A 55,876-nucleotide genomic window follows, 5' to 3' on the forward strand; every position below is an offset into this window, starting at 1 on the left:
CGTCGTCGGCATCATGGCGCTCGGCAGCGCCATCGGCGTCGCCGCTGTGGTGGTCGGCCTCTACGCCTCCTGGCACCTCGCGATCGCCGCCGGCCCCGCCATCGCGCTCGCCGCCGTGCTGTCCGTCGCCGTCGGCGCGCTCGTGCGTCCGGCCCGGCTCCGCGGCGCGCGCGCCCGCACCTCCTCCGCATCCACCGCTCCAGCAGAAAGCGTCACGTCTTGCCCCGCACACCCGTAACCCTCCCCCTCTCCCCCGCATCCGTTCGTCGACACCCCCTCGTCGCCACCCTGGCGGCGGTCGGGATGCTCACCCTCGCCGGGTGCACCTCCCCCGTTCCCGAGGATGCGGCGCCCGCCGGAAGCGCTGCGCCCGAGGAGCAGCCGCACGGCTTCGTCGCCGGCGCCGAGGAGCTCACGGAAGCCCAGTCGAGCATCGCAAGCATCGGAGCGGACGGCTCCGTGAACGTGCTCAACCTCCTGACTGGCGAGAGCTCGACGCTCGACTCCGTCGCCAACCCTGTCTGGGCGGCGAGCGATGGGCGATTCGTCTTCACGGGGTCCGGAGCTGACGGCTACGGCACCACGCAGGTGATCGACACGGGTGTGTGGACGGTGCCGCACGGCGACCACGTGCACTACTACCGCACGGCTCCGGGCATCACCGGGGAGCTCGCGGAGGCGGGACCCGCCCGCGTCTCCTCGGACGAGGCCGTCGCAGCCCTCAGCTTCGAGGACTCCGGGACCACCGTCATCCTCGATCGTCACGCACTCGGACAGGGCGAGGTGGTCGAGCTCGCCCGAGTCGAGTCCACCGCCCACGGTGCGGCCGCAGCCCCGGTCGGCGATGCGGTCGTCGCCAGCAGCGTCGAGTCGCCAGGCGGAGCGCCGACGCTGGGCGCCTATTCGCTCGACGGTCAGGACCTGGGCGTCGACGTCGAATGCCCGGGACTGGGCGACGTCCAGCAGACGAGCCTCGGTGCGACCTTCGCGTGCTCCGACGGCCTCGTGTTCGCAGCTGCCGCGGAGGCAGGCGCCGAGTCCGCGGCCCCCGCCCTCACCAAGGTCGCCTATCCGGCGGTCAGCAGCACGACAGCCCAGGGCGCTGCACCCGTCGGCCCGGCGAGCTCGCTCGAGAACCGCCCGCACCGGCCCGCCGTCGCAGGCCCGGCCGGGGACGCAGGCATCTGGCTCGCCTCGTCCAGAACGCAGGAGCTGAGCTTCATCCCCACTGCGGACCCGATCCTCACCGCCGTGGCAGTCGCCGACGACAGCAGCCGCATCGTCGCTGTCGACCGCCAAGGCACGCTGCTGGTCATCGACGGGGAGACCGGTGAGGTGACCGGCACACAGACCGGGCTCATCGGCACCCCGGACTCCGCCGCGAGCGTCCACCTCTCCGTCGACACGAGCCGCGCCTACGTGAGCACTCCAGCCTCCACCGACCTGCACGAGATCGACTACAAGGACGGCGCCCGCATCGCCCGCACCCTCGACCTCTCCTCCCCTCCGGCCTTCGCCTTCGAGACGGGGAACTGACCATGACCAGCCGCACCCAGCCCCCGACCGTCCGGACGATCGCCGCCGCATTCGCCGCCGTGACCATCACGGCGAGTCTCGCGTCCTGCAGCGCGACGGGAACCGACGACCGGCCCGAGATCGTCGTGACCACGAACATCCTCGGCGACGTCGTGACCGAGCTCGTCGGCGACCAGGCCACCGTCACGACCCTCATGAGACCCGGCGCCGACCCGCACTCCTTCAGCCTCTCCGCGCAGGAGGCCGCCTCCATCGAGAACGCCGACCTCGTCGTCTCCAACGGGCTCGGCCTGGAGGAGGGAGTCGCGCAGCACCTCACGCAGGTCGACGCGGCGGGCATCCCCCACTTCGTCGCGAGCGACGCCTTCGAGCCACTCGCCTACACGGAAGGGGACGCGGAAGGCATGGACGACCCTCACTTCTGGACCGACCCGGCCAGGATGTCGGCGGTCGTCGACGCCCTGAGACGACAGCTCTCGACGGACGTCGACGGCCTCGACCAGGCGGCGCTCGATGCCTCGGTCGCCGACTACTCCGGTCAGCTCGACGAACTCGACACGTGGATGCAGGCCCAGTTCGACACCATCCCGAGCGCGTCGAAGAGCCTCGTCACCAACCACCACGTCTTCGGCTACCTGGCAGACCGGTTCGGCTTCACCATCGTGGGCACCGTCATCCCCGGTGGGACGACGCTGGCCGCGCCGAGCGCCGCCGACTTCGCCGAGCTCAGCGCGGACATCACGACCGCCGGCGTCTCCACGATCTTCGCCGATGCATCGAGCCCGGACGACCTCGCCCGCGCCCTCGCGAACGAGGCTGGCATCGACGTGCGCGTCGAGCCGCTGTTCACGGAATCGCTCACCCCGGCGGGCGGCGGTGCCGAGAGCTACCTCGAGATGATGCGCGCCAACACGGAGCGCATCACCTCAGGCCTCGCGCCCTGATGCTCCGACCAGCCCCGACCACGATCCCCCATCCCAGAAGCAAGTCCGCACACAGAAAGGTCTCCATGACCAACGCATCACCATCGAAGACGCGCGGCGCCATCGCCGTCACCGCCCTCGGCATCCTCGCCCTGACCGGCTGCGCGCAGACCACCCCGGCCGCCCCCGGTGAAGCGGCGGCAACCCCCGGGTCCGCCTCCGCACCTGCATCCGAGACGGTCACACTCACCTACGACGGCGGACTCGTCGTTCTCGACGCTGCGACCCTCGAGGTGGTCGGCGACGTGCCCATCGAGGGATTCACGCGCGTCAACCCCGTCGGCGACGGCCAGAACGTGCTGGTGACGACCGAGACCGGATTCCAGGTGCTCGACACCCAGCAGCCGGCCCTGACCGGCCTCACGTTCGAGGGCTCCAAGGCCGGCCACGCCGTGCCGCACGCCGGCAAGACCGTGCTGTTCTTCGACGGCACCGGCGACTCCGTCATCTTCGACACGGATGCGCTCCTCGCCGACAACACGACGCTGCCGGAGACGACGACGGTCGAGAGCGACGCCGCTCACCACGGGGTGTCGATCGAGCTCTCCGACGGCACGTTCGTGACCACGCTCAGCGACCGCACCGGCATCGTCGCGACCGACGCCGACGGCAACGAGGTCGCCCGCTCGACCGAGTGCCCCGGCGTGCACGGCGAGGGCACCGTGAAGGATGAGGTCGTCATCGTGGGGTGCGAGAACGGCGCACTCGCCTACGCGAACGGCGAGATCACCAAGCTCTCGTCACCGGACGACTTCGGTCGAATCGGCAACATGTTCACGACCGAGGAATCGGCCATCGCGCTCGGCGACTACAAGTCGGATCCGGACGCCGAGGGCTACCTCCTCCAGGCCTTCAGCCTCGTCGACACGGCGGCCGGCACCATCTCGGTGCACGAGCTCCCCGAGGGTGTCGGCTACACCTTCCGCGACCTCGGTCGCGGCTCGGACAACGAGGCGATCATCCTCGGCTCCGATGGCTCGCTGCACCTCTTCTCTGAGGCGGACGGCTCGCTCATCACCTCGATCCCGGTCATCGACGCGTGGGAGGGGCCGGCCGAGTGGCAGGATGCCCACCCCGCGCTGAAGGTGCAGGACGGCATCGCGTACGTCACCGACCCGGCGACCAGCAGCATCCACGCGGTCGACCTCGAGACCGAGGAGATCACCACCTCGGAGACGCTCCCCGGTGTGCCGAACGAGATCGCGCTGAGCTAGAGCGGCCACCCTCAGGATTCCGCGGCTCGGCAGTACCGCACGAGCCTGAGCGAAACCCGGGGCGCATGGGGAGCACTCCCCATGCGCCCCGCAAGCGAACGGCAATATGATTCCGAACAGCGAGGCCCTCAGCCCCGCGATTGCAGGCATCGTGCTTCAGTGAAGCAGACGACAAGGAGAATGAGCATGCGCAGCGAGCTATTCGCGGAAGCGAACCGGGAGAGCCAGAGCACCGAGCGTTGGGTGCTGCAGTCGAAGAAGATGCTGCGCGTCGGCTTCGGCCCAGAGGTCCTCGCGGCCAAGGGCGCCATGGTCGCCTACCAGGGCCAGTTCGACTTCAAGCACGAGGGCTCCGGCGGCCTCGGCAAGTTCATGAAGAAGATGGTCTCGGGCGAGGGCGGCTCGCTCATGCGCGTCGGCGGCCAGGGTGAGGTCTTCTTCGCCCGCCAGGGCGCGGACGTCTTCACGCTCACGCTCGAGGGCGAGGGCATCACCATCAACACGTCCAACCTCCTCGCCTTCGACGCGAACCTGCAGTGGGACATCAAGATGCTCGCGAACGCGGGCATGATGACGGGCGGCCTCTTCAACCTCGAGGTCGGCGGACACGGCACCGTCGCCGTCTCGAGCGACGGCCCGCCCATGGTCCTCGACTGCTCCGTGCAGCCCACCTTCGTCGACCCGCAGGCGGCGATCTGCTGGTCGCAGAACCTGCAGCCGACCATCAAGAACGACTTCAAGATGGGCTCGCTCATCGGCCGCGGCTCGGGCGAGTCGTTCCAGCTGGCATTCCACGGGCCCGGGTTCGTCGTCGTGCAGCCGAGCGAGGGCGTGCCGATCGTCGCCACCGCCTGAGGAGACCGGGCAGGTTCGGCGCTGAAGGGCGGCACCGAGTTCGTCGTCGACGTCGGTTCAAGCGCACTGAGCTGAACGACGCGGCAGCATGACGGAGGCGGGTGGTGGATCGAGGAGATCCGCCACCCGCCTCCGTCATGCCCGGCCGGACCGCGCTCGGCCGGTCAGCGTCGCTTCTTGAAGAGCGTGCCGAACACGCCGCGCACGACCTCGCGCACGATCGTCTGGCCGGTGCGCGAGCCGAGGAGGTCGCTCACGACATTGCCGCCGCCCGTATCCTGCCTCGCCCTGGTGGTGGTGCGGGTCTGCGTGCGCGAGCGCGTGGCCCTCTCGGCGCGATCCCGCTCCTTCGCATCCTTCGCGGCCTGCTTCTCGGCCTCGGCGGCCGCAGCTTCCGCGCGCTCCCGCTCTGCCGCGGCGTTCATCTTCGACGTGAGCACCTCATGCGCCGACTGCGGATCGAGCACCGGCGCATACCGCGGGTACAGGGACGACGAGGCGACGAGCTGCCGGAGGCCATCTTCCGGGGTCGGCGACATGGATGCCTGCGGGGCGCGCAGCCGAGTCCAGGCGACCGGTGAGGGCGCGCCCTTCTCGTTCATGACCGTGACGATCGCCTCACCGGTGGCGAGCTGCGTGAGCACCTCTTCGAGGTCGTACCCGCTCTTGGGATACGTGCGCACCGTCTGCCGCAGAGCGGTCGCGTCGTCTGGCGTGTGTGCCCGCAGCTGGTGCTGGATGCGCGAGCCGAGCTGGGCGAGCACGTCGTCCGGCACGTCCTTGGGCGTCTGCGTGACGAAGAAGATGCCGACGCCCTTGGAGCGGATGAGCCGAACCGTCTGCGTGATCTGCTCGATGAATGCCTTCGAGGCGCCGGAGAAGAGCAGGTGCGCCTCGTCGAAGAAGAACACGAGCTTCGGCTTGTCGAGGTCGCCGACCTCGGGGAGCTCGTTGAACAGGTCCGCGAGCAGCCACATGAGGAACGTCGAGAAGAGCGCCGGGTTGCTGGCCACTCCGGGGAGCTCGAGCAGGCTGACGACCCCACGCCCGTCGTCCGTGACACGCAGGAACTCGCGGGTATCGATCTCGGTCTCGCCGAAGAAGATGTCAGCGCCCTGCTCGGAGAAGTTCACGAGCTCCCGCAGGATCACGCCGGCGGTCTGCTTCGAGAGGCCGCCGATTCCCTCGAGCTCGGCCTTGCCTTCTGCGCTCGTGAGGTACTGGAGCACCGTGCGCAGGTCCGACAGGTCCACGAGCGCGAGCCCGTGCTCATCCGCGAAGTGGAAGACGAGGCCGAGGCTCGACTCCTGCGTCTTGTTGAGGCCGAGCACCTTGGACAGCATGAGGGGTCCGAAGCTCGACACGGTCGCGCGGATCGGAACGCCGATGCCCCGCCCGCCGAGCGAGAACACCTCGGTCGGCGCGGCAGCGGGCACCCAGTCCTGGCCGATGCCCCGCGTGCGCGCGAGCAGCGCGTCGTTCGGCTCACCCGGGGTGGCGATGCCGGACAGGTCTCCCTTGATGTCGGCCGCGAACACGGGCACCCCAGCCGCCGAGAGCTGCTCGGCGAGCACCTGCAGGGTCTTCGTCTTGCCGGTGCCAGTTGCCCCAGCGACGAGCCCGTGGCGATTCGTCATCGCAAGCGGGATGCGCACCGGCACCCCTGGCACGGCCTCGCCGTTCACGATGGCGCCGATCTCGAGCGCAGCCGCCTCGAACGCGTACCCGGCACGCACGGCCTCGAGCTGCTGCTCGTCCAGCGGACCGGAGACGCTCGCCGCGGTGGCGGAAGCGGGAGCGGGCTCGGGCACGGGCACGGGCTCGGACTCGGCGGCCGCGGAGGCCTCAGCCTCTGCCTCGGCGGCAGCGAGGGCGGCCGTGGCTTCCTCGAGTGCTCTGCGTGCGGCTTCGATACGGGCATCGGCGTCAGTCATGGCACCAGGCTAGTCACTCCTAGACTTGGTTCCATGCCTCAGCTGGAAGCGTCCGTGATCGTGCCACTCTCCCCCGACGAGGCGTTCGCGCTCGCGCACACCGTCGGCGAGGCACGCAGCTGGGACCCTGGCGTCGTCCGCAGCCAGTACATCCGCGGCGCAAGCGCACCCCACCCTGGCGCGCACTTCTTCACGAAGACCCCGAGCGGGCGGCGCATGATCCTCGAGCTGCGTGTTGTGCACGCGCCGCTCATGAGCGCCGCAGAGATGGTCAAGGGCCCTGCCTGGCTCGCCTCGTTCGGTGAGGGCTGGCGGTTCGAGGCCGTCGACGGCGGCACGAAGGCGACCTGGAAGTACACGTACAAGCTCGCTTCCCCGGTCTTCGCCTCGACGCTCGGAGCTGCGACGAAGCCCGTATTCGACCGCGAGCTCAAGGAACGTGCCGACGCGTTCGCATCACGGGCCGAGCAGCTCGCCGCCGTCTGACAGCGGAACCGCTAAGCGGCTGGCAGGTAGGCGGCCCACTCCGGCAGCTCACGCTCGACGCTGCGCGGTGACCAGCCGGTGGCCCGCGGCGGCCGTGGGGTGAGGCGGAGTCGCCACCCCATCTCCCCCGGCGTCTTGTCGCCCTTGACGTTGTTGCAGCGCAGGCAGCACGCGACGAGGTTCTCCCAGCTGTCGCGCCCTCCTCTCGAGCGGGGCAGGATGTGGTCGATCGTGTTCGCGAACCCGTCGCAGTAGCCGCACCGGTTCGCGTCCCGGCGCAGCACTCCCTTCCGGCTGACGGGCTGCATGCGCGCCATGGGCACGCGCACGTACCTGGTGAGCAGGATGACGCGAGGCCGCTCCCAGACGCCGCTGGACGCGAGCACGGGGTGCTCCTCATCCACATCGATGACGCTTGCCTTGCCGTGGAGCACCAGCACGAGCGCCCGCCGGTCGGAGACCACCCCGAGTGGTTCGTAGCCTGCGTTCAGGACGAGAGTTCGCATCGCGGACCTGCTTTCGCATCCGTACGAAAAAAGGGCACCGCCCGGATCGGCGGCACCCTTGAATCGAGTAGGTAGATGGACTGACGAGACTCGTCGGCCTGTATTCGCATGGTCTGACAGGCTTCACCGCTCTGGTAGACGTCGAGGGCTGAGCACGCGCGCGCATCCGTGGCGTGGATGCTGCTGCGTGCCCTCATTGACGCTCCCGAGTGTCGTCGATCTGGCATCAGCGTAGACCACGCATGCAGAATGCGGGAGGGGCATCTTCGCTTGTTCACGGGCCGGAAAGGCCCGAGACAGGAAGCTGCCCCTCCCGCATCAGGAGGACCGAGGGGTCAGAGGCGCACGAAGTAGTAGCTGCCACCGGCGTCGAGGCCGCCGAGCTCGACCATGCGACCCTCGGTCGGAGCGTCGATCATCTGTCCGTTGCCGGCGTAGATGCCGACATGGAAGTTCGGGAAGATGACGAGGTCGCCCGGCTGCGGGTCGGAGACACGCGTTCCGGCGGCCGCCTGCGCGCTCACGCCGTGCGCGACATCCACACCGTGGAGGCCGAAGACGTACTTCACGAGACCGGAGCAGTCGAAGCCGTCTGGCGTCGCTCCGCCGAACACGTACGGCGAGACGCCGATGAACTGCGAGGCGGTCTCGACGACGCTGGCGCCGACAGCACTCTGTCCGCTCGCTCCGCTGGCGTCAGCCCTTGTCGTGTCTGCCGAAGTCGCGTCGGCCGTTGGCTCGGGCGTCGCCACGGCGGCGACCTGGTCTGCACTGAAGCTGACGACCGATGTCTCGGTGCGGTCGGTGACGGTCTCTGGTGCAGGAACGGCGGGAGTCGCATCGGCGACCGCATCGGCGATGGCCGCCTCGACGGATGCCTGGTCGTTCTGCGCGTCTGCGTTGGTGTCGTCGGAGGTGCCGTCCTGGGCTGTCACGGCACTGGAGAGGCTTGCCTCGCTGGCCGGCGCCGCCATCGTGCTCGGCACGATGGCGCCTGCGGTCGTGACGGCGGCGAGCGACGCCGCGATGGCGAGGCCGCCGGCGACGCGGCGCCGGGCGACGAGCTGCTTGGGGCGTGGGGCACGGAACGTCATGGCGCGCTCGCCCGCGAACGATGCTGGAACCGCGGGTCCGGATGAGGCCGCTCCGGCGGACGTGGCCGCGGCCTGCTCGGCAGGGACGACCGAGAGAAGCGAGGTCATCGCGTTGCGCTCGATGCGACCGGTCTCTTCGACCTGAGCGGATGCAGAGGACTGATGGTTGGCGACGGAGGCGAACGCCGATGCGCTCAGCGACTTCGTGGCAGCTGCGACGGGGCGCACACCGGTCTGGCGTTCGATGGCGCGTGCCTCGCGACGAGTCAGCGTGGTGCTCATGGATTTCCTTCGGGTGGAGCTGAGCACCAACCGGTGCCCTGGACTCCGACGAGCGTAACCGTTTATAACGGAATTGTCACGCTCAGATCACAGAAGCATCCCAAAACGTCACGTTTGGGTCACGAAGAACGACGCCGCGCACAGCAGATGCTGTGCGCGGCGTCGTGATGCAACGAGTCCGAACTGGCCGAACCTAGTTGAACGTGTAGTACACGGGGTTGCTCCACCAGATGGAGCGGTACTGCACGACCTTGCCGCCGTATCCGGGTGAGTCGATGACCATTCCGTCGCCGGCATAGATGCCGATGTGCGCTCCTGGCTGCACGACGAGGTCGCCGGGCTGGGGGCTGGACGTCTGGCGGGCGCCTGCGATCTGGTTGCTGACCGATCCAGACAGCGAGATGCCCTGCGTGGCGTAGACGGCCTTGGTGAGATCGGTGCAGGCGGGGAAGTACGAGCCGACGTAGCTGTGCGCGGCGGCGATCAAGCTCGACGTGTCGACGTTGCCCGATCCTGATGAGGAAGCACCTGACGAGGATGGCGACGACGAGGTCGTCGAGGTCTGGCTGCTGGTGCCGCCGCCGGACGATGTGCTGGACGACGTCGACGACTCCGCCTCTGGCTCCTGAGTCTCATCGGGAGTCGGCGTCGGGGTCGGGGTCTCGGCGACCGCGGCCAGGTCGTCGCTCGAGATGGAGACGACGGTCGAGTCAGTGCGGTCGACGGCGACCTCGGGAGCCGCGACGAGGGCGACTTCCTCGGCGGGCGCAGCTTCCGCGGCGGGAGTCGTGGTGGTGTCGGCGGGAGCGGCAGTTGCGTCCGGTGCGGTCGCTGCGACCAGGTTGGCCTGTGACTGCACCTCGCTCTTGCCATCTGCGACAGCCGCTGGGACGACGATGCCTGCCGTGGCGGCGGCGGCAACCGTCGCGGCGGCGGCGAAGCTCGCGGCCGTGCGGCGGCGACCGCGGGCTACAAGCGCGGCCGGCTTGGCCGCACGGATGCTCACCGCTCGGCCCGTGAAGGCTTCCGAGATGGGGGTCACGTCGGCCGAGGGCGCATCGTCGGCCTGCTCGGCTGCCTGGAAGGCGGCGCGGTCGACCGCGGGCGCAACGGGAAGAACAGAGACGAGCGAGCCGTGCTGGTTGCGCTCGATGCGAGCCGTGTCGTGCACGGATGCTGCTGTGGCGTCAGGGCGCGAGGTCTCCGTCGCCGAGAGCTCGGCGATGGACGCGTCGATGACCGGGGCAGAGACCCCGGTGACTGCCGCGGGAGCCGCGGCTGGCCGAACTCCGGTCTGCCGCTCGATCGCGCGGGCTTCGCGGCGGGTCAGCACCTTGGTGCTGTCCGTGCGCGGGGTGCTCGATGTGCTCAAGACTTCTCCTCGGGTGTTTTCGAACACCGTTGGAACCGGCATCCTCGACGCGTACGAGCCTACACAAAGGTCACAGAATTGTCACGGCCAGGTCACAAATCGATGCACGCGGAATCACGGAGCCATAACGACGAAGCGCGCCCAGCAGAAGCTGGACGCGCTTGTCGAGGTGAATCGCTGCTTAGCGGAGCGTCACGAAGTAGGGGCTGCCCCACGAGATCGAGCGGTACATGACCGACCGCGAGCCGTCGCCCGGATCGTCGATGACCATTCCGTTGCCCGCGTAGATGCCGATGTGCTCACCGGGCCAGACGACGAGGTCGCCGGGCTGCGGGTTCGTGGTCGGTGTGCCCATCGCTGCCTGCGCGGAGACGCCACGCGGGAGCGAGATGCCGACTGCTGCATACGCAGCCTGCGTCAGCAGGTCACACGACCCGAAGAGCGTGCCGACGTAGCTCATGGCAGCGGAAGAGACGCTCGACGAGTCGACGCTGAGTCCACCGGTCGAAGCCGAAGTGGCCTGGCCGGAGGTGCTTCCGCCGGTGGACGTCGTGCCACCGGTCGAGGCGCGGGTGTCTGCCGTTGCCGTGGGCTCAGGAGTTGCGACGACTTCGGCGACCTGGTCGCTCGAGAACGTCACGACGCTCGACTCGGTGCGGTCGACCGCGACCTCGGGGGCCGCGACGAGGTCAACTGAGACCTGCTCGGCAGTCGCTTCCTCGGTGGCCTCGGCTGTCGCGCTGGGCTCGGCCGCCGGAGCGTCCGTCTCAACGGTCGTAGCGGCGACGAGGTTGGCCTGGGCCTGGTCGGCACCGTTGCCGTCAGCCACTGCGGCCGGAACGACGACGCCAGCCGTCGCAATCGCGGCCGCCGTGGCAGCGGCGGCGAAGCCACCTGCCGTGCGTCGGCGCTGGCGAGCGACGACTGCGGCAGGCTTGGCAGCGCGGATGCTCAGCGAGCGCCCCGTGAATGCCTCGGGGATCTCGATGACGTCGGCGAGCTTCGTCTCGACGGCCTCATCGCCAGCGACCTGGGGCAGTGCCGTGGTCGTGGGAAGCACGGAGACGAGCGCACCGAGTTCGTTGCGCTCGATGTGAGCGGTGTCGTGCACAGATGCAGAGGGCGCTGAGGTGATCTCTGCGACCGAAGCCTCGATCACCGGCGCGGACACACCCGCGACACCGACGGTCGCCACCGGGCGCTGGCCCGTGCGGCGCTCGATCTCACGAGCCTGGCGTCGCGTCAGCGGTGCCGTGGCATTCGAAAAGTTTTCCAAGTCGTTCCTCCAGCGCCTGACTCCTGGGAGCCGATCCCGCTCTTGCCTGTTACCAGGGGAAGCTAGGTCGAGGAGCGGGATGCGGCGCCTCGGCCTGCCAGCTATGCAGATTGCATAGCTCATGACTCGGACAACACTAGTGGAAAACCTGTGAATTGTCACGCTTCGGTGTCAGAACCCTAACGCCGAGGTAACGAGTCCCGGAATAGAGCGGAAGTCAGGCGCTTCGAGGTCCGCAGAACGCGGAGGAGATCTTCAGCTGGCCGTGACCAGATCTCAGCCTATCGCACCTTCGGGGCTCAGGATCGCATCTACGTAGACGTGTTCTGCGGTTTCCAGCGAGACCTCCACACCGATGCCGCCTGACGCGGGCAGGAGACCGATCCACGCACCGCGACGCTGCAGCGTGACCTGGGTGCCAGGAAGGACCCCGGCCTCGCGGAGCAGCGTAAGGGTCTGCAGGTCGGACTGGACTGGCTCGCCGAGGCGACGCACCTTCGCGAGGACCGGCTCGGTCGACGTCGCGCCGCTCGCCGCGACCTCGAGCAGCGTCGAGACGCTCACGACGCCGGACAGGAACTCCTCAGCGGGCTCGGCGCCGAACTCGTCGAGCCCGGGAATCGGCGTGCCGTACGGCGACTCGCTCGGGCGCCCGAGCATCTCGAAGATGCGCTGCTCGGCCTCGTCGCTCATGACGTGCTCCCAGCGGCAGGCTTCTTCATGCACCTGCGCGAGGTCCAGGCCGATCACGTTCGCGAGCAGCCCCTCGGCGATGCGGTGCTTCCGAAGCACTCGGGTGGCTTTCGCGCGACCGTCGATGGTGAGCACGAGCCTGCGGTCGCTCGCGACGGAGACGAGTCCGTCGCGCTCCATGCGGGCGATCGTCTGCGACACCGTCGGCCCCGAGTGGCCGAGCCGCTCGGAGATCCGAGCGCGAAGCGGGGTGATGCCCTCTTCCTCGAGGTCGAGAATGGTGCGGAGATACATCTCCGTGGTGTCCACCAGATTGGTCACGCCCCGCCACCTCCCGTTGCATTGGTCCGCCAAGCCTAGCGGCGAGCGAGGCCACTCGCGCGCATAGGCTTGCAGCATGCCTGACATTCGCATCCCGACTGAGTTCATTCCGCTCGACGGCCGATTCGGCTGCGGCCCGTCGGTTGTACGGCCCGCACAGATCGACCACCTCGTCGCAGGGGCCACGAGCATCCTCGGCACCTCGCACCGCCAAGCGCCGGTGAAGGACCTGGTCGGCCGGGTCCGCACCGGGCTCTCGTCGCTCTACCGACTTCCCGACGGCTACGAGATCCTCCTCGGCAACGGCGGGTCGACCGCGTTCTGGGACTCGGCTGCCTTCGGCCTGATCGCCGACCGCGCCCAGAACCTGACGTTCGGCGAGTTCGGCGGGAAGTTCGCCAAGGCCGCCGCCGCCCCGTGGCTCACAGCCCCTGACGTGCGCTCCGCCGAGCCCGGCACCATCGCCGCCCCCGAGGCCCTTGCCGGTGTGGACGTCTATGCCTGGCCGCACAACGAGACGTCGACGGGCGCGATGGCCCCCATCCGCCGCGTGCACGGTGACGAGGGCGCACTGACCGTCATCGACGCGACGAGCGCTGCCGGCGGCGTCGACATCGACATCAGCGAGACGGACGTCTACTACTTCGCTCCGCAGAAGAACTTCGGTTCGGACGGTGGCCTCTGGATCGCGATCGCGTCGCCCGCCGCTCTCGAGCGAATCGAGCGCATCGCGGCCTCAGACCGCTACATCCCCGACTTCCTGAAGCTCAGCCACGTGGTCGAGAACTCGCGGAAGAACCAGACGCTCAACACCCCCGCGATCTCGACGCTCCTGCTCCTCGAGGCCCAGCTCGACTGGATCAACGGCAACGGCGGACTCGCCTGGGCCGACAGCCGGACCCGCACATCCTCCGGGATCATGTACGACTGGGCCGAGGCCTCGGCGTATGCGACCCCGTTCGTCTCGAACCCGGCGGAACGCTCGCAGGTCGTCACGACGATCGACTTCAACGACGACGTGGACGCCGCCGCGATCGCTGCGGCTCTCCGTGCCAACGGCATCGTCGACACGGAGCCCTACCGCAAGCTCGGCCGCAATCAGCTGCGGGTGGCGACCTTCACCTCCGTCGACCCCGACGATGTCCGACGTCTCACCGGTGCTATCGACTACGTGATCGAGCACCTGGGCTGAGTCGATCTCTCGCGCTGAGCGAGAAGCGACGCACGAAGAAGGGGCGTCACCAGCAGCTGCTGGTGACGCCCCTTCTCTCTCCGCGGAAGGTGCCCGCGTCGCGCTAGTCCTCCGTGCGAGCCGTGTCCGCAGCGGTCGAGTCCGCGGCCCGCGAGTCGTCGGGAGCGGTCTCAGGCTCGAAATCGACACCATCGAACACGTCGTCCATGTCGTCGGCGAACTCGCGGATGTCGGCTGCCTCACCGAATTCGACGGGATCCTGCGCCGGAAGCTCGTCCTCGCTTCTCGGCACGACCACCACGCGGCGGCGCTTGCCCCGAGCCTTGGCCTTCGCGGGCTCGGCGTGCACCGCAGCGACCCGGTCGGATGCGACGGGCCCGTCGGCCGAGTCGGCCGCACCCGTTTCAACGACCGGCGCGGCGTCTGCCGCCTTGACGGCCTTCTTGCGCTTCCGACGCTCGGGCTTCTGCGGGGCAGTCTCGTCGGATGCCTCGTCCGGCCTGCCGTCGGTCAGCTCGATCGCCTCGGGACTGGCCTGGTCGACACGCTTGCGCCGCGACTTCTTCGGCTTGCCCTCGCTCGGTGCTTCGTCGGCGGAAGCGCCGGAGGCGTCCTCGGGAGTGCCACCGCGCTCAACGCTGCCAGCCGCGGGCTCGTCTCCAGCCTCCGATTTCGCCTTCTTCGCGGACTTGTCCTTCTTGCGCTTCTTCTTCTTCGGCTTCTCAGCCGCTGCGCCCGCGTCGATATCCTCGGCGGAAGCGAGCTGACCCGGCTCAGCGGCGGTGGCCTCGTCCTCACCCGACTCAGCGCCTGTCGGCTCGACTTCGGCGGTCCCATCGGCACCGATGCGGCGACGCGTACGAGTGCGGCGGATGCGCTTGCTCGACTTCGGAGCGGGCTCCTCACCCGTCGCCTCGGCCGGCTCGTCGCCGACCTCGGCGGCTTCGCCGGCCTCGAGCAGCTGGGCGGCCTCGTAATCGGCGAGTCGGTCGGACCACGGCACCCACGAGGGTGCGAGCAGAGCCCCGTCTCCGGGCAGCAGCTCGACCTCGAGCACCGTCGGCTCCGCCTGGTCGACGAGCCGAACCAGCGAGACGTTCCAGCGCCAATCCGGGTATCCAGGCAGGCGGGTCGTGTACTGCAGGGTGTAGACCCCGTCATCCGTCTCCGGGACGACGGCGACGAGCTCGCCGAGCTCCGAGGCCGGCGTCACGTCCAGCAGCGCGGCCCACGCGAGCCGTCGCGAAGGTTCGAGCTCGGCCGCGTCGAGGGCGACCCCGAGCGGGGCTGGAAGCACGGCCTCGTTCGTCATCAGGCGTCCAAGTCGTCCGCGACGCGACGGAGCATCGCTGCGATCTTCGCGCCCTGCGGCTTCTCTGGGTAGCGGCCTCGACGCATCGCGCCGCCGACCGTGTCGAGCAGCTTCACGAGGTCCTCGATGATGACCGCCATGTCATCAGGCGACTTGCGCTGGATGCGCGCGACGCTCGGGGGCGCCTCGAGGACGCGAACCGACAGCGCCTGCGCACCGCGTCGGCCGTCGGCGATGCCGAACTCGAGCTTCGTTCCCGGGCGCACCGACGAGGTCCCTGCTGGCAGCGCCGTCGCGTGCAGGAAGATCTCCTGACCGTCGTCGGCCGCAATGAAACCGAATCCCTTGTCCTCGTCGTAGAACTTCACCTTGCCGGTGGGCATGGCCATCTCCTTGTTCGGCGCGTAGAGCACCAGATCGAACTTTCACAGGCGGGGCGGCGAACTTCGTCTCCCCTGGTCGGCCGCGGCGTGCGGCTGATCCGAACCAGTCTACGGTGGCGCGCATGTCGATTAGTCTGGTTCGGTGACCTCTTCCAACGGCGCCCCCATCGCGAAGGGCGAACGCATCCTCGCATTCATGTCCCTCGGCATCGCGGCGATCTCGTTCATCGCGCTCCTGGTGCTTCTCGCGACGCCGCTTCTCGGCATCGAAGTGGACGCAACCAATCCCATCTGGCCGACGCTGCTCTTCGTCACCTACCTCGGGTTCCCGATCGCGTTCCTCCTCATCCTCTCGCTCATCATCTGGCGCGTCGTCGCGAACCGGCGTTCGCGGGGCAGGTCCGAGAACTGATCGACGCCTCCCCGAGCGCGCTGCGGGTGCTCCAACTCCTCCGCAGCCTCGATCGCACCGACCTCGCCGCCCTCGCAAGCTGGCGCAGGTTGTCGATGCGCGGCTCGAACGGGGCCATGGACATCGCCGAGGCCCTCGCAGATGAGGCCGACATCGGCGAGGCCGTGGGCAAGCTCGGCTGGCGGGATGCATCCCGCTTGGCTTCGGGCTCGGTGGAGGCGCTGCAGAGCGCGCGGCTTCGCGGCCTCGCCGTCGGCACACCGGAGGCTCCCGAGCTCCTGCCCGCCGCATCCGCCGCGCTCACCCGACAGCTCGCCGGGGCGGGCGACGACGTGACCGTCGAGCGGGCGAACCTCGCGCCGCTCCCCCAGGCCACAGAGCGCGCCCACGGCGCAGCGCAGCTCGCGGCGGACGCGATCGCCTCGCTCGACCTCGCCCCGCGCGCCTACCGAGACGGTCGGGGTGGCCTGCAACTCGGCGCCACGACGGTCCGGCGCATCGCCGCCGAGCTGCACACCGAGCAGACCGTGCTCTCGCCGCTCTTCGAGTGGATGCTCGACCTGGGCCTCTGCAGCCCGGTCGCGGATGCCATGCGCCCGACGGCCGCCGGGCGCGCCTTCAGATTGAGCGCCCCGCTCGATCGCTGGCGCCGACTGGCCGAGTGCTGGCTGGCCGAGCTCAGCGTGACGAACCGCGCAGGACTACTCAGTGACAGCGCGAGCCACGCGACCCCGCAGACGGAGCTCCTAGGCCTGACTGTCGAGGGCCGACTCAGCCAGCTCGGGCTCCTGCTCACGCACGACGACCTCCGGGCCGCGGCAGAGCTCCTCGCGTCCGCGCTCCCTGAGGAGGTGGCAGGCGTCTACCTGCAGCCCGACCTCTCGATCATCGCGCCCGGCCCGCTCGCCCCCGTCGACGAGCAGGCGCTGCAGGCGGTGGCGTCCCTCGAGCGACGCGGGCTCGCGTCGAGCTACCGCCTCTCCGAGGCGTCCGTCACGCACGCCCTCGGCACGGGCCTCTCCATCGCCGAGATCGAGGCGACGCTGGCGAGGCTCTCCCTCACGGGCATCCCGCAACCGGTCGAGTACCTGCTCCGCGAGGCCTCGAACCGGCACGGTCGGGTCCGGGTCCGGGAGCATCCCGTGAGACCGGGGACCATCGTCACGAGCCAGGACCCAGCCCTCATGGACGCGCTCCGGGTGGATGCCGCGGTCGCTCCGCTCGGGCTGCGCCAGTCGGGGGAAGGCGCGCTCGTCTCCTCAGCCTCTCGAGACACGGTCGTGCTGATGCTCCTCGACGCTCGATACCCGGCCAGCGCAGAGAACGCCGAGGGCCAGCTCGTTCCCCTGCGACCGAGGGAGACGGCCCCCGCCCGGGAGCTCGGTCCCAGTGACGCGGCACTGCGCTTCGCCGACGCGTTGCACGACGAGGCGACCCGGCTCGATGCCGGCGACGACGCGCAGACGTGGGTGCAGCGGCAGCTGGAGGTCGCCAGGCGGGCGAAGAGCGAAGTGACGGTGAGAGTCGACCTCGGCGGCGGCAAGGAGACCACCCTCCGACTCGTCCCGATGAGCGTCGCGGCGGGACGCCTGCGAGCGCGCGACCTCGCGGCCGACGTCGAGCGAACCCTGCCGATCCGCGCGATCCTCGAAGTCCAGCTCTCCGAACAGCCGGACGTCGAGTAGCGCCCACGCATTCGGAGCGCTTCACCGACAAGCACTCAGGCGCACCGATGCCGACGAGTATGATCGACCGTTATGGCACTTGGACCGTTGATCGTACAGAGCGACAGAACTGTCCTGCTCGAAGTGGCGCATCCCGACGCCGAAGCAGCCCGCCACGCGCTGGCCGTGTTCGCCGAACTGGAACGCGCACCCGAGCACATCCACACCTACCGCATCACGCGCCTCGGGCTCTGGAACGCACGCGCCGCCGGGCACGAGGCCGACGAGATGCTCGACGTGCTCGAGCGCTTCGCGAAGTTCCCGGTGCCCGCCTCGGTCTCCGCGGAGATCCGCGAGACGGTGGCGCGCTACGGCAAGCTCGTGATCTCCCGAGACGATGACGGTGAGCTCATCGTCTCCAGCGACGACCCCGCCGTGCTCCTCCAGATCTCCAAGGCCAAGCACGTCGCGCCGCTCCTCGAAGGACCGACCGGCGAGTCAGGATTCCGTGTCCAGGCCTGGGCACGCGGCGAGCTCAAGCAGCAGCTCGTGAAGCTCGGCTGGCCGGCCGAGGACCTCGCCGGGTACACCCCTGGCACGCCGCACGCCATCGCGCTCGACGAGTCCGAGTGGCAGCTGCGCGACTACCAGCGCTCCGCCGTCGACCACTTCTTCGAGGGCGGCTCTGGAGTCGTCGTGCTTCCCTGCGGCGCAGGAAAGACCCTGGTGGGTGCCGGTGCGATGGCCACGGCGTCCACAAGCACCCTCATCCTCGTGACCAACACCGTCTCCGCGAGGCAGTGGCGCGACGAGCTGCTGCGCCGAACCACGCTCACGGAGGAAGAGATCGGCGAGTACTCGGGCGAGATCAAGGAGATCAAGCCCGTCACGATCGCCACGTACCAGATCCTCACGGCGCGCCGGAAGGGTGTCTACACGCACCTCTCGCTGCTCGATGCCCTCGACTGGGGCCTCATCGTCTACGACGAGGTGCACCTCCTCCCGGCCCCCGTCTTCAAGCTCACGGCCGAGCTGCAGGCGCGCCGACGGCTCGGCCTCACCGCGACGCTCGTGCGCGAGGACGGCCGCGAGGGCGACGTGTTCAGCCTCATCGGGCCCAAGCGGTTCGATGCCCCGTGGAAGGACATCGAGGCGCAGGGCTACATCTCGCCGGCCAAGTGCTACGAGGTGCGCGTCGACCTCCCGTACGAGACACGCATGGAGTACGCGGCGGCGAGCGACGACGAACGCTACCGCATCGCCGCCACGGCGCCGGCAAAGCACGAGCTCGTGAAGGCCCTCATCCGCAAGCACGAAGGTGAGAACATCCTCGTCATCGCGCAGTACCTCGATCAGATCGACAGCATCGCCGAGGAGCTGGGCGTGCCCAAGCTCACCGGTCAGACGCCCATCGCCGAACGCGAGGAGCTGTTCCAGGCGTTCCGCGAGGGACGCGAGAAGGTGCTCGTCGTGTCGAAGGTGGCGAACTTCTCGGTCGACCTCCCCGACGCGTCCGTCGCCGTGCAGATCTCCGGCTCGTACGGGTCGAGGCAAGAGGAGGCCCAGCGCCTCGGTCGCCTTCTGCGTCCGAGCTCGAGCGGCGTGACCGCGTCGTTCTACACGCTCGTCTCGCGCGAGACGGTCGACCAGGACTTCGCGCAGAACCGGCAGCGCTTCCTCGCCGAGCAGGGCTACTCCTACGAGATCCTGGACGCCGACGCGATCCTCGCACCCGCCTAGCAGCAACCGACCGAACCGATCACACGCGGGCGAGCAGCTCCACGTGGGTCATCACGAACTCCGCGTCGTCATCCTCGGCCCACGCGGACCAGGCGTCGGCGATCTGCTGGAGATCACCCGCCGAGGCGATGCCCCTCGCGCGCGCGTCCTCCGCGAAGCGCGACCGCGTAGCGCGCTCCGCCCACGTGGATCCCCACCACTCGAGTTCGTCGGCCGTCGCGAAGATCCAGGCGCTCGCAGTGAGGCGCGTGTTCTCGAGGCCGGCGGCCCGCGCCCAGCGCCGCAGGAACCGTCCCGCGTTCGGCTCGCCATCGTTCGAACGCGCGACACGGTCGTAGACCGCGAGCCAGTGGTCGAGGGCCGGGAGCTGGGGAGCCCAGACGCAGGTCCCGTAGTCGACGTCCCTCACCGCGATGAGCCCGCCAGGCTTCGTCACACGGCGCATCTCCCTCAGCGCGGCGACCGGGTCGGCCAGATGCTGGAGCACCTGATGCGCGTGCACCACGTCGAACTCACCGTCAGCGAAGTCGAGCGCGTAGACGTCACCCAGGAGGAACCTCGTGCGAGTGTCCCCGCGATCGGCGGCCGCGGCACGCGCAACGCCGAGTGGCTCGTCGACGACCTCGATGCCCGTGACCTGCCCGGTGCTCCCGACCCGCCCTGCGAGGTCGAGCGTTATCGAACCGGGCCCGCAACCGACGTCGAGCACGCGCATCCCCGCATCGAGCTCGGGAAGCAGGTAGGCGGCGGAGTTCTCCGCCGTGCGTCGACCATGGGATCGGAGCACGCTCGAGTGATGGCCGTGGGTGTACCTCGGTGCTCCGGAGTCATCCATGTCGGCACAGTAGCGCAGCGCCTTCGTCCGAGCATCCGACAGAACGCGGCCCAGCAGATTAGCGCACCCGCGTAGCCGCGACACCGCGCGCCGTCAGACTTCACTCAGACGGCGTCAAGATACTTAGTGCATGACTGATGGCCCCAAGATTCTCGTCGTTGACGACGAGCCAAACATCCGCGAACTCCTGTCGACCAGCCTGCGTTTCGCAGGGTTCATGGTGCGTGCCGTCGGCAACGGCGCCGCCGCGATCTCCGCCGTCATCGAGGAGGAGCCCGACCTCATCGTCCTCGATGTCATGCTCCCCGATATGAACGGCTTCGGTGTCACCAAGCGCCTCCGCGCATCCGGGTACACGAGCCCCATCCTCTTCCTCACGGCGAAGGATGACACCGACGACAAGATCGAGGGCCTCAACGCAGGCGGTGACGACTACGTCACCAAGCCATTCAGCCTCGACGAGATCGTCGCCCGCATCAAGGCGATCCTCCGCCGCACGATGCAGGCCGAAGAAGAAGCGGTCATCCGCACAGGCGAGCTCACCATGGACCAGGACACCCACGAGGTGTTCATCGGAGACGAGCCCATCGAGCTCTCCCCCACCGAGTTCAAGCTGCTGCGCTACCTCATGCTCAACCCGAACCGCGTGCTCTCCAAGGCGCAGATCCTCGACCACGTGTGGGAGTACGACTTCAACGGCGACGCCGGAATCGTCGAGTCGTACATCTCGTACCTGCGTCGCAAGCTCGACCAGTTCACCGAGGAGCCCCTGATCCAGACCAAGCGCGGCTTCGGCTACATGCTGAAGGTCTCCGGGGCCAAGGCCTGACAGAGGTGGCCAGGCTCGGTCACGAGGGGAACTAGGCGGTGCCGTTCAAAGCCTGGCGCTGGGATCGGCTCTCGCTCCGCAACAAGCTGACGATCGTCAACATCACCCTGTTGACGTTCGGCATCGTCGTCGCCGGCATCGGCACGACGTTGCTGCTGCGACCGACACTCGTGTCGCAGACCGACTCGCAGCTGAGCGTCTACGCGAGCGATCCGACCCAGTTCCTCGCCGCCGACCCCTCGTCCCGGCTGATCACCTACGATGCGATCCGCATCGCGCCCTCGACGCTGTACGTCGCGGTGCTCGACGCCGAGGGCAATGTCGTCGTCGACAACTGGGGGCAGTGGCAGCGCCCGCAGGCCATCGCGCCGGAAGTGCCCTCCGATGCCGCGAACCGAGGAAGCCAGAGCCTCTTCGACATCGAGGACCCGCTCGGCGCGACGTGGCGGACGATCACCGTGCCAGAGGGCGAGTACGCCGCCGACCAGGTCCGTGGCACGCTGCTCATTGCCGCTCCGCTCACGAGCGTCAATGCGACCATGGTCAACTTCCTCGCCATCTTCTTCGGGTTCGGGCTGACCGTCGTCATCTTCGGCGCAGCTCTGACACGAGTCCTCGTCTCCGCGACCCTGCTGCCGCTGCGCCAGGTCGAGGCGACGGCCATGCAGTTCGCCTCCGGCGACTACTCGCAGCGGCTGCCTGCTGGCACGCCGAACACCGAGGTCGGGCGCCTCTCGCGCTCGCTCAACACGATGCTGGTGCGCATCGACCATGCCTTCGACGAGCGCACCCGCACCATCGCCCAGATGCGCCGCTTCGTCGGCGACGCGAGCCACGAGCTGCGAACGCCGCTGGTCACGGTGCGCGGCTACGCCGAGCTCTACCGCATGGGCGCCCTCAACGACCCGGAGAAGGTCGGGCAGGCCATGGAACGCATCGAGAAGGAGGCCCTCCGCATGGGCGGCCTCGTCGAGGACCTCCTGCAGCTCGCGAGACTCGACGAGACCCGCGAGCTCGTAAAGGATGTCATCGACCTCGAGCCCATCGCAGAAGATGCTGCCATGGATGCGCACGCGACCTCGAAGGACCGCGTCGTCCGAGCGCTCCCCGTGCGGATCATCCAGGAGCCGCGAGATGAGGCTGACGTCCCCGGAACGGCAACCACGGGCGAGCTGCCAGCGCCGATCGAGGCGGACGTGGTGCCCGCCGGTGACGCCGCTGCCCCGGAAGCCGCCGCCGCGAGGCGCGCCATCTGGCGCAGGCGGCCTCTGCCACGGCCCGCCCTCCGCGGCTTCCCCATCCGCCGCCGCGGCGTCGAGCCGAGCACGGGTGAAGCCCCGGAAGTCGACGACGACTACGGCGACGTGCCCGCCATGGTGCACGCGAACGAGGACAAGGTTCGCCAGGCGATCTCGAACCTGCTCGGCAACGCCATGCGGTACACACCTGAGGGCTCGCCGCTGGAAGTCGGTGTCACCGTGGACCTGCCGAATCAGCTCGCGATCGTCGACATCATCGACCACGGCGAAGGTATCCCACCGCAGATCAGGCAGAAGATCTTCGAGCGATTCTGGCGCGCGGACACCTCGCGAGCCCGCGAGACCGGCGGCTCGGGACTCGGCCTCTCGATCGTCTCCGCGATCATGAAGGCGCACGACGGCGAGGTCGACGTGTTCGAGACGCCGGGCGGCGGGGCCACCTTCCGCCTCAAGTTCCCACTCCTCATGTCCGCGCCTGTGGACAGCGCCTCGTCCACAGCCCCGAACTCCTGAGGCCGGCACCGCCCTCCTCCCCCGTAGCCTTCTCGCGAAGAGCCGCCGGACCCGCTCGGCGGCCGACGAAGGGGGAACATCCATGGCCGTCTACATGGTCGACAGCGAGCAGCTGCAACTCACGGTGACCAACACGCAGGCATCCATCGGCCGCGTCCAGGCGGAGGTGGCCGCTCTGCTGGGCAACCTGACCGCCCTGGAGGGCTCGTGGACCGGCGAGGCCGCCACCGCCTTCCAGGGACTCGTGCAGCAGTGGCGAGCCACGCAGGCGCAGGTTGAGTCGAGCATCTCCACCATCAACGGTGCCCTCGGCAGCGCGAGCGCGAGCTACGGCACCGTCGAGGGTGACGTGAGGCGGCTCTTCAGCGTCTGACCGACCTGGTCCCGCTCACCCGGCGACGGCACGACGAAGCGGGCGGCTCCCTGGGGAGCCGCCCGCTTGTCTACTTGCGTGTGGTGCTTAGAAGTCCATTCCAGCGCCCGGGTCCATCGCCGGTGCGCCAGCCTTCTCGGGCTTGTCGGCGACGACGACCTCGGTCGTGAGGAAGAGACCAGCGATCGACGCTGCGTTGAGCAGCGCGGAGCGCGTGACCTTCACTGGGTCGAGCACGCCGGCCTCGATGAGGTTGACGTACTCGCCGGTTGCAGCGTTGAGGCCCCAGCCGTCTTCGAGTCCGGCGACCTTCTCGGCCACGACGCCGGGCTCGAGGCCAGCGTTCGTTGCGATCTGCTTGAGCGGTGCGAGGATGCCGACCTTGACGATGTTCACGCCGGTCGCCTCGTCGCCCTGGAGGTCGAGCGAGCCGAGCACGCGAGCGCCAGCCTGGATGAGCGCAACGCCACCACCGGCGACGATGCCCTCTTCGACGGCAGCCTTCGCGTTGCGGACGGCGTCCTCGATGCGGTGCTTGCGCTCCTTGAGCTCGACCTCGGTCGCGGCTCCGGCCTTGATGACGGCGACGCCACCGGCGAGCTTCGCGAGGCGCTCCTGGAGCTTCTCGCGGTCGTAGTCGCTGTCGCTGTTCTCGATCTCGGCGCGGATCTGCGCAACGCGGCCGGCGATCTGCTCGGGCGAGCCAGCGCCCTCGACGATCGTGGTCTCGTCCTTGGTGACGACGACCTTGCGGGCGGTTCCGAGGAGGTCGAGCGTCGTGTTCTCGAGCTTGAGGCCGACCTCTTCGCTGATGACCTGACCACCGGTGAGGATGGCGATGTCCTGCAGCTGAGCCTTGCGGCGGTCTCCGAAGCCGGGAGCCTTGACGGCGACCGACTTGAAGATGCCGCGGACCTTGTTGACGATGAGCGTCGCGAGAGCTTCGCCCTCGACGTCCTCGGCGATGATGAGGAGCTGCTTGCCGGCCTGGATGACCTTGTCGACGACCGGCAGGAGGTCCTTGATGTTGGAGATCTTGCCGTTGACGATCAGGATGTACGCGTCTTCGAAGACGGCTTCCTGGCGCTCGGGGTCGGTGACGAAGTACTGCGAGAGGTAGCCCTTGTCGAAGCGCATGCCCTCGGTGAGCTCGAGCGTCGTGCCGAAGGTGTTCGACTCCTCGACGGTGACGACGCCTTCCTTGCCGACCTTGTCGATGGCCTCGGCGATGATCTCGCCGATCTGAGCGTCTGCGGCCGAGATGGACGCGGTGGCAGCGATCTGCTCCTTGGTCTCGACCTCCTTGGCGGAGGAGAGGAGCTCGGCGACGACAGCCTCGACGGCCTTCTCGATGCCGCGCTTGAGCGAGATCGGGTCGGCGCCAGCTGCGACGTTGCGGAGGCCCTCGCGGACGAGTGCCTGAGCGAGGACGGTAGCCGTGGTCGTTCCGTCACCGGCGACGTCGTCGGTCTTCTTCGCGACCTCCTTGACGAGCTCGGCGCCGATCTTCTCGAACGGGTCCTCGAGCTCGATCTCCTTGGCGATGGAGACGCCGTCGTTCGTGATCGTGGGCGCGCCCCACTTCTTCTCGAGCACGACATTGCGGCCACGTGGGCCGAGCGTGACCTTGACCGCGTCGGCGAGCGTGTTCAGTCCACGCTCAAGCCCGCGACGGGCCTCTTCGTCAAAAGCGATGATCTTCGACATATGTGTACTGCGTCCTTTCCGGACGTGGTTCGTGAGGTTCGTGGTTGGCACTCGAACGAGGCGAGTGCAAATCCATATTGGCACTCGACCCTGTCGAGTGCAAGCCACCCCACGCCTTCTCGCTGCGGGCGAACGAGCCGAGCCTGAAGAGACGCCGATGTCCGCCTGAACACGGAACGGCGCCGACCCGAGAGGGCCGACGCCGTTCCCAGCCTGCGGTCAGAGCGCGCGCACGGACTCCGCCTGCGGGCCCTTGTCGCCCGCACCGATCTCGAACTCGACCTTCTGGCCCTCTTCGAGGACTCGGTAGCCCTGCATCTCGATGGCCTTGTAGTGCACGAACACATCCTGTGCAGCAGCGCCGTCGAGCGCATCCACAGTGATGAAGCCGTAGCCCTTGTCAGCGTTGAACCACTTCACGGTTCCATTCGCCATGTTTGTCTCCATTGCTCAGTAGTACTCGCAGGCGCCAACCCGCGGAGCCCTGCATGCGTGCGAGGGGGACGAACGATGGTGCCCAGGACTCGAGCAAGATACTAGGTGGCGACCTGTTGAGCGAGGAAGCCCAAAACCGGGATCACGTCACCTGGCGACGTTTTGTCTCCAGATGTTCACACGCACGGAACACACGAGCCGCATTCCCCGGAGAATTCTCGGATCATCCTCTGTGTCGAACCACCGTGGACCCGCGAATGGCTACCCGGCGAGGTCGAGGCCGACGATGACCACGATCGTGCCTGCTGCGGCGACGTTCGGGTCGAGGACGGCGGTTCCCCCACCGAGCGACTGGACGAGGGCGAGCGCCGCAGCCTCCTGGGAGGCGTCGTTGTAGGAGACGGTCGTCGTCTCGTAGTCGGACGTCGGAGCATCCGCCGTCTCGGTGACGTTCCAGCCCGCGGCTGCGAGCTCCGTGGTGGTGCCGCCCGCGACGCCCGCCAGCTCGGTTCCGTTGAGAACGCGCACTGAGACGTTCGGGTCGAGCTGCGGCACGACCTCGGCCGGAGCCTCCTCGACCGGCGCCTCCGCCGTCGGAGTCTCACTCGTCTCTGTCTCCGCGGTCGGGCTGAAGGAGACGGCGCCGTTGATGACCTGCATCGCGACGGCGGCAACGGCGACGATCACGACGACGGCGAGCAGACCCCAGAGCCACGAGGCGAGCTTGGCGAGGCGCGTGCGGGGCGCGCGATGCGCTCCGCGGCGGTCAAGCCCTGGTGGGATGTCGTCGAAGCGATCCTTGGGGTAATTCACGTGTCTACCGAATCCGTCCTGAGGTGGGAGAGGCGCTGGACATTCGCTGCTCGCGCCGCAACTGGCGCTCGTCCGCTCGCCGCTCGCGCGCACGCCGCAGGCGGCCGACGAGCATCGGCTGATGGACAAGCGCAGCTGGTGTCTCGATGAGCGTAGCGAGATTTCGGTAGTACTGCGTCGTCGACCAGCCGAAGCGATCCCTGATCGCTGCCGCCTTCGCCGCATTCTGCCGCGGATTCCCGTCTTCGAAATCCAGCAGCGCGCGCTCGAGGTCGCTGAGCTCCACGTCCCGTGCCATGCACGAAGTGTACGAGCAGGGTTCACCGACTGGACTCACGCAACGCGCGTATGCTCGATCCTCCCCGGCCGCTCCCAGCGGTCTCGTCGATTTTCCAGGAGGCACGGTGTCCTACGCCGTCAACAAGCCCGATTTCGAGTGGCGCGCGGAGCTCACGCCGCAGGAGTACCACGTGCTGCGCGAGGCAGGCACGGAGCGGGCCTACACGGGAGAGCTCCTCGAGGAGGGTCGCGCAGGCCTCTACACCTGCCGCGCCTGCGGCTCAGAGCTGTTCAAGGCCGGAACGAAGTTCGACTCCGGATGCGGCTGGCCGAGCTTCTACGAGTCAGTTCGGCCGGACGCGGTCGAGCTGCTCGAGGACCGCTCGCTCGGAATGGTGCGCACCGAGGTGCGCTGCGCCAACTGCGGCTCCCACCTCGGTCACGTCTTCCCTGACGGCTTCGGCACGCCAACGGGCGACCGCTACTGCATGAACTCGCTGTCGCTCTCCTTCACACCCGAGGAAGAGACCTCCGCCGAGTAAGCGCACGGGCATCCATCAACAGCCATGCGGTGCGCGGGGACGTGCACCGCATGACTATGATGGTGCCGCTGCGATTGCAGCAGGCCGACTTAGCTCAGCTGGTAGAGCACCGCTCTTGTAAAGCGGATGTCGCGAGTTCGAACCTCGCAGTCGGCTCCACGATGCGTCTTCCGGCGCACAGCCCTGACACGTCGCCACCTCGTGAAAGCGGCCCGAACTATACTCGGCTGGATGCACGAGCACACGACCGCGCAGCGCACCAAGCTCCCGCAGCAGCGCACGGCCGCCAACCGCGGAGTTCTCGGGCTGACGATCGGGGCGGGCCTCGTGCTCACGCTCATCGCGATCCGCACGCTCACGGCGTCGCTCGACGACCAGCCGGCACTCGGGCCGATCACCGACTTCGTCACGCTCTCGCTGAGCGTCGTCATCGAGTCGATGCCGTTCATCATCCTCGGCATCCTGCTCTCGATCGTCGTGCAGCACTGGCTTCCGCCGGGCTTCCTCATGCGCATCCTGCCGCAGACGCCGTGGCTTCGGCGTGCCGTCATCTCACTGTTCGGCATCGCGCTGCCCGTCTGCGAGTGCGGCAACGTTCCGCTCGCACGCGGCCTCGTGCTGCGCGGCTTCACGCCCGCCGAGTCGATCACGTTCCTGCTGGCGGCCCCCATCCTGAACCCCATCACGATCGTCACGACGTACCAGGCGTTCGGCTGGGACCACGGCATCCTCGCCGCCCGCATCATCGGGGGCTTCGTCATCGCGAACGTCATCGGGTTCCTCTTCAGCCGCCACCCGAAGCCACAGGACCTGCTCACACCGAGTTTCGCCGCGACGTGCGAGCTGGAGGCGAAACACGGCCACGAGACGGGCTCGAGCGTGCGCGAGCGGTTCCGCGCGAGCGCGTCGATGTTCGGTGCGGAGACCTCGACGATGCTGCCCGCGCTCTTCGTCGGATCGGCCATCGCCGGGGCCATCCAAGTCGGCGTCTCGCGCGACCTGCTCACCACCCTCGGAGAGCATCCGGTGCTCTCCGTGCTCGTGCTCATGACCCTCGGCTTCGTCATCTCGATCTGCGCGAACGTCGACGCGTTCTTCGCGCTCTCGTTCGTCGGCACCTTCATGCCTGGCGGCATCGTCGCCTTCCTCGTGATGGGCCCCATGATCGACGTCAAGATGCTCGCCCTCATGCGCACGACCTACACGAGCGCGGTCCTCGCCCGCATCACCCTCATCGTCGCGCTGTCGGCCTTCACCCTCGGACTCGGAGTGAACCTCATTGCTTGAACGACTGCTCTCCAGGTGGCGCGGCGTCGCCCTCACCCTCATCACCGTCGTCGCGACGGTATGGCTCTCGATGACCGGCGGCCTCTCGCTGTACATCCACCCGCGCTACTTCGTCTTCACCTCGATCATGGCGGTCATCGGCGGGATCCTGGCGATCGCCGCGATCGCGGCCACGCCCTCCCGTGACGAGCACGACCACGACCACTCGCATGAGTCGGATGCGCTCGGCACGTCGAGCGCCCGGCGCAACAATCGACGTCCGCGCCTCGGCGCCCGCCAGCGGATCGCTGTCATCGCCTCGACGACGGTCACGCTGGTCGTCGTCGTGACGGCGTTCGTCGCGCTCATCATCGCGCCGCCCGTGACCCTGAGCTCGGCGGCCGTCGAGAACCGCTCGCTGAACGCCAACGCGCAGACCGTGGACTCTCCGATCGACGAAGGCGAGACGCTGCGCGGCCGCGACACCAGCAGCTTCACGGTCAAGGACTGGGCGGCAATGCTCCGGCAGGGCGACGGCGAGCAGCAGGTCCTGGGCGAGCGCGCCAAGCTCGTCGGCTTCGTGACCGTCGATCCGGACGCGCCGGATGCGTTCATCCTCGCCCGCTTCGTCGTGAACTGCTGCGCGATCGACGCCGCGCCTGTCGGCGTCGCCGTGCACCAGCCCGGCTGGCAGGCGAACTACCCGGTCGACACCTGGGTCGAGGTGGACGGCGCGTTCGTCACGAACCCGAGCGCGTCCAGCGCGGAACGGGTGGCGCTCATGCCCACGACCGTCACCGCCATCGACCAGCCGAGCGACCCATATGTCTACTGATCTCAGCTCGCCTGACGCCCGCACGGGACGAGGCTTCCGGAAGACGTTCATCCTCGCGGTCGTCGTGCTCGCCCTGCTCGCGGCGGGTCTCGCCGTCGGCAACATCCTGCAGGGGCCGCGCGTCGCCTCGACGGCGGTCAACGCGATCGGCACGGTCGAGCAGCAGGGCACGCGCCTCGTACTGACACCCAACCAGCGGCTGCAGGAGATCGACCCCGCACAGGTCGTCCTCGAACCGGCCGCCGCCTACAGCCTCTCGCAGGACAACGGCACCATCACGCTCACCTTCGAGCAGCTGCTCGCCTACGACACGAACTACACGCTCACCGTCGCAGACGCGGTCAGCTCCTCGACGGGGGTCGCATCGACGCTCGAGACGCAGTTCACGACACCCCAGCTCGAGGTGTCGACGCTGGTCCGCGGCGCCATCTCCACGGGCGGCAGCCTCGAGGACCGTGTCGTGGAGACGAACGTCTCCGGCGGCGGAGAGCCGCGCATCCTCTTCACCGCGCCCCGCATCCAGGAATACGCGCTGACCGACGCGTTCGTCGCCGTCGTCGAGCAGGACACCGCGGGCCTCGGGACCGTGGGCGTCGCACCCCGCGCCGAGCCCGGGCCGGCCGTACCCCTGAACGTGGATGCGACGGGCAACTTCTCGAGTCTCGCCGCGGATGCGGAGAGTGGGCTCATCGGGTTCGTCATCGACGGGATGCACGCCGACGGGCAGACGGAGCTCGTTCGGTCGCTGTTCGTCTTCGACACGAGCGACACCTCGTTCCGGCCGAAGCAGGTCGCGGGACCAGACGGGACCCCGCTCATGGTCTCCGCGTGGGCGTTCGCCCCTCGAACCGGTGCCCTCATCGCGCAGACCCTCGACGAGCAGCTCTACCTCGTCAACGTCCTGGCGGGCACACCCGCCGAGCCGATCGGCCAGGCGCAGCACTTCCACGGCTTCGTGCCGGGCACGGCAACCGCAGTCACGTCCGGTGTCGGCGGCTACACGCTGTTCGATCTCAGCTCGGGCACTGCCGAAGCACTGACCCCCGCCCCGATCTCGCTCAGCGAGACGGAGTACCTCACGCAGACGAGCGTGCTCAGTCCAGATGGGACGCAGATCTCAGCCGTCGCGGATGCGGCTGCCGGGCTCGCCGACGTCACGGTCGAGCTCGCCGACACGGCTGGGCAGCGGACGCTGTTCGACCCGGGCGAGAGCGGCGAATGGCTGCGCGACATCTGCGTCTCCCCCAACGGCCAGTACCTCGCCGTCGAGACGGGGCTCGGAGCGCAGGGGCCGGACGGCTACGCCGTGCTCCCTGGCATGAAGCAGTCGACGACCACCGTCATCGACATCGCGAGCGGCGCGGAACTGCGTCGGCTCACCGGCTTCCTGACCTCGTGGTGCCGCTGACGGCTACCAGCGGTCATCCATCTGTGCTGGCATGACGAAGGGCCTCACCCGCGGGGGTGAGGCCCTTCGGCATCGAACGCCCTGGTTACTTGGCCGCGCGCTTCTCCGCGCGGAGCTTCGAGACCTCGTACATCGTGATGCTCGTGGCGATTCCGGCGTTGAGTGACTCGGTGGCTCCGTCGATCGGGATCGAGACGATCGCGTCGCAGTGCTCGGTGACGAGGCGCGAGAGGCCCTTGCCCTCGCTGCCTACGACGATGAGCAGCGGTGAGGTCGCAAGCTCTAGCGAGGGCAGCGACACGTCGCCGTCGCCGTCGAGGCCGATGACGAACACGCCGGCCTTCTTGTACGCCTTGATGGTGGCCGTCAGGTTCGAGGCCATGGAGACGGGGAGACGCGAAGCGGCACCTGCCGAGGTCTTCCACGCCGAGGCGGTCATACCGACCGAGCGACGTTGCGGCACGATGATGCCGTCGCCACCGAACGCGGCCACCGAGCGCACGATGGCACCGAGGTTGCGGGGGTCGGTGATGCCGTCGAGCGCGACGAAGAGCGGGTTGCGACGGCGCTGGATGGCGCGGTCGAGCTCCTCCATGGGGTCCGCGTACGTGTAGGCCGGCACCTTGATGATGACGCCCTGGTGCACCGCGTCGCGGCCCGCCATGCGATCGAGCTCGGGGCGCATGACCTCGAGGATCGGGATCTTGCGCTCGGTGGCGATCTTGAAGATCTCCTTGACGCGCTCGTCCATCTCGCCGCGGGCGGCGACGTAGAGCGTCGTCGCCGGGATGCCGGCGCGGAGCGCCTCGACGACCGAGTTGCGGCCGGTGACGAGTTCCGTGCTGTCGTCGGTGCGGGCGCGGCGGGGCGCCCCGCCCTCACGCTGCGCCGGACGCGGCTTGGAGCCGCCACGAGCAGCCTCGAGGCGTTCCTTCGCCGCCTTGCGCTTGCCGGCGACGTGCCAGGAGCGGTCCTCGGCACGAGGCGTGTTGCCCCGACCTTCGAGGGACTTGCGGCCATTGCCGCCGGTGCCCTTCGTGGGGCCCTTCTTGCTGCGATTTCCGCGCGAGTTCGTGCTCATGCCTTCTCCAACGTCCAGAAGCTGCCGTTCGGCGAGTCTTCAATCTGCACGCCGGCTGCTGCCAGCGTGTCTCGAATCTGATCTGCGCGGGCGAAGTCCTTCGCACCGCGGGCTTGCGTGCGCTCGACGAGCAGCGCATCGACGAGGGCGGCGAGGGCCGTCTCGCCCGTCGCATCCACTCCCCCGCTCCACTGCTCAGCGCGTGGGTTGATGCCGAGGATGTCGAGCATCGCGGTGACCTCACGGCCGGCGCGCGCCGCCGCGTCGGGGGCGCCGGTGTCGAATGCCTGGTTGCCGGCGGTGATGGCCTCGTGCAGCGCGGCGATGGCTTGAGGGACTGCGAAGTCGTCGTTCATCGCCGCGACGAACGCCTCGGGCAGGTTGGCGAGGCTCGGCGGCGCGTCCTCGACGATGGATGCGAGCAGACCCGCCCGCTCGGCACGCTCGAGGAACGCCTCGACGCGCGCGAAGGATGCCGCCGCCTCGTCGAGCGAGTTCTCACCGATCTCGATCGTCGAGCGGTAGTGGGCGGATCCGAGGAAGTAGCGGACGACGATCGGACGCGCGGCGGCGAGGAGATCGGCGGCCGAGACGGTGTTGCCGATCGACTTCGACATCTTCTGCCCGGCAACCGACACGAGGCCGTTGTGCACCCATGTGCGAGCGAACTCGAGGCCCGCCGCGCGGGACTGCGCCAGCTCGTTCTCGTGGTGCGGGAAGCGGAGATCTCGTCCGCCGCCATGGATGTCGAAGGTCGGCCCGAGGTACTTCGTCGACATGGCCGAGCATTCGATGTGCCAGCCCGGTCGCCCCGAACCCCACGGCGAAGACCAGGCCGCCGAGTCCGGCTCGCCCGGCTTCTGTCCCTTCCAGAGGGCGAAATCGGCGGCGCTCCGCTTCCCTCGGCTGGGGGCCTCCCCCTCCGCCATGTCCTCAGGACGCTGGTGGGTGAGCTCGCCGTAGCTCGGCCAGCTGCCGGTGTCGAACCACACGTCGCCGCTCTCGTCGGCCGCTGCATAGGCGTGGCCGCGCTCGATGAGCAGCGAGATCAGCTGCTGCATCTCCGGGATGGAGCCGGTCGCGCGGGGCTCGTACGTGGGCGGGCGGATGCCGAGAGCCGAGTACGCCGCGTTGAACTCGCGTTCGACGCGGTACGCGAGCGCCCACCACGGCTCGTCCGCCGTCGCGCCGGCGAGGGTCTTGTCGTCGATGTCCGTGACATTGCGAACCAGCGTCACGCGCGACCCGGTCGCCTCGAACCATGCACGGAACTGGTCGTAGACCAGCGCAGAACGCAGGTGACCAGCGTGCGGCGCGGACTGCACCGTCGGCCCGCAGACGTACAGCGAGACCTCGCCTGGCACGAGCGGCGTGAAGTCGCCGAGTGCTTGCGTCTGCGTGTCGTAGATGCGCTGATTCACTGCACCAGCATACGCGTCGGGGCCGCACGGACGAGTGAACGTCCCTGCGGCCCCGACGATGAAGCGTGTGGCGTGTGCCGAACTACAGTCCCGAGGGAGACCGCCGATGTCAGCCGACTAGGACGCGAGGACCTTGTCGAGCACGTCTCCGGCCTTCTCCTCGTCGGTCTTCTCCGCGAGAGCGAGTTCCGAGACGAGGATCTGCCTGGCCTTCGCGAGCATCCGCTTCTCTCCAGCGGAGAGACCGCGGTCCTGGTCGCGGCGCCAGAGGTCGCGGACGACCTCGGAGACCTTGATGACGTCGCCAGAGGCGAGCTTCTCAAGGTTCGACTTGTACCTGCGGGACCAGTTCGTCGGTTCCTCGGTGATGGGGGCTCGCAGCACCTCGAACACACGGTCGAGACCGTCCTGTCCGATGACATCGCGCACTCCAACCAGGTCGACGTTGTCAGCAGGGACCTCGATGACGAGGTCTCCCTGTGCAACGTTCAACTTGAGGAACGTCTTCTCTTCACCCTTGATGACTCGGATCTTCACCTCTGAGATGGTGGCCGCGCCGTGATGGGGATAGACGACTGTCTCCCCGACCTCAAACTGCATAAATACAAGCCCCTTTCGGCACCTAAGAGTACCATGTCAAAAGGGCCCATCCGAGGGTCGAAGTGGTAGAGTCCGCCGCCGCGTCGTCCGGGAGCTGCAGCTAGATCAGATAGGCTTGCTGCATCCTGTGAATTCGTGCGGCGACAGTCGCACGGTCCGAACCTGGAGGCTCCAGACGTGAAGATCCGCGCCGTCGCGTCCGTCACCCTTGCCGCCGTAGTCGCGGTTGGGCTTGCCGGCTGCAACTACATCTCCCCCCAGCGCACGACGACCCAGTACTCGGCGAGTGACGGCACGAACGCCAACGTCGGCGAGCTCGAGGTTCGCAACGCGATCCTCATCACCGACACGCTGACTGGCACCGACGTCACCGACCGTGCCAACCTCATCTTCGCGGTCGTCAACCACACAGGCAGCGCCGGTTCGCTCGACATCACCTACACGGGACTGATCAACGGCGTCGAGCAGGACGTCGTCGTGACCGTCCCCGTCGACGCCGCCGCAGGCGTGACCCAGGTCGGCTTCGGCGAGGGCGCCAGCGTGCTCCTCGAAGGCATGGACTTCGCCCCGGGCTCGACCCACGAGGTGACGTTCACCGCGACACTCGACGGCGAGCAGTCGGTGCAGGCCGTCAGTGTCCCCGTCCTCGACGGCACGCTTCCGGAGTACTCGACGCTCGTGCCTGGGCCCGCTCAGACCGAGCCGCCGGCCGCACCGCCGAGCATCGCCCCGACCCCGGCCCCCACCGAGGAGCCGGAAGAGGGCGGCACGGCCTAGCCGCCACCCGCAGACCGCCGAGAAGGGCGCATCCACCCGGATGCGCCCTTCTTGCGTTCACCTGGGATGGGCCAGGAGCGAGCTCAGCCCTCGTAGCGGTAGCCCAGGCCACGAACGGTGACGAGCCTGACCGGTGTCGACGGCTTGTCCTCGATGCGGCTGCGGATGCGCTTGATGTGCACGTCGAGCGTCTTCGTGTCGCCGTAGTAGTCGGGCCCCCAGACGCGGTCGATGAGCTGGCCGCGGGTGAGCACGCGTCCCGAGTTGCGCATGAGGTACTCGAGGAGCTCGTACTCCTTGAGCGGCATCGGCGTCACCTTGCCGGAGACCTCGAGCGTGTGACGGTCGAGGTCCATGCGCACCTCGCCGACCTCGATGATGCTGTCGTCCTCGCTTTCGTCCTCCTGCTCGTTGCGGCGGAGCACGGCTCGCACACGCGCCAGCAGCTCGCGCGTCGAGTACGGCTTCGTGACGTAGTCGTCGGCGCCGAGCTCGAGCCCCACGACGATGTCGACCTCGCTGTCCTTCGCCGTGAGCATGATGATCGGCACCTTCGAGGTGAGGCGGATCTGCTTGCACACCTCGGTGCCTGGAACGCCGGGGAGCATGAGGTCGAGGAGCACCAGGTCGGCGCCGTCGCGGTCGAACAGATCGAGCGCGTCAAGTCCGGTCTCGGCGACTGCGACGTCATACCCCTCCCGTCCGAGGAGGAAGGAGAGCGGCTCGTGCAGTGCTGATTCGTCTTCGACGAGGAGGATGCGGGTCACGGTGGTCATTGTGCATATCTTTCGTGAACATTGAGTGACGTGGACGCGGACCGGCGCGTCACGGCTCGCGTGATGCGCGCGGTGAGCGACGGGACCTTGGATCTGGTCAGGCGGAGCGCCGCTCGGTGAACCGCTGCAGGTCGATCTCCTCGACGACGGAGTCCGCGGAGGGCAGACGCACGGTGAAGGTCGATCCTTTGCCAAGCTGCGACCAGACGCGAACGTCACCACCGTGGTTCTCCGCGACGTGTCGCACGATGCTGAGGCCGAGGCCGGTTCCACCGGTCCGGCGAGAGCGCGCCTGATCGACGCGGAAGAACCGCTCGAAGATCCGCCCCTGGTCCTCCGGGGCGATACCGATGCCCTGGTCGGAGATCGCGACCTCGACCGTGTCGTCGACGAGCCGCGTGCCGATGCCGATGCGCGAGTTCGTCGACGAGTACTGGACGGCGTTGGAGACGAGGTTCGTGAAGCACATGAGCAGGTGGGTCCGCTCGCCGTACACGAACGCATCCACGTCGTCGCCGAGTACGATCTCGACCCCGGCGACGTCGGCCGGGACGCGTGACTGGTCGACGGCGAGCGAGAGGATCTCGTGGATGGAGATCAGCTCCGGATGCGCGAGGGAGTCGCTCGACTGCAGCCTCGACAGCTCGATGAGCTCGTTGGTGATCGATGCGAGGCGCAGGCTCTCCTTGCTGAGGCGCCCCGTGAAGTACTTGACCTGCTCTTCGTCGCCCGCGGACTCCGCGATCGCCTCGGCGAGGAGTGTGACCGCCCCGATCGGCGTCTTGAGCTCGTGGCTGACGTTGGCGACGAAGTCCCGCCGCACGCTCTCGACGCGCAGCGCCTCGGTTCGATCCTCGGCCAGCACCAGGAAGAACCTCGTGGAGAGGGGCGCGGCTCGCACGCGGACGTGGATCTCCGAGCGGCCGAACGGGCCGCGCGCGATCTCGAGGTCCCGTGTGACGGCCTCGCCCTGCCTTCTGGCCTCGTCGACGACGGCACCGACTCGCTCGTCGAGGCGCCCGCCGGGGCGGACGAGCCCTTTCGAGGTGGCTCCAGGGGACGACTGGTAGACGTTCCTCGAAGGGTCAGTGACGATCACGATGGAGTCGAGGGCGCCGAGCAGATGCTCGATGCCCTCTGGGAGGCGGGGTGAGAAGGCAGCTCGCGCCTTTGCCTGCCGTACTGAGGCGACGTGGAGCAGCCAGACGAAACCTGCGCCCAAGAGGAAGCCGAGTACGATCGCAAGGACCACTGCGACGGACGAGTCCATGTGCCCAGCATATGGGCCATCGGATGTGTCACCCGTCGTACACGAGTCCGTTACCTTGGCTCCGTAGACTCGCCCGCGAAGGCAGCGTCACTCCCAAGGCACCGGACGACCGGTCTTCCCAGAACTACGGGCAGCGGCACATCGCTCGTTGCCACGAAACAGAGGATAAACATGCGCGAAGTTTTCCAGCAGGAACTCGCTGAGGTCAGCAACGGCCTCGTGGAGATCGCCCGCCACGTCGAGTCCGCCATGCAGCGCGCCGCCGTTGCGTTCACCACATCCGACGTAGCCCTCGCCGAGCAGGTCATCTCCGACGATGCCCGCATCGACGAGCTCGCGATCGCCCTCGATGAGCACACCATCGAGATCATCGCCCGCCAGTCCCCCGTGGCACGCGACCTCCGACTCGTCGTGAGCGCGCTGCGCATCAGCTCGTCCCTCGAGCGCATGGGAGACCTCGCGGCGCACATCGCGGCGCTCGCCCGCTACCGCTTCCCGGGCGGCGTCGGCCCGAACACGCTCCGTCCGGTGTTCGCCGAGATGAGCCGACTCGACGTCGCGGTTGCGCGTCAGCTCGTCGCCCTGCTCGACGCGGGCAACGACGAGGAGACGAACCGCATCGCCGACGAGATCAAGGCGAGCGATACACAGATCGACGACCTGCACCGCAGCACGTTCGACGCGCTCCTGTCCGACGACATCCAGGCGCAGAGCGTCGAGGTCGTCGACGCGACGCTCGCGAGCCGCTACTTCGAGCGCTTCGCCGACCACGCGGTCTCGATCGCGCAGAAGGTGCAGTACCTGACGAGCGGCGAGTGGATGCAGGAGAAGGAGCCGTCCACGCCCGTCGCACCGGTCACCCCGGGCGCGTAGCACCACGCACCTCACCACCGACTGCACCCCTGCCGCCGCTGTTCCTCCGGGAACGCCGGCGACCAGGGGTGCAGTCGTCTGTTCTCGGGCCGCATGTCGCCGCCCGCGGGTTGCTTAATACAGCGGGCACTGTATTAATGGGTGCATGACAACCGCGACCACCTCACGCCTCGAGGTCATGAACCGCCTCGGGCGCGCCATGGCCGATCCCTCGCGGTCCCGCATCCTCATGCGCCTGCTGGACGGCCCCGACTACCCCGCCCGTCTCGCCGCGGACCTGGAGCTGACGCGGCAGAACGTATCGAACCACCTGACCTGCCTTCGTGACTGCGGCATCGTCGTGGGAAAGCCGGAAGGCAGGCAGACGCGATACGAGATCGCCGACCCGCACCTGACCCAGTCGCTCACGACGCTCGTCGGCGTCGTCCTCGCCGTCGACGAGGCCGCCCCGTGCCAGGACGCGTCCTGCCCGGTGCCAGGCTGCTGCGAGCCTGTCTCGTGACCGAGCGACCCACCTCGACGCCGAGGATCGCAGCAGACACCAGTCCCGGCGGCGTCGGTGCCGCACGCGGGAACCGGGAGGCGCGCCGCGCGCTGCTGCAGCGCCGCATCCGCCTGGTCGTGACGTTCACGATCGCCTACAACGTGATCGAGGCGGCCGTCGCGCTGAGTGCGGGCGCAGCCTCATCCTCGGCGGCCCTCATCGGGTTCGGCCTCGACTCGATCATCGAGGTGCTCTCAGCCGCAGCGGTCGCCTGGCAGTTCACGCGAAAGGATCCGGAGCGCTGGGAGAAGCCGACGCTGCGCGTCATCGCGATCGCCTTCTTCGCGCTCGCCGCCTACGTCACGATCAGTTCGGTGCTCGCGCTCACATCGGGCTCCGACGTCGAGCACAGCACCGTCGGCATCGTGCTCGCCGCCGTGAGCGTCGTCCTGATGCCGTTCCTGTCGCTCATCGAGCGACGCACCGGGCGCGAGCTGGGCTCGGCGACGGCCGTGGCCGACTCGAAGCAGACCCTGATCTGCACGTACCTGTCCGCCGCCGTCCTCCTCGGCCTCGTGCTGAACTCGCTCTTCGGCCTGGCGTGGGCCGACGCGGTGGCCGGGCTCGTCATCGCCGCCTTCGCGGTGCGCGAGGGCATCGAGGCCTGGAAGGGCGATGCCTGCGCGACGTCGGTCGGGATGCTCCTGGAAGATGACCATGACCATGACCATGACCACGACCACGACCACGACCACTGACGATCTTCCTCGTCACTGGTGATCGCGAACGAGGAGCTCCCCGTCCGATGACGGGGAGCTCCTCGTTCGCGTGGCCCGGCGGGGGCCTGGGGGTCGCTCGGCGCTACTTGCCCTGCGAGGCGACGGCGGCGGCTCCCGCTGCTGCTGCCTCCGGGTCCAGGTACTCGCCCTTGCCGAGCACTTCGTGCGTCTCGGGGTCGAATCGGTACACGAGGGGCATGCCGGTCGGGATGTTGACGGCGGCGATGTCGTCGTCGCTGATGCCTTCGAGGTGCTTCACGAGCGCGCGGAGGCTGTTGCCGTGCGCGGCGACCATGACGGTGCCACGCTGCACGAGCGTCGGCAGGACTTCATCTTCCCAGTAGGGCAGGAACCGCACGAGGACGTCCTTGAGGCATTCGGTGCGGGGCAGCTCGTCGCCGAGGTCGGCGTAGCGCTCGTCGTGGGCCTGCGAGAACTCGCTGCTGTCGTCGAGCGCGGGCGGCGGCGTGTCGTACGAGCGGCGCCACTCCATGAACTGCTCTTCGCCGTACTGGTCGCGGACCTGAGCCTTGTCCTTGCCCTGCAGGTCGCCGTAGTGGCGCTCGTTGAGGCGCCAGGTGCGCTTGACGTCGATCCAGCCGCGGCCCGCTTCCTTGAGCGCGAGGTTGGCGGTGTCGATGGCGCGCGTGAGCAGCGATGTGTAGAGCACGTTCGGCTTGAGGCCGGACTCGCGGATGAGGCGGCCCGCACGGGCGCCCTCCTCCCGGCCCTGTTCGGTGAGCTCAACGTCCACCCAGCCGGTAAAGAGGTTCTTCTCGTTCCACTCGCTCTGTCCGTGACGGACCAGGATGAGGGTCAGCGCTTCAGTCATGCGTCCAAGCGTACCGAGTGGGGGCTGGCCCGTGTGCGACGCGGAGTCGTCGCGCGCTGAAATAGTCTCGGTGGCTCAATAGTCTTGTCGTATGCCATTGGGTCGACTCACGCGCGGGACGACGGGAACGAACCGTCTGCGTCGCGTCGACCGCTGGATCGCGCAGCATCCGGCGCTCACGTCCGCCGAACGCCCACTCGTGGTCGACCTCGGCTACGGGGCGAGCGGAGCGACAGCCTTCGAGCTGGCGGAGCGCCTCGGCCGCGCGGTCCCCGACGTGCGCGTGCACGGACTGGAGATCGACCCAGGGCGCGTGGCGCTCGCCGGACAGCAGCTCGCCGAGCGGCCCGAGCTGGCCGGCCGGGTCTCGTTCGCCGTCGGCGGGTTCGAGGTGCCGACGCCGACGTCCGAGCCGCCCGCCGTGATCCGCGCCATGAACGTGCTGCGCCAGTACGACGAGGCGGAGGTCGCAGATGCCTGGTCGCGCATGACGGCGCGACTCGCGCCGCGCGGACTGCTGGTCGAGGGAACGTGCAACGAGGTCGGCCGCGTGTCGTCCTGGGTCGGCATCGACGCCGGCGGACCCCGCACGTTCACGGTCTCGCTGCACACGGCGAGCCTCGACTCACCGCTGATCGTCGCCGAGCGCCTGCCGAAGGCCCTCATCCACCGCAACGTCCCCGGCGAGGGGGTGCACGACTACCTGAAGGCGCTCGACGACGCCTGGCAGCGCGAGGCCCCGCGGCAGACGTTCGGCGCCAGGCAGCGCTTCCTCGCCGTGTGCGAGCGGATGCGCGCGGCCGGTTGGCCGCTCGTCGACACGCAGAAGCGCTGGCGGCTCGGCGAGGTCACGGTCGCCTGGGACGCGGTCGCGCCCTCCTCCGGCGCGCTCGCACCCGCGCGCTCCTGAGCAGTACCCCGAAGCCCCGGTGATGCGCCCCGCACTCATCCGCCGATCGCTGCCAGCCGAAGGGCCCTTCCGAACCGGCCAGAACGGCCACTTCACTGGCAGCGATCGGCGAGAGGAGGGCTACTTGACCTCGGGGAGCGCCGTGCGGGCAGCTTCCGGGTCCATGCCGCTCGCGATGAGCAGGTCGACGACGAGGGGCCTGCACTGCATGAGCAGCACGGAATCGGCGAGCTGCGCCCCGTGCAGATGGTCGGGCTCCAGTCGCGCCGCCGCGATGAGCAGCGTCTGCCGGGACTGGTGCAGCATGGCGTCGTCGTCGAGGCCCAGCCGCATCTCGAGCATGCCCGACTGGATGTCGCCGAGAAGGTCAGCGAGCTCTTCGCGGTGGCGTCCGTCCCAGGACAGCGACCAGGCGCGACGGGCGAGCACGCGCAGGTTCCGAGTGGCGAGGTCGATGCTCGTGCGGAGCTCCACCAGGCGATCGACTCGCCCGCGGTGATGGCGCATGAACGGCGACAGGCGGGCGATGGATGCGGCGCTCTCGAGCTCCGTCGACCAGGCGTCGAGCGTGTCCTGCGTCCGGCGCAGCTCCTCGAGCGCGGCGAGCCCGGCGTCGCTGTCGCCGCGACGCAGCGCCTGAGAGATGTCGCCGAGCGCCTGCGCCAATGCCCCGATGAGACCCTTGGCCTCGTTCTTGGCGAGCGCCGCCGCGTTGCGCGGCACGAGCGCTGTGGCCGCGATCGCGACGGCCCCGCCGATGACGGCGTCCAGGAGCCGCGAGTACTCGGCCACGCCCTGCACCGGGATGAGCTGCACCAGCGAAGCCTGGACCGCGGCGCCGATCGCGAAGCCCGGGCTCGGGTGCACGAGCCGCCCGAGCAGGAGCACGACGGCCAGGACGACCGCGACCTGCCAGACGCCGCGCCCGAAGAGCACCAGCGAGAGATTGGAGAGCAGCACCCCGAAGGTGATGCCGAGCGCGGTGTCGAACACGCGACGGGGCCGCGCATCCCGCTGCAGCCCGAGACTCGTGATCGCCACCGTCACCGCGAGGAACGGTATGGGATGCCCGAGCCCCCAGTGTGCAATCGCGTAGGCCACGAACGCGGCCGCCGTGATCTGCACGACCGCCGGCAGGGATGCGCGAACGCGAGCGAACGCGGCCCCGACGCCGACCGCCGGAGCCGCCACGTCTACTGCCCGCGGCGCTCGAGGCGCGGCAGCCGTGGCACCTCGGCCGCTCGTCCCGCACCCGGCGAGACGATCGTCGTGGCACTCGCCGTGACCTGCTGCTCGTCAGCGAGGTGCGCGACGAGGGTGGCGTCCTCCGGGAGGGAACGCTTCACGAGCGCAAGTGCGATGGGTCCGTCCTCGTGGTGAATGGCCACGGAGCTGATTCGACCGACCGTCTGCGCCCCGGCGTCGCCCTCGACCGACAGGGTGCTCCCGGCCTCGGGAAGCTCACCGAGCGAGCCGTCGAGGTCGAGCAGGACGATCCTGCGCGGCGGGCGGCCCAGGAAGTGCACCTTCGCGACGGTCTCCTGCCCGCGGTAGCAGCCCTTCTCCAGGTGTACGGCGCTACGGAGCCAATCGAATTCGTGCGGGATGGCGCGGGAGTCGACCTCGGCGCCGAGGCGAGGCCGCCAGGCGGCGATGCGCAGCGCCTCGAGCGCATGCATGCCTGCGATGGGCAGCTCGCCGGACGCAGCGCGGTCGACGATGGTCTGCAGCCGTGCACGTTCGACCACGTGCAGCTTGAGGGGGAAGTCGGCCCCCGGGTGCGCGTCGGTGATGCCTTCAGCAGGCAGGACCGGGTATGCCGAGTAGCTCCAGCCGTGCTCCGGCGGCGCGGCCCACGGGTCGCTCCACACGAGTGGGGTGCCGTTCGGGGCTGCTGCACCGAGGTCCAGCTCGCCGAGCGTCGCCATCACGGCGAACTCGCCGGTCACCTCGGCGACCTGCACGTCGAGCATGAACCGCATGCGGTTCAGCCAGGCCGCGAAAGCGGGGGCGAAATCTCGCTCGGTGATCAGCCAGGTGGCGGCGCCGTCGTCGACGACGGCCGCAGCGTGCTCGATGTGACCCTGGATGTCGAGGAGCAGGGTCTCCGCGCTCTCACCGGGCTGGAGCGTTGTGAGACGCTGCGAGGTGAGCGAGTCGAGCCAGCTGAGCCTGTCGCCGCCGGTGAGGCGGAGGATCCCGAGATGCGATGCGTCCACCACGGAGCGGCCCGCAGCGAGGTCGCGCTGATCGGCCGTCACCTGCCCGTAGTGCCAGGCGACGCCCGCGTCGATGCCGACGCCCTCCACCGCTCCGGGTAGCGCGAGGAACGCCGAGCGATACGGCTGGGGCTCGTCGGCGGCCGCCGCCGAGCCGCTCGGAACAGCCTGCTCAGTCAAGCTTGGCCAGCTTCGCCGACGCGTGGGTCGCCAGCTCCTGGCCGAGGGCCGCGATGTCCCACGCCCACAGCAGCTCGCCCGCGACGTAGCCGTACATGCGGGTCGACGCGGTGAACTCCTTCGCGCCGGGCGCGAGCAGGACTTCCTCGGTCTTCAGGTCGATGCGCGGGCCTCTGGCGCTGCCGCTGTACCGCTCGAGCAGTCCGGTCGGATGCACGATCGACACCTCGAGTGGGAACGCCTGGTCGTCGTCGCGCAGTCCCTCGACGCCATCGGCGTCCGTGATCGTGGCCGGGGCGGTCGGGGGCAGGTAGCCGGGGCCGACATCGCCGTCGTCCCGGGTGCGAGCCAGCCGCCAGAACCCGGTCTCGCCCGTGAGCGGGACCTGCACTGGCTCGTCGCCGGTGCCTTCCTCGAGCCACAGCTGGGCAGAGTAGTTGAGGTAGGGAAGACCGTCATGGCTGAAGCTCACGCGCTGGCGGAACGCCTGCTCGCGCACCTCTTCGCCCACCTTGTACTCGACGTGGCCGGTTCCCTCCCACACGCCGAGAAGCCAGGAGAGCGGCACGATCTCCGGCGGGAGGTCAGTGGGGATGTCGTAGACCATCGGTGGTTTCCTCTCGATCCGGCTGCAGTGTCGCTCCGCTTGGCTGCTTAGTTCTGGCCCTTGAAGAGGTTCTTGAGCACGACCACGGAGACGAAGCTGATGGCGACGAGCGCGAGCACCAGCAGCCCGGTGAAGATGATTTCGATAACAAGCACGGTGTCCATGCCGACCATCTTAGCCGTGCGGATGCACGCGAGAGTCAGTGCGGATGCACGCGAGTGTCAGTGCGGATGCACGCGAGTGTCAGTGCGGATGCACGCGAGAGTCAGTGCGGGTGCACGCGAGACGCGGCGCGGCTAGCTGTGGCTCGGCGTGCCCACGACGGCGTCTCCACCGAGCAGCGCGAAGCCGAGCGAGGCGACGCCGAGCACGACGAGGGCGCCGACGAGGCTGAGGCTCATCCTCATGATGAACCCGTCGCTCTCCTGCAGGCGGAGCTGGAGGAGGCAGGTGAGACAGATGAGCGTCAGCATCAGGATGCTCACCCAGACCAGGTGCCGCGAGGGGTCGGCGAGGATCGCGACGCCGAACACTCCGACGATGGCCGCCAGCCAGACGATGCCGATGCTCACTCGTTCGCGGGTCATTGCCCCATTGTGCACGCTGGAGCTGTCCCGAGGGTGCGTAGACTAGCCAGCGAGTCCGACCAAACATCGAGGAGGCCACATTTGGCAGACGTCCTCTTGTTCAGCGCCGGCGGCGTCGAGCACGCTCTCCCTTCCCTCACTCTGCTGGCGCACCGCGTCCGGGTGCTCCCTCCGACCGCATCCGCCCTCGCGTCGGCCCCCCAAGCCGATGCCAACATCATCGACGGCACCAGCGACCTCCCCAGCGCGAAGCGACTGTGCGGGGTGCTCAACACGATCGAGTCGTCGGTTCCGGTGCTCCTCGCCATCACGGAGGGAGGCCTCCCGGCCATCTCCTCCGACTGGGGCATCGGCGACGTCATCCTGCGCACTGCAGGACCGGCGGAGGTGGATGCGCGCATCCGTCTGCTGCGCCCACAGGCCGCTGTGGAGGAGCCGAGCGGCACGATCGCCATCGGCCCCCTGACGATCGACGAGCACAGCTACACCGCCAGGTACCGCGGACGCACCCTCGACCTCACCTTCAAGGAGTTCGAGCTGCTGCGCTACCTGGCCTCGCATCCCGACCACGTGTTCACGCGCGAACGGCTGCTGAGCGAGGTGTGGGGGTACGACTACTTCGGCGGCACACGCACGGTCGACGTGCACGTGCGGCGTCTCCGCGCGAAGCTCGGCGACCAGGAGAGCGTCATCGGCACGGTCCGCAATGTCGGCTACCGCCTGCTGCGCGGGGGCGAGGCTTCCCGCGACGAGCCTTCGGCCACGGGCCACGCAGACGAAGCGACCGCCAAGGCCTAGGAGCCGAGATGCCCGAAACGTCCGAGATCTCCACCGCGGCATCTGCCGACGTTCGCGGCGAGGAGATCCGCGCCATCACCGACGCCGCGCTCTCGGCGGACGGCGTCTCGCCCTTCAACGAGGACACGATGCTGTCGCTCGACGCTCGGAGGCTCGCCGCCATCGACGACTCGGGTCAGCTCGTCGCCGTGGCGCTCACGAGAGACCTCGGCGACGGAACGATCGAGGGCGAGCTGGTCGTGCATCCGAAGCATCGCCGAGCGGGCCTCGGCGCACGGCTCTACGACGCTGTCTCCTCAGCCGCTGATGCTGCCCCGGTTCTGTGGGCTCACGGGAACCTGGCGGGCGCATCGGCACTCGCCTCGAGCCGGAGCCTCGAGGCCGTGCGAACGCTCCTCAAGCTCGGGCGGCCGATCACGGAGGCCGATGCCGGCGGGTCCCCTCCCCCCGACGGCCTCACGATCGCACCCTTCACGGAAGCGGACGCCGACGACTTCCTGGCGCTGAACGCCGTCGTGTTCCGCAGCCACCCGGAGCAGGGGGCGCTCGACGCGGCAGGCCTCGACGCGCGACGGTCGACCGACTGGTTCGACGCCGACGACTTCCTGCTCCTGCGCGACGAAGACGGCGCTCTCCTCGGCTACAACTGGCTCAAGCGAGAAGGCGAGGAGGTCGAGATCTACGTCGTCGGCATCGCACCGGAGGCAGCGGGCCGCGGGCTCGGCCGCGCCCTCATGCAGGCCGGCCTGCAGCGGATGCACGCGACCGGCGCCAGGGAGACCTCGCTGTACGTGGAGGGCGACAACACGGCAGCACTCGCGCTCTACCGGTCCCTCGGCTACGAGCAGCTCTCGATCGACGTGCAGTACCGACACACCCGTTCATGATCCGTTTGAATGGGTCTGCTGAGCTTCACCCCCACAGGATCATCTCGATCCTGCGGGACAGGCGCATCGAGGCACCGTTCTTCTCCGCACACCTGCAAGGATGACCGCATGACAATCGAACTCCGCGCCCCCGAGGCCGGTGCAGACTCGCCGGACATGCCGCGAAGCCGCTTCGTCGACCGCGAGCTCAGCTGGCTCGCCTTCAACCAGCGTGTGCTCGAGCTCGGCGAGGACCCCTCGACGCCGCTCCTCGAGCGGGCGAACTTCCTCGCGATCTTCTCCTCGAACCTCGACGAGTTCTTCATGGTGCGCGTCGCCGGCCTCAAGCGCCGTATCGCGACCGGCCTCGCCGTCCCGACCCCCGCTGGCGTCCCGCCGCAGGTGGCCCTCGACACCATCCGCTCCAAGGCCTACGAGCTGCAGAAGCGGCACGCGGCGATCTTCAACGACAGCGTGCGCCCAGAGCTCGCCGACCAGGGCATCCACATCGTCAGCTGGGACGAGCTCTCCGATGCCGAGCGCGTCGAGCTCGGCGACCTCTTCGACGAGCAGATCTTCCCCGTGCTGATGCCGCTCGCCGTCGACCCGGTGCACCCGTTCCCCTACATCTCGGGCCTCTCCCTCAACATCTCCGTGCGCGTCTACAACCCGCGCAGTGAGAAGGAGGAGTTCGCCCGCCTCAAGGTGCCGCCCGTGCTTCCGCGGTTCTACCCGCTGCAGTCCGACCACGGCAAGGCTCGCTTCATCCTGCTCGAAGACCTCATCGCCCAGCACCTGGGCCACGTCTTCCCCGGCATGAAGATCCTCGATCACCACGCGTTCCGCCTCACGCGCAACGAGGACATGACGATCGAGGAGGACGAGACCGAGAACCTCCTGCAGGCCCTCGAGAAGGAGCTCCTGCGGCGACGCTTCGGCCCGCCCATCCGCCTCGAGGTGTCCAACGACATGGACGACGTGACGCTCGAACTGCTCATGACCGAGCTCGACATCACCCACAACGAGGTCTACGTGCTCCCGGGGCCACTCGACCTCGGCGGCCTCTTCGCGCTCGGCGCCATCAACCGGCCCGACCTCAAGTACCCGACGCACGTGCCCGTGACAGCGGCAGCGTTCCGCACGTCCGAGAGCGACGAGAAGCCCGACATGTTCGGTGCGATCGCCCGCCGCGACGTGCTCGTCCAGCACCCGTACGAGGCGTTCTCGACGAGCGTGCAGGCCTTCCTCGAGGTGGCCGCCGCCGACCCGAACGTGCTCGCCATCAAGCAGACGCTCTACCGCACCTCAGGCGATAGCCCCATCGTGAACGCCCTCATCAAGGCGGCAGAATCCGGCAAGCAGGTGCTGGTCCTCGTCGAGATCAAGGCGCGCTTCGACGAGCAGAACAACATCGTCTGGGCGCGCAAGCTCGAGAAGGCCGGCGTGCACGTCGTCTACGGAACCGTTGGGCTCAAGACCCACTGCAAGCTCCTCCAGGTCATCCGCAAGGAAGACAACGAGCTCAAGATGTACAACCACATCGGCACGGGCAACTACAACCCGAAGACGAGCCGCATCTACGAGGACCTCGGCCTCTTCACCTGCAACGAGAAGATCTCCCGCGACATCACGCGCCTCTTCAACCAGCTCTCCGGCTACGCCATCGAGCGCAAGTTCACGCGACTCCTCGTCGCCCCCATGCACCTGCGCCCCGGACTGCTCAACCTCATCGACAAGGAGCGCAAGAACGCGCTCGACGGCAAGCCGAGCCGCATCCGCATCAAGGTCAACTCCATGGTCGACGAGGAGATCATCGACGCCCTCTACCGCGCGAGCCAGGCGGGCGTGCCCGTCGACATCTGGGTCCGCGGCATCTGCGGCCTCCGCCCGGGAGTCCCCGGCCTCAGCGAGACCATCCGCGTTCGCTCGGTCGTCGGACGCTACCTCGAGCACTCCCGCATCTTCTGCTTCGCGAACGACGGCGACGAACGCGTCTTCATCGGATCGGCCGACATGATGCACCGAAACCTCGACCGCCGCATCGAAGCACTCGTGCGCATCATCGACGAGCACCACGCCGCCGACATCGCGGCGATGTTCGACCTCGCGATGGACGACACGACCGCGACCTGGCACCTCGGCTCGGACGCCGAGTGGGTCCGCCACGCCAGGGACGAGAACGGGCAGCGACTCACCGACCTCCACGACGAGATGATGCGTCGCATCAGCAAGCGTCGCAGGCCCACCACGCTGGCCTGACCGGATGACGATCGACTCCCCTGCCGCCTCGCGCACCGTCTACGCGGCAGGCGCTGTGCTGTGGCATGAAGACATCGCAGACGACAAGCTCAAGGTGCTGGTCATCCATCGTGGGCGCCACGGCGACTACTCGCTGCCCAAGGGCAAGGTGGACCCCGGCGAGACGCTGCCGGAGACCGCCGCGCGCGAGGTCGAGGAGGAGACCGGATACGAGGCGAAGCTCGGCGCGCCGCTCGGGTACATCGAGTACGTCATGCCGAACGGCCGACCGAAAGAGGTGCACTACTGGACGGCCGAGGTCGACGAGGCATCCTTCGAGGCGCACGTCTTCGAGCCGAACGACGAGGTCGACGCCATCGAGTGGGTCTCCCTGAAGAAGGCCAAGAAGCTCCTCAGCTACGACAGGGACCGCGAGCTGCTCGAGGTCTTCGCCGACCGGTACCGCCGTGGCCTGCACCGGACCTTCGCGATCCTCGTGCTGCGCCACGCGACGGCCGTGCCCCCGCAGTCGTGGCCTGGCGACGACGACTCCCGGCCGATAACCGCCCGCGGTCTCGAGCAGGCGGAGACGGTCGTGCCCATCCTCCGGGCCTTCGGACCGGAGGCCGTCATCACCTCGAACGCCGTCCGCTGCCGCTCGACGGTCGCTCCCATCAGCTCGCTCCTCGGGCTGACGCCGCAGGTCGAGCGCAGCATCGCTCAGGGCTCGTACACGCGAGACGAGGAGGAGCTCGACGAGGTCGTCCGGAAGCTCATCGCCAAGCGCCGCAGCACCGTGATCTGCAGTCACTCACCGGTCATGCCCGCCATCGTCCGCTCCATCGCGCTGTACACCGCGACGCGCCCGAGCTCGCTCGCGCGGCACGCCATGCTCTCGACCGGTGAGTGCTCCGTCATCCACGTGCCCGTCAATCACCCGAGGGCGGGCGTCGTCGCCGCCGAGACGCACGGTCCGATCACCTGACCCCCGCCGTCGGATCCGCCCGTGCGGGTGCCGATCCGTTCACCCGCGCGTCACGTCCCGTCCACTTCTCGTCCATACTGATTCAGGCCCGTAGTCGGTCCCCGTGGGTCCTGGGATCGCCTGACACCTGATGGCAGAAGGAACTCGATGCACCACTCCCGAGCACTCGCCGCCCTGGCGCTCCTCGCAACCACCGTTCTGGCGACGAGCGGATGCGCGCTCAACGAGATCTCGGTCAGCAAGGACCCCCGCTCGCAGCACCTGTCCGGCGTGCTGAGCGCGTCGGGCGCCTCCTCGCAGGGCGTCGCGCAGACGGCGTGGATCGCAGGCTTCTACCCCATCGAGCCCGACGTTCGAGTGAACTACGCGGGTGGCGGCTCCGGTGCCGGCCGTTCGGACTTCCAGAACGGCACCTCCGCCTTCATCGGCTCCGACCGCGCCTTCGACCTCGAGGAGATCGAGGAGGGCCCGTTCCGGACGTGCGCAGACGGCAGCGACCTCGTGGAGATCCCCGCCTACATCTCCCCCATCGCCGTGGCGTTCGCGCTCGACGGCGTCGACGAGCTGCGCCTCGACGCGGCGACGATCGCCGGAATCTTCGCCGGAGACATCGACTCGTGGGATGCGCCGGAGATCGCGTCCCTGAACCCGGACGCCGCCTTGCCGTCGCTGGCCATCACCCCCGTGCACCGCTCGGACAAGTCCGGGACGACCGGCAACTTCACCGCCTACCTCGACGAGGCGGCAGGCGACGCCTGGAGCTACGGCGAAGTCGACGAGTGGCCGGTCGAGAGCGGCGAGGCGGCCCAGGAGAGCGCCGGCATGCAGCAGGCGCTCCGCGCCAACGGCACGATCGGGTACATGGATGCGTCCGCAGCCGACGGCCTCACGACCGCCTCCGTCGAGACGGGCGGCGAGTACGTGCCCTTCTCCCCCGAAGCCGCCGCGGCCGTCGTCGACAACTCGACGATCGAAGCAGGGCGCGCCGCGACCGACCTCGCCTTCGAGCTCAACCGCACGACGCCGGGCGTCTACCCGATCGTGCTCGTCTCCTACCTCATCGGCTGCGCCGAGTACGCAGACGCCGACGAGGGCACCAACGCGAAGGCCTACTTCAGCTACGTCGTGAGCGAGGAGGGGCAGGCGGCATCGGCAGAGGCTGCCGGATCCGCGCCCATCTCCGCCACCCTCCGCGCGCAGATCGAGCCCGTCCTGGAGCAGATGAAGTAGCGGATGCGGGTGAAATCTGCGCGCATTCCCAGCCCGTTCACCCCCCGTTCACTTTCCCCGCCCCGTCTCGTCACCCTTCGCGCATAGCGTCACCGACGGATCGCAACTGATCCAACGGAATGTCACCTGTCCCCGAAGGGAAACTCCATGAAGTTCACGCGAGTAGGCGCATCGGTCGCCATGGCCGCAATCGCCGCACTCACGCTTGCTGCCTGCGCTGGCAACGAGACTCCCGCAGCAGCACCGGGATCCGCAGACGGCGCAGACGCACTCACGGGCACCCTCGCCGCGTCGGGCGCATCGTCGCAGGGCACCGCCCAGACCTCGTGGATCGCTGGCTTCCAGGCTGTCCAGCCCGGCATCCAGATCAACTACGCGGGTGGCGGCTCCGGCGCCGGCCGCACCGACTTCACGAACGGCACGTCGGCCTTCATCGGCTCCGACCGCGCGTTCAAGATGGAAGAGATCGAAGCAGGCGGCTTCGGCAACTGCGTCGACGGCACCGACCTCGTCGAGATCCCCGCCTACATCTCCCCCATCGCCGTCGCGTTCAACGTCGAGGGCGTCGACACGCTCAACCTCGACCCCGCGACCCTCGCCAAGATCTTCAAGGGCGAGATCACCAACTGGAACGCCCCCGAGATCGCCGCGCTCAACGCCGGCGTCACGTTCCCCGACCTCGCCATCACGCCGGTCCACCGCTCCGACACCTCGGGCACGACGGGCAACTTCACGTCCTACCTCGTCGAGGCAGCCCCCGACGTGTGGACCTTCGAGGACAGCGACGACTGGCCCATCGAAGGCGGCGAAGGCGCGCAGGAGACCCCCGGCGTCCAGCAGGCGCTGACCTCCGGCAACGGCACCATCGGCTACCTCGACGCATCCGCAGCCGGCGACCTCAGCACGGCAGCCATCCAGACGGGCTCCGAGTTCGTCGAGCTCTCCCCCGAGGCGGCAGCCGCCGTCGTCGACAACTCCACGCTCGAGGAAGGCCGCGCAGCGACCGACCTCTCGTTCGAGCTCGACCGCTCGGCCGAAGGCGTCTACCCGATCGTCCTCGTCTCGTACCTCATCGGCTGCGCCGAGTACACGGACCCGGCCGTCGGAGCCAACGTCAAGGCGTACTTCGACTACGTCATCAGCCCCGAGGCGCAGGATGCGGCGGCCGAGAACGCAGGCTCCGCGCCCATCTCGGACGACCTCCGCACCCAGGCACAGGCAGCAGTCGACGCCATCAAGTAGTCAGCGCGGACTGAAGTTCCGTTTCAGCCCGGTGCCGTGCTGTGAAAGCATGGCACCGGGCGATTCGGCTCTCTTCAGCTCCTCGCCCCGCTCCACCCAAATGACGTAGGGAAACCCTCAGCAGATGACTGCAGAACTCGCCCCAGATGCGGGCACAACGGTGAAGGCCAAGTCGCGTCCTGGCGACCGCGTCTTCAGCTTCCTCTCGACGTTCTCCGGATCGCTCATCCTCGCGATCCTCGCCGCCGTGTTCTTCTTCCTGCTCTTCCAGGGACTCCCGGCCTTCTTCCCCGACGCGGTCGAGAACAGCCACTTCGTCGCCGGCGCGAGCAACCTCGCCGACCCGGAGGCCGAAGGCAACTTCTTCTGGTACGTGCTGCCGCTCATCTTCGGAACGCTCTGGGCTTCGCTGCTCGCGCTGCTCATGGCAGTCCCCGTCGCCATCGGCGTCGCGCTCTTCATCACGCACTACGCGTCGCGCAAGCTCGCCGCCCCCCTCGGCTACGTCATCGACCTGCTCGCCGCAGTTCCCTCGGTCGTCTTCGGCCTCTGGGGTGCAACCGTGCTCGGTCCGTTCGTGCAGCCGTTCTACGTCTGGCTCAACGAGAACCTCTCCTGGCTCCCCTTCTTCCAGGGCCAAGTCTCGGCAACGGGCCGCACAATCCTGACGGCCGCCATCGTGCTCGCCGTCATGGTGCTCCCCATCGTCACCGCCCTCACCCGCGAAGTCTTCCTCCAGACGCCGCGGCTCCACGAAGAGGCATCGCTCGCCCTCGGCGCGACGCGCTGGGAGATGGTCAAGATGGCCGTCCTGCCCTTCGCACGCGGCGGGATGGTCTCCTCCGTCATGCTCGGCCTCGGCCGCGCCCTCGGCGAGACGATGGCCGTCGCCATGGTCCTCTCCGCGACCGGCGTGATCACCTTCCAGCTGACGTCGAACACCAACCCGTCGACGATCGCCGCCAACATCGCCCTCTCCTTCCCGGAAGCGTCGAACCTCGACATCAACGTGCTCATCGCATCCGGTCTCGTGCTCTTCGCCATCACCCTCCTCGTGAACTCCCTCGCACGATGGATCGTGAGCCGCCGCAAGGAATTCTCAGGAGCCAACTGATGACCTCAACACTGCAGAAACCAACCCAGAACCAGTCGGCTCCCGAGATGATCAACCCGCTCACGCACGGACGCCTCCCAAAGTGGGGCCCGTACGCGATCCTCGTCGGCGGCTTCGCGCTCTCCGCAGTGATCACCCTGCTCCTCGCGGCAGGCGGCGGCGAGTTCAACTGGACCGGCTTCGCCGTCCTCGGCGCGATCTTCTACATCGCCGGCCAGTGGATCATCGCCCGCATCATCGAGGGCCCCCGCCAGGCCACGAACCGCTTCGTCACCTCGCTCGTCACCGCCGCGTTCGTGCTCGCCCTCGTGCCGCTGCTCTCCCTGCTCTTCACCCTCGTCGCGAACGGCCTCGCCCGCTTCGACATGACGTTCTTCACCTCCTCGATGGTCGGCGTCGTGACGGAAGGCGGCGGTGGCATCCACGCCATCGTCGGAACCCTCCTCATCACCCTCGTCGCGACCCTCATCTCGGTGCCGATCGGACTCTTCACCTCGATCTACCTCGTCGAGTACGGCAAGGGCCGCCTCTCCAAGGCCATCAACTTCTTCGTGGATGTCATGACGGGTGTCCCCTCGATCGTCGCGGGTCTGTTCGCCTACACGATGATCATGCTCATCCTGCAGACGCTCGGCATCCCGCTCACCAACGTGCGAACGGGACTCGCGGGCTCCATCGCCCTCACCGTGCTCATGATCCCGACCGTCGTGCGCTCCTCGGAGGAGATGATCCGCCTCGTCCCGAACGAGCTCCGCGAAGCCTCCTACGCGCTCGGCGTGCCGAAGTGGCTCACGATCTCCAAGGTCGTGCTCCCCACCGCGCTCGCCGGCATCACGACTGGCGTCATGCTCGCCATCTCCCGCGTCATCGGCGAGAGCGCGCCGCTGCTCATCGCCGCCGGCTTCAACATCTACATGAACTACAACATGACGCAGGGCGCCATGATGAGCCTCCCCGTCTTCGTCTACCGCTCCTACACGCAGCAGGTCGGAGCCGGGGCCGAGAACATGCTCAACCTCGCCTGGACAGGCGCACTCGTCCTCCTCATCATCGTCATGCTGCTCAACCTCGTCGCACGCATGATCACCAAGCTCTTCGCCCCCAAGGGCTAACCGGTCAGACTGACCAGGCCGACCAGCCAGGAAGTTAGGGAAACACAGTGTCCAAGCGCATCGAAGTCAACGACCTCAACGTCTACTACGACAAGTTCAAGGCCGTCGAAGACGTCTCCATGGTGATCGAGCCCCGCAGCGTCACCGCCTTCATCGGCCCATCCGGCTGCGGCAAGTCGACGTTCCTCCGCACGCTCAACCGCATGCACGAGGTCATCCCGAAGGCATGGGTCGACGGCGAGGTCCTCATCGACGGCAACAACCTCTACGGCCCCGGCGTCGACCCCGTCCTCGTGCGCCGTCAGGTCGGCATGGTCTTCCAGCGCCCGAACCCGTTCCCGACGATGTCGATCCGTGAGAACGTGCTCGCCGGCGTGAAGCTCAACAACACGAAGATCTCCAAGAGCGACGCCGACGCCCTCGTCGAGAAGTCGCTGCAGGGTGCCAACCTGTGGAAGGAGGTCAAGGACCGCCTCGACCTCCCCGGCTCCGGCCTCTCCGGCGGACAGCAGCAGCGTCTCTGCATCGCCCGCGCCATCGCCGTCTCCCCCGACGTGCTGCTCATGGACGAGCCCTGCTCTGCCCTCGACCCGATTTCGACGCTCGCGATCGAGGACCTCATTGAGGACCTCAAGACCGAGTACACGATCGTCATCGTGACCCACAACATGCAGCAGGCGTCGCGCGTCTCTGACAAGACGGCGTTCTTCAACATCGCCGGAACCGGGATGCCGGGCAAGCTCATCGAGTACGACACGACGAAGACGATCTTCGAGAACCCGTCCGTCCAGGCGACGGAGGACTACGTGTCGGGCCGCTTCGGCTAGACCGCACTCCCCGATCACGACGAAGGCCCCGGCGATCTCGCCGGGGCCTTCGTCGCGCGCTGCGTCGGCCCCGTCGTCGCGCGCGGGGCCACTCCTCGATCTCCCCGAGTCGAGATGGGTTCCACGCATGCAGATGGGTTGCAACGCATCCCGAAGCGCGAAACCCATCTCGAAACGACGGATGGACCGCGCGGCGGCGACGCGGCCGTCGAGGCGAGGCGGCGAGGCGGCGACGCGGCGACTCGGCGACTCGGGGTGGGATTCTCACTTCGTGCTGGAGAACTTCCCGCAACGATGCGAGGTTTCCATCCCGAGACGACGGATGCGGGGCGCGGCCGCAGGGAAGAGAAAAGCCAGGCCGCAGGAACGCCTCTCGGCGGAAGGCCGCTCGCAGCGGCGAATATTGGAGCCCGGGGTTACTGCGGCCCGGCGACGTCGAGTTTACCGAACCTCGGGCGCTCCGGAAGCCGGATCGGCTCTCCGCGAACACATCCGACGTCGTGCTGCACTCGGCTCGTCGCAGAGGCTCGCTCGAACGCCCGCTCGGCACGCGACTTGCCCCAAAGGGGGGTCACGGAGCTGCTTTGGCAGCCCTCTGGGCGAAGTCGCGGGCGAAGCGGGTGCGCAAGCAAGCGAAGCGGCGGGCAGCGGGTACGCGGGCGGGATGCGGCGTGCCGCGGCTCAGTCGAGGGTGTCGAGGCGCCACATGCCGGCGGAGGCGTGCAGGTCGTCGCCCATCTCCAGGTAGCGGACGGCACGACGCGTCGATTGCCTGGCTCGAGCGGGCGCTGGCCCTTCCTCGTCTTTCGCGAGACTCGTCGCGCCCTGTGACATGACGCGGCAGAACGCGGCGGCTCGCTCGAGCGCGAGCGCGAAGTCTCCGGAGAAGGCACCGTGCAGGATGACGTCCGCGAGGGCGACGACCTCTTCTGGGCCGGTCGGCGTGGCGGCTCCTGCGACGACGGAGCTGATCGAGCGGTCGACCTCGTAGCCGCGGCGGAAGAGGTAGCTCGTCTCCGCGGGGTTCGCGCGCACGGCCTGGCGCAGCAGGTAGAGACGCCACAGTGCGCCAGGCAGCGACCGCGAGCTGGCGCCGGCCCAGAGCTCGGCGATCTCATCGATGCCGTGCTCGTCGGCGTAGGCGACGAGACGCGCGACGACGGCCTGGTCGCCCTCTCCGCGCGCCCGCTGCAGCAGTGCCCTCGCCGTATCGTGGGCGACGCGGCTCACCGCCGCGGGGTCATCGGCGCCGATGAGCGCTTCGAACGCCTGCGATGGCACGCGCACGGGCCTGTGGTGTCGTTCCGTCATGCTGCCCCTCTCGCCGCCTGAGACCGTTCGGCCTCGTGAGGGGCCGCATCCAGTCTGCGCGTTCGGAGCCACGATTGCGAACCTGCCTCGTAGGCTGGGGGCATGGCTACTGCGCAGGACGACGATTCGCTGGTCGAGGACACGGCGGCGATGTCGTCGTACCCGGCCTACCGCCCCAAGCAGATCGCGTTCGGCGTCCTGGCGGCCCTGCTGCTCGTGGTGATGTTCTTCCCCTGGTGGAACTCCGAGATCCCCCTCAACCGCATCGCCCCGACCCTGAACGGCTGGCAGCTGTTCCTGGCGGGCACCGGCCTCAGCCAGATGGACGAGGCGCTCGGCTACAACTGGTTCGGCACCTTCCTGTTCGGGCTCGTCCCGACCATTCCCCTGCTCGGCCTCGTCGTGGTG

Annotated in this window: 56 protein-coding genes and 1 tRNA gene (2 of these 57 only partly in view); 33 read left to right on the forward strand and 24 right to left on the reverse strand. The window is 68.5% G+C overall.

Features of this window, described 5'->3' with window-relative positions; genetic code table 11:
* The 5 genes from aztB to C5B97_RS13310 form a co-directional block, all read left to right on the forward strand.
* Window positions 1-238 carry the end of a zinc ABC transporter permease AztB gene (aztB, locus tag C5B97_RS13290; RefSeq protein WP_258068240.1) on the forward strand. The gene continues 650 nt to the left of window position 1, outside the view, so 238 of the gene's 888 nt are visible here — the last part of the coding sequence; its start codon lies off the left edge, out of view; its stop codon occupies window positions 236-238.
* Window positions 220-1,536, forward strand: coding sequence for a hypothetical protein (locus C5B97_RS13295; RefSeq protein WP_146080818.1), 1,317 nt, complete (start codon window positions 220-222; stop codon window positions 1,534-1,536). The genes aztB and C5B97_RS13295 overlap by 19 nt, the downstream gene beginning before the upstream one ends.
* A 2-nt stretch (window positions 1,537-1,538) precedes the next feature.
* Window positions 1,539-2,480 (forward strand): zinc ABC transporter substrate-binding protein AztC, encoded by a 942-nt coding sequence (gene aztC / locus C5B97_RS13300; protein WP_104312461.1) that lies wholly within the window; start codon window positions 1,539-1,541, stop codon window positions 2,478-2,480.
* A gap of 65 nt (window positions 2,481-2,545) precedes the next feature.
* Window positions 2,546-3,733, forward strand: a complete 1,188-nt coding sequence (gene aztD, locus C5B97_RS13305; RefSeq protein WP_104312462.1) for a zinc metallochaperone AztD — start codon at window positions 2,546-2,548, stop codon at window positions 3,731-3,733.
* A 186-nt stretch (window positions 3,734-3,919) separates the two neighbouring features.
* Complete coding sequence (locus C5B97_RS13310) at window positions 3,920-4,588, forward strand: AIM24 family protein (RefSeq protein ID WP_104312463.1); 669 nt, start codon at window positions 3,920-3,922, stop codon at window positions 4,586-4,588.
* Window positions 4,589-4,752: 164 nt separating this feature from the next.
* Here the strand turns inward: C5B97_RS13310 and C5B97_RS13315 are convergent, their stop codons facing one another.
* Window positions 4,753-6,522, reverse strand: a complete 1,770-nt coding sequence (locus C5B97_RS13315) for a helicase HerA-like domain-containing protein (RefSeq protein ID WP_104312464.1) — start codon at window positions 6,520-6,522, stop codon at window positions 4,753-4,755.
* Window positions 6,523-6,555: 33 nt separating this feature from the next.
* Between C5B97_RS13315 and C5B97_RS13320 the strand changes: the two genes are divergently transcribed.
* Window positions 6,556-7,008 carry an SRPBCC family protein gene (locus tag C5B97_RS13320; RefSeq protein WP_104312465.1) on the forward strand — a complete coding sequence of 151 codons (453 nt, stop codon included), beginning with the start codon at window positions 6,556-6,558 and terminating at the stop codon, window positions 7,006-7,008.
* A gap of 11 nt (window positions 7,009-7,019) precedes the next feature.
* On the opposite strand, the gene C5B97_RS13325 is transcribed toward C5B97_RS13320, so the two are convergent.
* From C5B97_RS13325 to C5B97_RS13345, 5 genes are all read right to left on the reverse strand, one after another.
* Window positions 7,020-7,514 (reverse strand): HNH endonuclease, encoded by a 495-nt coding sequence (locus tag C5B97_RS13325; RefSeq protein WP_104253808.1) that lies wholly within the window; start codon window positions 7,512-7,514, stop codon window positions 7,020-7,022.
* 335 nt (window positions 7,515-7,849) lie between these two features.
* The gene (locus C5B97_RS13330; RefSeq protein ID WP_104312466.1) at window positions 7,850-8,890 is read right to left on the reverse strand and encodes a C40 family peptidase; all 1,041 of its coding nucleotides are present in this window, start codon (window positions 8,888-8,890) and stop codon (window positions 7,850-7,852) included.
* A gap of 193 nt (window positions 8,891-9,083) precedes the next feature.
* A complete protein-coding gene (locus tag C5B97_RS13335; protein WP_181027009.1) occupies window positions 9,084-10,262 on the reverse strand; it encodes an NlpC/P60 family protein in 1,179 nt (392 codons plus the stop codon).
* Between the two features lie 181 nt (window positions 10,263-10,443).
* A complete protein-coding gene (locus tag C5B97_RS13340) occupies window positions 10,444-11,538 on the reverse strand; it encodes a C40 family peptidase (protein WP_181027010.1) in 1,095 nt (364 codons plus the stop codon).
* A 276-nt stretch (window positions 11,539-11,814) separates the two neighbouring features.
* Window positions 11,815-12,552: a metal-dependent transcriptional regulator gene (locus C5B97_RS13345; RefSeq protein ID WP_104312469.1), complete on the reverse strand. Its 738-nt coding sequence runs from the start codon at window positions 12,550-12,552 to the stop codon at window positions 11,815-11,817.
* Window positions 12,553-12,628: 76 nt separating this feature from the next.
* Here C5B97_RS13345 and serC point away from each other — a divergent pair, with 76 nt between their 5' ends.
* Window positions 12,629-13,744 (forward strand): phosphoserine transaminase, encoded by a 1,116-nt coding sequence (gene serC / locus C5B97_RS13350; RefSeq protein ID WP_104312470.1) that lies wholly within the window; start codon window positions 12,629-12,631, stop codon window positions 13,742-13,744.
* Between the two features lie 103 nt (window positions 13,745-13,847).
* Here serC and C5B97_RS13355 read toward each other — a convergent pair whose 3' ends face one another.
* Both C5B97_RS13355 and C5B97_RS13360 read right to left on the reverse strand, forming a co-directional pair.
* Window positions 13,848-15,056 (reverse strand): DUF3027 domain-containing protein, encoded by a 1,209-nt coding sequence (locus C5B97_RS13355; protein WP_104312471.1) that lies wholly within the window; start codon window positions 15,054-15,056, stop codon window positions 13,848-13,850.
* Window positions 15,056-15,439: a cold-shock protein gene (locus C5B97_RS13360; RefSeq protein ID WP_104253894.1), complete on the reverse strand. Its 384-nt coding sequence runs from the start codon at window positions 15,437-15,439 to the stop codon at window positions 15,056-15,058. Before C5B97_RS13360 ends, C5B97_RS13355 begins: the two co-directional genes overlap by 1 nt.
* 142 nt (window positions 15,440-15,581) lie before the next feature.
* Between C5B97_RS13360 and C5B97_RS13365 the strand changes: the two genes are divergently transcribed.
* The 3 genes from C5B97_RS13365 (at window position 15,582) to C5B97_RS13375 (ending at window position 19,255) form a co-directional block, all read left to right on the forward strand.
* A complete protein-coding gene (locus C5B97_RS13365; RefSeq protein ID WP_104253815.1) occupies window positions 15,582-15,851 on the forward strand; it encodes a hypothetical protein in 270 nt (89 codons plus the stop codon).
* Between the two features lie 26 nt (window positions 15,852-15,877).
* On the forward strand, window positions 15,878-17,536 hold the full coding sequence (locus C5B97_RS13370; protein WP_104312472.1) for a helicase-associated domain-containing protein: 1,659 nt from the start codon (window positions 15,878-15,880) through the stop codon (window positions 17,534-17,536).
* 72 nt (window positions 17,537-17,608) lie between these two features.
* Window positions 17,609-19,255: a DNA repair helicase XPB gene (locus C5B97_RS13375; protein WP_104312473.1), complete on the forward strand. Its 1,647-nt coding sequence runs from the start codon at window positions 17,609-17,611 to the stop codon at window positions 19,253-19,255.
* A 19-nt stretch (window positions 19,256-19,274) separates the two neighbouring features.
* Here C5B97_RS13375 and C5B97_RS13380 read toward each other — a convergent pair whose 3' ends face one another.
* Window positions 19,275-20,090, reverse strand: a complete 816-nt coding sequence (locus tag C5B97_RS13380; protein WP_104312474.1) for a methyltransferase domain-containing protein — start codon at window positions 20,088-20,090, stop codon at window positions 19,275-19,277.
* 130 nt (window positions 20,091-20,220) lie between these two features.
* On the opposite strand from C5B97_RS13380, the gene C5B97_RS13385 reads away from it, so the two are divergent.
* From C5B97_RS13385 to C5B97_RS13395, 3 genes are all read left to right on the forward strand, one after another.
* Entirely contained in the window at window positions 20,221-20,919 is a 699-nt protein-coding gene (locus C5B97_RS13385) for a response regulator transcription factor (protein ID WP_068479813.1), read from the forward strand.
* Between the two features lie 38 nt (window positions 20,920-20,957).
* On the forward strand, window positions 20,958-22,691 hold the full coding sequence (locus C5B97_RS13390; protein WP_104312475.1) for a cell wall metabolism sensor histidine kinase WalK: 1,734 nt from the start codon (window positions 20,958-20,960) through the stop codon (window positions 22,689-22,691).
* A gap of 82 nt (window positions 22,692-22,773) precedes the next feature.
* Window positions 22,774-23,064 carry a WXG100 family type VII secretion target gene (locus C5B97_RS13395; RefSeq protein ID WP_104312476.1) on the forward strand — a complete coding sequence of 97 codons (291 nt, stop codon included), beginning with the start codon at window positions 22,774-22,776 and terminating at the stop codon, window positions 23,062-23,064.
* 87 nt (window positions 23,065-23,151) lie between these two features.
* On the opposite strand, the gene groL is transcribed toward C5B97_RS13395, so the two are convergent.
* The 4 genes from groL to C5B97_RS13415 all read right to left on the reverse strand — a co-directional run bounded on the left by groL (window position 23,152) and on the right by C5B97_RS13415 (window position 26,317).
* Window positions 23,152-24,771 carry a chaperonin GroEL gene (gene groL, locus C5B97_RS13400; RefSeq protein ID WP_104253821.1) on the reverse strand — a complete coding sequence of 540 codons (1,620 nt, stop codon included), beginning with the start codon at window positions 24,769-24,771 and terminating at the stop codon, window positions 23,152-23,154.
* A gap of 219 nt (window positions 24,772-24,990) precedes the next feature.
* Complete coding sequence (locus tag C5B97_RS13405) at window positions 24,991-25,206, reverse strand: cold-shock protein (RefSeq protein WP_068479823.1); 216 nt, start codon at window positions 25,204-25,206, stop codon at window positions 24,991-24,993.
* Window positions 25,207-25,467: 261 nt separating this feature from the next.
* Window positions 25,468-26,019, reverse strand: coding sequence for a LytR C-terminal domain-containing protein (locus C5B97_RS13410; RefSeq protein ID WP_104312477.1), 552 nt, complete (start codon window positions 26,017-26,019; stop codon window positions 25,468-25,470).
* A 4-nt stretch (window positions 26,020-26,023) separates the two neighbouring features.
* Window positions 26,024-26,317, reverse strand: coding sequence for a DUF3263 domain-containing protein (locus C5B97_RS13415; protein ID WP_104253823.1), 294 nt, complete (start codon window positions 26,315-26,317; stop codon window positions 26,024-26,026).
* A 106-nt stretch (window positions 26,318-26,423) separates the two neighbouring features.
* On the opposite strand from C5B97_RS13415, the gene msrB reads away from it, so the two are divergent.
* The 5 genes from msrB (at window position 26,424) to C5B97_RS13440 (ending at window position 30,349) form a co-directional block, all read left to right on the forward strand.
* A complete protein-coding gene (msrB, locus tag C5B97_RS13420; protein ID WP_104312478.1) occupies window positions 26,424-26,840 on the forward strand; it encodes a peptide-methionine (R)-S-oxide reductase MsrB in 417 nt (138 codons plus the stop codon).
* 83 nt (window positions 26,841-26,923) lie between these two features.
* Window positions 26,924-26,999 (forward strand) — tRNA-Thr (locus tag C5B97_RS13425).
* Window positions 27,000-27,071: 72 nt separating this feature from the next.
* Window positions 27,072-28,127, forward strand: a complete 1,056-nt coding sequence (locus tag C5B97_RS13430; protein WP_104312479.1) for a permease — start codon at window positions 27,072-27,074, stop codon at window positions 28,125-28,127.
* Window positions 28,120-28,941 (forward strand): TIGR03943 family protein, encoded by an 822-nt coding sequence (locus C5B97_RS13435; RefSeq protein ID WP_104312480.1) that lies wholly within the window; start codon window positions 28,120-28,122, stop codon window positions 28,939-28,941. The genes C5B97_RS13430 and C5B97_RS13435 overlap by 8 nt, the downstream gene beginning before the upstream one ends.
* Window positions 28,931-30,349, forward strand: a complete 1,419-nt coding sequence (locus C5B97_RS13440) for a hypothetical protein (protein WP_104312481.1) — start codon at window positions 28,931-28,933, stop codon at window positions 30,347-30,349. The genes C5B97_RS13435 and C5B97_RS13440 overlap by 11 nt, the downstream gene beginning before the upstream one ends.
* Before the next feature lie 85 nt (window positions 30,350-30,434).
* On the opposite strand, the gene rlmB is transcribed toward C5B97_RS13440, so the two are convergent.
* The 3 genes from rlmB to C5B97_RS13455 all read right to left on the reverse strand — a co-directional run bounded on the left by rlmB (window position 30,435) and on the right by C5B97_RS13455 (window position 33,451).
* Entirely contained in the window at window positions 30,435-31,430 is a 996-nt protein-coding gene (gene rlmB, locus C5B97_RS13445) for a 23S rRNA (guanosine(2251)-2'-O)-methyltransferase RlmB (protein ID WP_104312482.1), read from the reverse strand.
* Window positions 31,427-32,851, reverse strand: a complete 1,425-nt coding sequence (gene cysS, locus C5B97_RS13450; RefSeq protein ID WP_104312483.1) for a cysteine--tRNA ligase — start codon at window positions 32,849-32,851, stop codon at window positions 31,427-31,429. The genes rlmB and cysS overlap by 4 nt, the downstream gene beginning before the upstream one ends.
* Window positions 32,852-32,968: 117 nt before the next feature.
* Entirely contained in the window at window positions 32,969-33,451 is a 483-nt protein-coding gene (locus C5B97_RS13455; protein ID WP_068479837.1) for a CarD family transcriptional regulator, read from the reverse strand.
* Between the two features lie 177 nt (window positions 33,452-33,628).
* Between C5B97_RS13455 and C5B97_RS13460 the strand changes: the two genes are divergently transcribed.
* A complete protein-coding gene (locus C5B97_RS13460; protein WP_104312484.1) occupies window positions 33,629-34,228 on the forward strand; it encodes a DNA modification methylase in 600 nt (199 codons plus the stop codon).
* 83 nt (window positions 34,229-34,311) lie between these two features.
* Here the strand turns inward: C5B97_RS13460 and C5B97_RS13465 are convergent, their stop codons facing one another.
* Both C5B97_RS13465 and C5B97_RS13470 read right to left on the reverse strand, forming a co-directional pair.
* Window positions 34,312-34,995, reverse strand: a complete 684-nt coding sequence (locus C5B97_RS13465) for a response regulator transcription factor (protein WP_104312629.1) — start codon at window positions 34,993-34,995, stop codon at window positions 34,312-34,314.
* 106 nt (window positions 34,996-35,101) lie between these two features.
* Complete coding sequence (locus C5B97_RS13470; RefSeq protein ID WP_104253832.1) at window positions 35,102-36,274, reverse strand: cell wall metabolism sensor histidine kinase WalK; 1,173 nt, start codon at window positions 36,272-36,274, stop codon at window positions 35,102-35,104.
* Window positions 36,275-36,445: 171 nt separating this feature from the next.
* On the opposite strand from C5B97_RS13470, the gene phoU reads away from it, so the two are divergent.
* From phoU to C5B97_RS13485, 3 genes are all read left to right on the forward strand, one after another.
* Window positions 36,446-37,147 carry a phosphate signaling complex protein PhoU gene (gene phoU, locus C5B97_RS13475; protein ID WP_104241934.1) on the forward strand — a complete coding sequence of 234 codons (702 nt, stop codon included), beginning with the start codon at window positions 36,446-36,448 and terminating at the stop codon, window positions 37,145-37,147.
* Window positions 37,148-37,292: 145 nt separating this feature from the next.
* Window positions 37,293-37,649, forward strand: a complete 357-nt coding sequence (locus C5B97_RS13480) for a helix-turn-helix transcriptional regulator (protein ID WP_104312485.1) — start codon at window positions 37,293-37,295, stop codon at window positions 37,647-37,649.
* A 92-nt stretch (window positions 37,650-37,741) separates the two neighbouring features.
* Window positions 37,742-38,389: a cation transporter gene (locus C5B97_RS13485; protein ID WP_257023207.1), complete on the forward strand. Its 648-nt coding sequence runs from the start codon at window positions 37,742-37,744 to the stop codon at window positions 38,387-38,389.
* A 103-nt stretch (window positions 38,390-38,492) separates the two neighbouring features.
* Here C5B97_RS13485 and C5B97_RS13490 read toward each other — a convergent pair whose 3' ends face one another.
* The gene (locus tag C5B97_RS13490; RefSeq protein WP_104312486.1) at window positions 38,493-39,242 is read right to left on the reverse strand and encodes a phosphoglyceromutase; all 750 of its coding nucleotides are present in this window, start codon (window positions 39,240-39,242) and stop codon (window positions 38,493-38,495) included.
* A gap of 91 nt (window positions 39,243-39,333) precedes the next feature.
* On the opposite strand from C5B97_RS13490, the gene C5B97_RS13495 reads away from it, so the two are divergent.
* Window positions 39,334-40,152, forward strand: coding sequence for a class I SAM-dependent methyltransferase (locus tag C5B97_RS13495; protein WP_104312487.1), 819 nt, complete (start codon window positions 39,334-39,336; stop codon window positions 40,150-40,152).
* Between the two features lie 120 nt (window positions 40,153-40,272).
* Here C5B97_RS13495 and C5B97_RS13500 read toward each other — a convergent pair whose 3' ends face one another.
* The 4 genes from C5B97_RS13500 to C5B97_RS18245 form a co-directional block, all read right to left on the reverse strand.
* Complete coding sequence (locus C5B97_RS13500) at window positions 40,273-41,343, reverse strand: FUSC family protein (protein ID WP_104312488.1); 1,071 nt, start codon at window positions 41,341-41,343, stop codon at window positions 40,273-40,275.
* Between the two features lie 2 nt (window positions 41,344-41,345).
* Window positions 41,346-42,551, reverse strand: a complete 1,206-nt coding sequence (locus C5B97_RS13505; RefSeq protein ID WP_104312489.1) for a folate-binding protein YgfZ — start codon at window positions 42,549-42,551, stop codon at window positions 41,346-41,348.
* Complete coding sequence (locus C5B97_RS13510) at window positions 42,544-43,158, reverse strand: FABP family protein (RefSeq protein WP_104312490.1); 615 nt, start codon at window positions 43,156-43,158, stop codon at window positions 42,544-42,546. Before C5B97_RS13510 ends, C5B97_RS13505 begins: the two co-directional genes overlap by 8 nt.
* Window positions 43,159-43,454: 296 nt before the next feature.
* The gene (locus C5B97_RS18245; RefSeq protein WP_249311991.1) at window positions 43,455-43,745 is read right to left on the reverse strand and encodes a hypothetical protein; all 291 of its coding nucleotides are present in this window, start codon (window positions 43,743-43,745) and stop codon (window positions 43,455-43,457) included.
* Window positions 43,746-43,826: 81 nt separating this feature from the next.
* Here C5B97_RS18245 and C5B97_RS18250 point away from each other — a divergent pair, with 81 nt between their 5' ends.
* The 9 genes from C5B97_RS18250 to pstB all read left to right on the forward strand — a co-directional run bounded on the left by C5B97_RS18250 (window position 43,827) and on the right by pstB (window position 54,157).
* Window positions 43,827-44,543 (forward strand): winged helix family transcriptional regulator, encoded by a 717-nt coding sequence (locus tag C5B97_RS18250; RefSeq protein ID WP_249311990.1) that lies wholly within the window; start codon window positions 43,827-43,829, stop codon window positions 44,541-44,543.
* A gap of 8 nt (window positions 44,544-44,551) precedes the next feature.
* Window positions 44,552-45,430 (forward strand): mycothiol synthase, encoded by an 879-nt coding sequence (gene mshD / locus C5B97_RS13520; RefSeq protein ID WP_104312492.1) that lies wholly within the window; start codon window positions 44,552-44,554, stop codon window positions 45,428-45,430.
* A 108-nt stretch (window positions 45,431-45,538) separates the two neighbouring features.
* On the forward strand, window positions 45,539-47,668 hold the full coding sequence (locus tag C5B97_RS13525; protein ID WP_104312493.1) for an RNA degradosome polyphosphate kinase: 2,130 nt from the start codon (window positions 45,539-45,541) through the stop codon (window positions 47,666-47,668).
* A 4-nt stretch (window positions 47,669-47,672) separates the two neighbouring features.
* Window positions 47,673-48,632 carry an NUDIX hydrolase gene (locus tag C5B97_RS13530; RefSeq protein WP_104312494.1) on the forward strand — a complete coding sequence of 320 codons (960 nt, stop codon included), beginning with the start codon at window positions 47,673-47,675 and terminating at the stop codon, window positions 48,630-48,632.
* 147 nt (window positions 48,633-48,779) lie between these two features.
* A complete protein-coding gene (locus C5B97_RS13535; protein ID WP_104312495.1) occupies window positions 48,780-49,862 on the forward strand; it encodes a phosphate ABC transporter substrate-binding protein PstS in 1,083 nt (360 codons plus the stop codon).
* A 147-nt stretch (window positions 49,863-50,009) separates the two neighbouring features.
* Window positions 50,010-51,104, forward strand: coding sequence for a phosphate ABC transporter substrate-binding protein PstS (locus C5B97_RS13540; protein WP_104312496.1), 1,095 nt, complete (start codon window positions 50,010-50,012; stop codon window positions 51,102-51,104).
* A 124-nt stretch (window positions 51,105-51,228) separates the two neighbouring features.
* Window positions 51,229-52,218, forward strand: a complete 990-nt coding sequence (gene pstC / locus C5B97_RS13545; protein WP_104312497.1) for a phosphate ABC transporter permease subunit PstC — start codon at window positions 51,229-51,231, stop codon at window positions 52,216-52,218.
* Window positions 52,218-53,330 carry a phosphate ABC transporter permease PstA gene (gene pstA, locus C5B97_RS13550; protein ID WP_104312498.1) on the forward strand — a complete coding sequence of 371 codons (1,113 nt, stop codon included), beginning with the start codon at window positions 52,218-52,220 and terminating at the stop codon, window positions 53,328-53,330. The genes pstC and pstA overlap by 1 nt, the downstream gene beginning before the upstream one ends.
* A gap of 47 nt (window positions 53,331-53,377) precedes the next feature.
* Window positions 53,378-54,157 (forward strand): phosphate ABC transporter ATP-binding protein PstB, encoded by a 780-nt coding sequence (gene pstB / locus C5B97_RS13555; protein ID WP_104241957.1) that lies wholly within the window; start codon window positions 53,378-53,380, stop codon window positions 54,155-54,157.
* A gap of 681 nt (window positions 54,158-54,838) precedes the next feature.
* Here the strand turns inward: pstB and C5B97_RS13560 are convergent.
* Window positions 54,839-55,468, reverse strand: coding sequence for a DNA-directed RNA polymerase subunit beta (locus C5B97_RS13560; protein WP_104312499.1), 630 nt, complete (start codon window positions 55,466-55,468; stop codon window positions 54,839-54,841).
* A 102-nt stretch (window positions 55,469-55,570) separates the two neighbouring features.
* Between C5B97_RS13560 and C5B97_RS13565 the strand changes: the two genes are divergently transcribed.
* Window positions 55,571-55,876, forward strand: the beginning of a protein-coding gene (locus C5B97_RS13565; RefSeq protein WP_104312500.1) for a hypothetical protein. It continues 402 nt past the right edge of the window; 306 of the gene's 708 nt are visible here — the first part of the coding sequence; it begins with the start codon at window positions 55,571-55,573; its stop codon lies beyond the right edge, outside the window.

It is taken from the genome of Pseudoclavibacter sp. RFBB5 (assembly GCF_002931555.1).
Lineage (GTDB): Bacteria > Actinomycetota > Actinomycetes > Actinomycetales > Microbacteriaceae > Pseudoclavibacter.

What these genes read in the sequence shown, in the direction of transcription:
- aztC (WP_104312461.1), top strand. Translation starts at nt 1,539, where the DNA reads ATGACCAGCCGCACCCAGCCCCCGACCGTCCGGACGATCGCCGCCGCA.
- C5B97_RS13415 (WP_104253823.1), bottom strand. Translation starts at nt 26,317, where the DNA reads ATGGCACGGGACGTGGAGCTCAGCGACCTCGAGCGCGCGCTGCTGGAT.
- C5B97_RS13395 (WP_104312476.1), top strand. Translation starts at nt 22,774, where the DNA reads ATGGCCGTCTACATGGTCGACAGCGAGCAGCTGCAACTCACGGTGACC.
- C5B97_RS13455 (WP_068479837.1), bottom strand. Translation starts at nt 33,451, where the DNA reads ATGCAGTTTGAGGTCGGGGAGACAGTCGTCTATCCCCATCACGGCGCG.
- C5B97_RS13330 (WP_104312466.1), bottom strand. Translation starts at nt 8,890, where the DNA reads ATGAGCACCACGCTGACTCGTCGCGAGGCACGCGCCATCGAACGCCAG.
- phoU (WP_104241934.1), top strand. Translation starts at nt 36,446, where the DNA reads ATGCGCGAAGTTTTCCAGCAGGAACTCGCTGAGGTCAGCAACGGCCTC.
- rlmB (WP_104312482.1), bottom strand. Translation starts at nt 31,430, where the DNA reads ATGAGCACGAACTCGCGCGGAAATCGCAGCAAGAAGGGCCCCACGAAG.
- C5B97_RS13405 (WP_068479823.1), bottom strand. Translation starts at nt 25,206, where the DNA reads ATGGCGAATGGAACCGTGAAGTGGTTCAACGCTGACAAGGGCTACGGC.
- C5B97_RS13440 (WP_104312481.1), top strand. Translation starts at nt 28,931, where the DNA reads ATGTCTACTGATCTCAGCTCGCCTGACGCCCGCACGGGACGAGGCTTC.
- mshD (WP_104312492.1), top strand. Translation starts at nt 44,552, where the DNA reads ATGCCCGAAACGTCCGAGATCTCCACCGCGGCATCTGCCGACGTTCGC.
- C5B97_RS13470 (WP_104253832.1), bottom strand. Translation starts at nt 36,274, where the DNA reads ATGGACTCGTCCGTCGCAGTGGTCCTTGCGATCGTACTCGGCTTCCTC.
- aztD (WP_104312462.1), top strand. Translation starts at nt 2,546, where the DNA reads ATGACCAACGCATCACCATCGAAGACGCGCGGCGCCATCGCCGTCACC.
- C5B97_RS13535 (WP_104312495.1), top strand. Translation starts at nt 48,780, where the DNA reads ATGCACCACTCCCGAGCACTCGCCGCCCTGGCGCTCCTCGCAACCACC.
- pstA (WP_104312498.1), top strand. Translation starts at nt 52,218, where the DNA reads ATGACCTCAACACTGCAGAAACCAACCCAGAACCAGTCGGCTCCCGAG.
- pstC (WP_104312497.1), top strand. Translation starts at nt 51,229, where the DNA reads ATGACTGCAGAACTCGCCCCAGATGCGGGCACAACGGTGAAGGCCAAG.
- C5B97_RS13480 (WP_104312485.1), top strand. Translation starts at nt 37,293, where the DNA reads ATGACAACCGCGACCACCTCACGCCTCGAGGTCATGAACCGCCTCGGG.
- C5B97_RS13430 (WP_104312479.1), top strand. Translation starts at nt 27,072, where the DNA reads ATGCACGAGCACACGACCGCGCAGCGCACCAAGCTCCCGCAGCAGCGC.
- serC (WP_104312470.1), top strand. Translation starts at nt 12,629, where the DNA reads ATGCCTGACATTCGCATCCCGACTGAGTTCATTCCGCTCGACGGCCGA.
- C5B97_RS13540 (WP_104312496.1), top strand. Translation starts at nt 50,010, where the DNA reads ATGAAGTTCACGCGAGTAGGCGCATCGGTCGCCATGGCCGCAATCGCC.
- C5B97_RS13530 (WP_104312494.1), top strand. Translation starts at nt 47,673, where the DNA reads ATGACGATCGACTCCCCTGCCGCCTCGCGCACCGTCTACGCGGCAGGC.
- C5B97_RS13360 (WP_104253894.1), bottom strand. Translation starts at nt 15,439, where the DNA reads ATGCCCACCGGCAAGGTGAAGTTCTACGACGAGGACAAGGGATTCGGT.
- C5B97_RS13310 (WP_104312463.1), top strand. Translation starts at nt 3,920, where the DNA reads ATGCGCAGCGAGCTATTCGCGGAAGCGAACCGGGAGAGCCAGAGCACC.
- C5B97_RS13380 (WP_104312474.1), bottom strand. Translation starts at nt 20,090, where the DNA reads ATGGATGACTCCGGAGCACCGAGGTACACCCACGGCCATCACTCGAGC.
- C5B97_RS13510 (WP_104312490.1), bottom strand. Translation starts at nt 43,158, where the DNA reads ATGGTCTACGACATCCCCACTGACCTCCCGCCGGAGATCGTGCCGCTC.
- C5B97_RS13320 (WP_104312465.1), top strand. Translation starts at nt 6,556, where the DNA reads ATGCCTCAGCTGGAAGCGTCCGTGATCGTGCCACTCTCCCCCGACGAG.
- groL (WP_104253821.1), bottom strand. Translation starts at nt 24,771, where the DNA reads ATGTCGAAGATCATCGCTTTTGACGAAGAGGCCCGTCGCGGGCTTGAG.
- C5B97_RS13490 (WP_104312486.1), bottom strand. Translation starts at nt 39,242, where the DNA reads ATGACTGAAGCGCTGACCCTCATCCTGGTCCGTCACGGACAGAGCGAG.
- C5B97_RS13315 (WP_104312464.1), bottom strand. Translation starts at nt 6,522, where the DNA reads ATGACTGACGCCGATGCCCGTATCGAAGCCGCACGCAGAGCACTCGAG.
- C5B97_RS13495 (WP_104312487.1), top strand. Translation starts at nt 39,334, where the DNA reads ATGCCATTGGGTCGACTCACGCGCGGGACGACGGGAACGAACCGTCTG.
- C5B97_RS13355 (WP_104312471.1), bottom strand. Translation starts at nt 15,056, where the DNA reads ATGACGAACGAGGCCGTGCTTCCAGCCCCGCTCGGGGTCGCCCTCGAC.
- C5B97_RS13385 (WP_068479813.1), top strand. Translation starts at nt 20,221, where the DNA reads ATGACTGATGGCCCCAAGATTCTCGTCGTTGACGACGAGCCAAACATC.
- C5B97_RS18245 (WP_249311991.1), bottom strand. Translation starts at nt 43,745, where the DNA reads ATGACCCGCGAACGAGTGAGCATCGGCATCGTCTGGCTGGCGGCCATC.
- C5B97_RS13375 (WP_104312473.1), top strand. Translation starts at nt 17,609, where the DNA reads ATGGCACTTGGACCGTTGATCGTACAGAGCGACAGAACTGTCCTGCTC.
- C5B97_RS13525 (WP_104312493.1), top strand. Translation starts at nt 45,539, where the DNA reads ATGACAATCGAACTCCGCGCCCCCGAGGCCGGTGCAGACTCGCCGGAC.
- C5B97_RS13325 (WP_104253808.1), bottom strand. Translation starts at nt 7,514, where the DNA reads ATGCGAACTCTCGTCCTGAACGCAGGCTACGAACCACTCGGGGTGGTC.
- C5B97_RS13560 (WP_104312499.1), bottom strand. Translation starts at nt 55,468, where the DNA reads ATGACGGAACGACACCACAGGCCCGTGCGCGTGCCATCGCAGGCGTTC.